The organism is Paenibacillus sp. N22P23, assembly GCF_059383735.1.
On sequence record NZ_JBXENT010000002.1, the window covers coordinates 1 to 57,671 of the forward strand.

The 57,671-nt window shown below is 49.1% G+C and carries 57 protein-coding genes, 1 rRNA gene and 1 other RNA gene; 21 read left to right on the plus strand and 38 right to left on the minus strand.

Annotated elements, in window-relative coordinates; translation table 11 throughout:
* Positions 1–844, minus strand: a 16S ribosomal RNA gene (locus AC506A_RS10765); the annotation flags it as partial.
* Between the two features lie 507 nt (positions 845–1,351).
* On the opposite strand from AC506A_RS10765, the gene AC506A_RS10770 reads away from it, so the two are divergent.
* Together AC506A_RS10770 and AC506A_RS10775 are read left to right on the plus strand one after the other, a co-directional pair.
* Positions 1,352–1,702 (plus strand): hypothetical protein, encoded by a 351-nt coding sequence (locus AC506A_RS10770; RefSeq protein WP_090981659.1) that lies wholly within the window; start codon positions 1,352–1,354, stop codon positions 1,700–1,702.
* Positions 1,703–2,084: 382 nt separating this feature from the next.
* The gene (locus AC506A_RS10775) at positions 2,085–2,627 is read left to right on the plus strand and encodes a GNAT family N-acetyltransferase (RefSeq protein WP_495461017.1); all 543 of its coding nucleotides are present in this window, start codon (positions 2,085–2,087) and stop codon (positions 2,625–2,627) included.
* Positions 2,628–2,654: 27 nt separating this feature from the next.
* Here the strand turns inward: AC506A_RS10775 and AC506A_RS10780 are convergent, their stop codons facing one another.
* From AC506A_RS10780 to AC506A_RS10805, 6 genes are read right to left on the minus strand one after another with little or no spacing between them, the layout of a single operon-like run.
* Positions 2,655–3,536, minus strand: coding sequence for an urease accessory protein UreD (locus AC506A_RS10780; RefSeq protein ID WP_495461018.1), 882 nt, complete (start codon positions 3,534–3,536; stop codon positions 2,655–2,657).
* Positions 3,490–4,224, minus strand: coding sequence for an urease accessory protein UreG (ureG, locus tag AC506A_RS10785; RefSeq protein ID WP_495461019.1), 735 nt, complete (start codon positions 4,222–4,224; stop codon positions 3,490–3,492). The genes AC506A_RS10780 and ureG overlap by 47 nt, the downstream gene beginning before the upstream one ends.
* Positions 4,225–4,270: 46 nt before the next feature.
* Complete coding sequence (locus tag AC506A_RS10790) at positions 4,271–4,990, minus strand: urease accessory protein UreF (RefSeq protein ID WP_495461020.1); 720 nt, start codon at positions 4,988–4,990, stop codon at positions 4,271–4,273.
* Positions 4,991–5,042: 52 nt separating this feature from the next.
* Positions 5,043–6,761, minus strand: coding sequence for an urease subunit alpha (gene ureC / locus AC506A_RS10795; RefSeq protein ID WP_495461021.1), 1,719 nt, complete (start codon positions 6,759–6,761; stop codon positions 5,043–5,045).
* Positions 6,758–7,126, minus strand: coding sequence for an urease subunit beta (gene ureB / locus AC506A_RS10800; RefSeq protein ID WP_495461022.1), 369 nt, complete (start codon positions 7,124–7,126; stop codon positions 6,758–6,760). The genes ureC and ureB overlap by 4 nt, the downstream gene beginning before the upstream one ends.
* 24 nt (positions 7,127–7,150) lie before the next feature.
* Positions 7,151–7,453 carry an urease subunit gamma gene (locus AC506A_RS10805; protein ID WP_495461023.1) on the minus strand — a complete coding sequence of 101 codons (303 nt, stop codon included), beginning with the start codon at positions 7,451–7,453 and terminating at the stop codon, positions 7,151–7,153.
* Positions 7,454–7,734: 281 nt separating this feature from the next.
* Here AC506A_RS10805 and ilvD point away from each other — a divergent pair, with 281 nt between their 5' ends.
* Positions 7,735–9,423, plus strand: coding sequence for a dihydroxy-acid dehydratase (gene ilvD / locus AC506A_RS10810; RefSeq protein ID WP_495461024.1), 1,689 nt, complete (start codon positions 7,735–7,737; stop codon positions 9,421–9,423).
* A gap of 109 nt (positions 9,424–9,532) precedes the next feature.
* Positions 9,533–10,147, plus strand: coding sequence for a PH domain-containing protein (locus AC506A_RS10815; protein ID WP_495461025.1), 615 nt, complete (start codon positions 9,533–9,535; stop codon positions 10,145–10,147).
* 73 nt (positions 10,148–10,220) lie between these two features.
* Here AC506A_RS10815 and AC506A_RS10820 read toward each other — a convergent pair whose 3' ends face one another.
* Positions 10,221–11,705, minus strand: a complete 1,485-nt coding sequence (locus AC506A_RS10820) for a polysaccharide deacetylase family protein (protein ID WP_495461026.1) — start codon at positions 11,703–11,705, stop codon at positions 10,221–10,223.
* A gap of 244 nt (positions 11,706–11,949) precedes the next feature.
* Between AC506A_RS10820 and AC506A_RS10825 the strand changes: the two genes are divergently transcribed.
* Positions 11,950–13,080, plus strand: coding sequence for an AI-2E family transporter (locus tag AC506A_RS10825; RefSeq protein WP_495461027.1), 1,131 nt, complete (start codon positions 11,950–11,952; stop codon positions 13,078–13,080).
* A 12-nt stretch (positions 13,081–13,092) separates the two neighbouring features.
* On the opposite strand, the gene AC506A_RS10830 is transcribed toward AC506A_RS10825, so the two are convergent.
* The 3 genes from AC506A_RS10830 to AC506A_RS10840 all read right to left on the minus strand — a co-directional run bounded on the left by AC506A_RS10830 (position 13,093) and on the right by AC506A_RS10840 (position 16,579).
* Complete coding sequence (locus AC506A_RS10830) at positions 13,093–14,913, minus strand: peptidoglycan D,D-transpeptidase FtsI family protein (RefSeq protein ID WP_495461028.1); 1,821 nt, start codon at positions 14,911–14,913, stop codon at positions 13,093–13,095.
* Between the two features lie 107 nt (positions 14,914–15,020).
* Positions 15,021–15,923: a glutamate biosynthesis transcriptional regulator GltC gene (gene gltC / locus AC506A_RS10835; RefSeq protein ID WP_495461029.1), complete on the minus strand. Its 903-nt coding sequence runs from the start codon at positions 15,921–15,923 to the stop codon at positions 15,021–15,023.
* A 35-nt stretch (positions 15,924–15,958) separates the two neighbouring features.
* Positions 15,959–16,579, minus strand: a complete 621-nt coding sequence (locus AC506A_RS10840) for a rhomboid family intramembrane serine protease (RefSeq protein WP_495461030.1) — start codon at positions 16,577–16,579, stop codon at positions 15,959–15,961.
* A gap of 96 nt (positions 16,580–16,675) precedes the next feature.
* Here AC506A_RS10840 and tpx point away from each other — a divergent pair, with 96 nt between their 5' ends.
* Positions 16,676–17,194 (plus strand): thiol peroxidase, encoded by a 519-nt coding sequence (tpx, locus tag AC506A_RS10845; protein WP_495461031.1) that lies wholly within the window; start codon positions 16,676–16,678, stop codon positions 17,192–17,194.
* A gap of 65 nt (positions 17,195–17,259) precedes the next feature.
* Here tpx and AC506A_RS10850 read toward each other — a convergent pair whose 3' ends face one another.
* The 3 genes from AC506A_RS10850 to AC506A_RS10860 all read right to left on the minus strand — a co-directional run bounded on the left by AC506A_RS10850 (position 17,260) and on the right by AC506A_RS10860 (position 18,775).
* Positions 17,260–17,655: a DUF1499 domain-containing protein gene (locus AC506A_RS10850; protein WP_495461032.1), complete on the minus strand. Its 396-nt coding sequence runs from the start codon at positions 17,653–17,655 to the stop codon at positions 17,260–17,262.
* A gap of 95 nt (positions 17,656–17,750) precedes the next feature.
* A non-coding RNA gene (ssrS, locus tag AC506A_RS10855) (6S RNA) lies at positions 17,751–17,932 on the minus strand.
* Between the two features lie 48 nt (positions 17,933–17,980).
* Complete coding sequence (locus AC506A_RS10860) at positions 17,981–18,775, minus strand: YesL family protein (protein WP_495461033.1); 795 nt, start codon at positions 18,773–18,775, stop codon at positions 17,981–17,983.
* Between the two features lie 179 nt (positions 18,776–18,954).
* On the opposite strand from AC506A_RS10860, the gene yjcZ reads away from it, so the two are divergent.
* Entirely contained in the window at positions 18,955–19,047 is a 93-nt protein-coding gene (gene yjcZ, locus AC506A_RS10865) for a sporulation protein YjcZ (RefSeq protein WP_495461034.1), read from the plus strand.
* Between the two features lie 79 nt (positions 19,048–19,126).
* Here the strand turns inward: yjcZ and cshA are convergent, their stop codons facing one another.
* On the minus strand, positions 19,127–20,749 hold the full coding sequence (gene cshA / locus AC506A_RS10870) for a degradosome RNA helicase CshA (protein WP_495461035.1): 1,623 nt from the start codon (positions 20,747–20,749) through the stop codon (positions 19,127–19,129).
* Between the two features lie 185 nt (positions 20,750–20,934).
* Here cshA and AC506A_RS10875 point away from each other — a divergent pair, with 185 nt between their 5' ends.
* The 3 genes from AC506A_RS10875 (at position 20,935) to AC506A_RS10885 (ending at position 23,514) form a co-directional block, all read left to right on the plus strand.
* Positions 20,935–21,759: a YitT family protein gene (locus tag AC506A_RS10875; protein WP_495461036.1), complete on the plus strand. Its 825-nt coding sequence runs from the start codon at positions 20,935–20,937 to the stop codon at positions 21,757–21,759.
* A 145-nt stretch (positions 21,760–21,904) separates the two neighbouring features.
* Positions 21,905–22,099, plus strand: a complete 195-nt coding sequence (locus tag AC506A_RS10880; protein WP_112883926.1) for a hypothetical protein — start codon at positions 21,905–21,907, stop codon at positions 22,097–22,099.
* A 173-nt stretch (positions 22,100–22,272) separates the two neighbouring features.
* Positions 22,273–23,514, plus strand: coding sequence for a putative glycoside hydrolase (locus AC506A_RS10885; RefSeq protein ID WP_495461037.1), 1,242 nt, complete (start codon positions 22,273–22,275; stop codon positions 23,512–23,514).
* A gap of 81 nt (positions 23,515–23,595) precedes the next feature.
* Here the strand turns inward: AC506A_RS10885 and AC506A_RS10890 are convergent, their stop codons facing one another.
* From AC506A_RS10890 to AC506A_RS10910, 5 genes are all read right to left on the minus strand, one after another.
* On the minus strand, positions 23,596–24,126 hold the full coding sequence (locus tag AC506A_RS10890; protein ID WP_495461038.1) for an NADPH-dependent FMN reductase: 531 nt from the start codon (positions 24,124–24,126) through the stop codon (positions 23,596–23,598).
* Positions 24,127–24,197: 71 nt separating this feature from the next.
* The gene (locus AC506A_RS10895) at positions 24,198–24,401 is read right to left on the minus strand and encodes a DUF3906 family protein (RefSeq protein WP_091220668.1); all 204 of its coding nucleotides are present in this window, start codon (positions 24,399–24,401) and stop codon (positions 24,198–24,200) included.
* 93 nt (positions 24,402–24,494) lie between these two features.
* Positions 24,495–25,463: a 6-phosphofructokinase gene (gene pfkA / locus AC506A_RS10900; RefSeq protein WP_495461039.1), complete on the minus strand. Its 969-nt coding sequence runs from the start codon at positions 25,461–25,463 to the stop codon at positions 24,495–24,497.
* A 54-nt stretch (positions 25,464–25,517) separates the two neighbouring features.
* Complete coding sequence (locus tag AC506A_RS10905; protein WP_495461040.1) at positions 25,518–26,600, minus strand: tetraprenyl-beta-curcumene synthase family protein; 1,083 nt, start codon at positions 26,598–26,600, stop codon at positions 25,518–25,520.
* A gap of 34 nt (positions 26,601–26,634) precedes the next feature.
* Positions 26,635–26,949, minus strand: a complete 315-nt coding sequence (locus tag AC506A_RS10910; protein WP_495461041.1) for a hypothetical protein — start codon at positions 26,947–26,949, stop codon at positions 26,635–26,637.
* A 113-nt stretch (positions 26,950–27,062) separates the two neighbouring features.
* On the opposite strand from AC506A_RS10910, the gene AC506A_RS10915 reads away from it, so the two are divergent.
* Positions 27,063–28,385: a multi antimicrobial extrusion protein MatE gene (locus AC506A_RS10915; RefSeq protein ID WP_495461042.1), complete on the plus strand. Its 1,323-nt coding sequence runs from the start codon at positions 27,063–27,065 to the stop codon at positions 28,383–28,385.
* An 18-nt stretch (positions 28,386–28,403) separates the two neighbouring features.
* Positions 28,404–29,618, plus strand: coding sequence for an MFS transporter (locus AC506A_RS10920; RefSeq protein WP_495461043.1), 1,215 nt, complete (start codon positions 28,404–28,406; stop codon positions 29,616–29,618).
* 69 nt (positions 29,619–29,687) lie between these two features.
* Here AC506A_RS10920 and AC506A_RS10925 read toward each other — a convergent pair whose 3' ends face one another.
* From AC506A_RS10925 to AC506A_RS10935, 3 genes are all read right to left on the minus strand, one after another.
* Positions 29,688–30,413, minus strand: a complete 726-nt coding sequence (locus AC506A_RS10925) for a YebC/PmpR family DNA-binding transcriptional regulator (RefSeq protein WP_495461044.1) — start codon at positions 30,411–30,413, stop codon at positions 29,688–29,690.
* 172 nt (positions 30,414–30,585) lie between these two features.
* Positions 30,586–30,783: a cold shock domain-containing protein gene (locus AC506A_RS10930; protein WP_090981718.1), complete on the minus strand. Its 198-nt coding sequence runs from the start codon at positions 30,781–30,783 to the stop codon at positions 30,586–30,588.
* 159 nt (positions 30,784–30,942) lie between these two features.
* Positions 30,943–31,893 carry a methylenetetrahydrofolate reductase gene (locus tag AC506A_RS10935; RefSeq protein WP_495461045.1) on the minus strand — a complete coding sequence of 317 codons (951 nt, stop codon included), beginning with the start codon at positions 31,891–31,893 and terminating at the stop codon, positions 30,943–30,945.
* Between the two features lie 203 nt (positions 31,894–32,096).
* On the opposite strand from AC506A_RS10935, the gene AC506A_RS10940 reads away from it, so the two are divergent.
* The 3 genes from AC506A_RS10940 to pepF all read left to right on the plus strand — a co-directional run bounded on the left by AC506A_RS10940 (position 32,097) and on the right by pepF (position 34,584).
* Positions 32,097–32,330: a hypothetical protein gene (locus tag AC506A_RS10940; RefSeq protein WP_495461046.1), complete on the plus strand. Its 234-nt coding sequence runs from the start codon at positions 32,097–32,099 to the stop codon at positions 32,328–32,330.
* A 96-nt stretch (positions 32,331–32,426) separates the two neighbouring features.
* The gene (locus AC506A_RS10945) at positions 32,427–32,606 is read left to right on the plus strand and encodes a hypothetical protein (protein WP_495461047.1); all 180 of its coding nucleotides are present in this window, start codon (positions 32,427–32,429) and stop codon (positions 32,604–32,606) included.
* Between the two features lie 187 nt (positions 32,607–32,793).
* A complete protein-coding gene (gene pepF / locus AC506A_RS10950; RefSeq protein ID WP_495461048.1) occupies positions 32,794–34,584 on the plus strand; it encodes an oligoendopeptidase F in 1,791 nt (596 codons plus the stop codon).
* Between the two features lie 66 nt (positions 34,585–34,650).
* Here the strand turns inward: pepF and ssuE are convergent, their stop codons facing one another.
* From ssuE to AC506A_RS10980, 6 genes are all read right to left on the minus strand, one after another.
* Positions 34,651–35,211, minus strand: a complete 561-nt coding sequence (ssuE, locus tag AC506A_RS10955) for an NADPH-dependent FMN reductase (protein WP_495461049.1) — start codon at positions 35,209–35,211, stop codon at positions 34,651–34,653.
* Between the two features lie 165 nt (positions 35,212–35,376).
* Positions 35,377–36,261: an ABC transporter ATP-binding protein gene (locus AC506A_RS10960; protein ID WP_495461050.1), complete on the minus strand. Its 885-nt coding sequence runs from the start codon at positions 36,259–36,261 to the stop codon at positions 35,377–35,379.
* A 3-nt stretch (positions 36,262–36,264) separates the two neighbouring features.
* Positions 36,265–39,141, minus strand: a complete 2,877-nt coding sequence (locus tag AC506A_RS10965; protein WP_495461051.1) for an ABC transporter permease — start codon at positions 39,139–39,141, stop codon at positions 36,265–36,267.
* Positions 39,142–39,173: 32 nt separating this feature from the next.
* Positions 39,174–40,220 (minus strand): efflux RND transporter periplasmic adaptor subunit, encoded by a 1,047-nt coding sequence (locus AC506A_RS10970; protein WP_495461052.1) that lies wholly within the window; start codon positions 40,218–40,220, stop codon positions 39,174–39,176.
* A complete protein-coding gene (locus AC506A_RS10975) occupies positions 40,198–40,920 on the minus strand; it encodes an ABC transporter ATP-binding protein (protein ID WP_495461053.1) in 723 nt (240 codons plus the stop codon). The genes AC506A_RS10970 and AC506A_RS10975 overlap by 23 nt, the downstream gene beginning before the upstream one ends.
* 220 nt (positions 40,921–41,140) lie before the next feature.
* Positions 41,141–41,998 carry a DUF92 domain-containing protein gene (locus AC506A_RS10980; RefSeq protein WP_495461054.1) on the minus strand — a complete coding sequence of 286 codons (858 nt, stop codon included), beginning with the start codon at positions 41,996–41,998 and terminating at the stop codon, positions 41,141–41,143.
* Positions 41,999–42,128: 130 nt separating this feature from the next.
* Between AC506A_RS10980 and AC506A_RS10985 the strand changes: the two genes are divergently transcribed.
* Complete coding sequence (locus AC506A_RS10985) at positions 42,129–43,286, plus strand: HD domain-containing phosphohydrolase (RefSeq protein WP_495461055.1); 1,158 nt, start codon at positions 42,129–42,131, stop codon at positions 43,284–43,286.
* Between the two features lie 128 nt (positions 43,287–43,414).
* Here AC506A_RS10985 and AC506A_RS10990 read toward each other — a convergent pair whose 3' ends face one another.
* The 4 genes from AC506A_RS10990 to AC506A_RS11005 all read right to left on the minus strand — a co-directional run bounded on the left by AC506A_RS10990 (position 43,415) and on the right by AC506A_RS11005 (position 47,355).
* Entirely contained in the window at positions 43,415–44,149 is a 735-nt protein-coding gene (locus tag AC506A_RS10990; protein ID WP_495461056.1) for a glycerophosphodiester phosphodiesterase, read from the minus strand.
* A 5-nt stretch (positions 44,150–44,154) separates the two neighbouring features.
* Entirely contained in the window at positions 44,155–45,492 is a 1,338-nt protein-coding gene (locus tag AC506A_RS10995) for a CapA family protein (protein WP_495461057.1), read from the minus strand.
* A 79-nt stretch (positions 45,493–45,571) separates the two neighbouring features.
* Positions 45,572–46,582 carry an MBL fold metallo-hydrolase gene (locus AC506A_RS11000; protein WP_495461058.1) on the minus strand — a complete coding sequence of 337 codons (1,011 nt, stop codon included), beginning with the start codon at positions 46,580–46,582 and terminating at the stop codon, positions 45,572–45,574.
* Positions 46,579–47,355: a class I SAM-dependent methyltransferase gene (locus AC506A_RS11005; RefSeq protein WP_495461059.1), complete on the minus strand. Its 777-nt coding sequence runs from the start codon at positions 47,353–47,355 to the stop codon at positions 46,579–46,581. The genes AC506A_RS11000 and AC506A_RS11005 overlap by 4 nt, the downstream gene beginning before the upstream one ends.
* 153 nt (positions 47,356–47,508) lie before the next feature.
* Here AC506A_RS11005 and AC506A_RS11010 point away from each other — a divergent pair, with 153 nt between their 5' ends.
* From AC506A_RS11010 to AC506A_RS11020, 3 genes are read left to right on the plus strand one after another with little or no spacing between them, the layout of a single operon-like run.
* Positions 47,509–48,837: a spore germination protein gene (locus AC506A_RS11010; RefSeq protein ID WP_495461060.1), complete on the plus strand. Its 1,329-nt coding sequence runs from the start codon at positions 47,509–47,511 to the stop codon at positions 48,835–48,837.
* Positions 48,834–49,949, plus strand: a complete 1,116-nt coding sequence (locus tag AC506A_RS11015) for a GerAB/ArcD/ProY family transporter (RefSeq protein ID WP_495461061.1) — start codon at positions 48,834–48,836, stop codon at positions 49,947–49,949. The genes AC506A_RS11010 and AC506A_RS11015 overlap by 4 nt, the downstream gene beginning before the upstream one ends.
* Positions 49,946–51,046 carry a Ger(x)C family spore germination protein gene (locus tag AC506A_RS11020; RefSeq protein WP_495461062.1) on the plus strand — a complete coding sequence of 367 codons (1,101 nt, stop codon included), beginning with the start codon at positions 49,946–49,948 and terminating at the stop codon, positions 51,044–51,046. Before AC506A_RS11015 ends, AC506A_RS11020 begins: the two co-directional genes overlap by 4 nt.
* A 32-nt stretch (positions 51,047–51,078) precedes the next feature.
* Here the strand turns inward: AC506A_RS11020 and fni are convergent, their stop codons facing one another.
* Positions 51,079–52,140, minus strand: coding sequence for a type 2 isopentenyl-diphosphate Delta-isomerase (gene fni / locus AC506A_RS11025; protein ID WP_495461063.1), 1,062 nt, complete (start codon positions 52,138–52,140; stop codon positions 51,079–51,081).
* Between the two features lie 196 nt (positions 52,141–52,336).
* Here fni and nagB point away from each other — a divergent pair, with 196 nt between their 5' ends.
* On the plus strand, positions 52,337–53,059 hold the full coding sequence (nagB, locus tag AC506A_RS11030; protein ID WP_495461064.1) for a glucosamine-6-phosphate deaminase: 723 nt from the start codon (positions 52,337–52,339) through the stop codon (positions 53,057–53,059).
* Positions 53,060–53,062: 3 nt separating this feature from the next.
* Positions 53,063–54,244 carry an N-acetylglucosamine-6-phosphate deacetylase gene (gene nagA, locus AC506A_RS11035; protein WP_495461065.1) on the plus strand — a complete coding sequence of 394 codons (1,182 nt, stop codon included), beginning with the start codon at positions 53,063–53,065 and terminating at the stop codon, positions 54,242–54,244.
* An 87-nt stretch (positions 54,245–54,331) separates the two neighbouring features.
* Here the strand turns inward: nagA and AC506A_RS11040 are convergent, their stop codons facing one another.
* From AC506A_RS11040 to AC506A_RS11055, 4 genes are all read right to left on the minus strand, one after another.
* Complete coding sequence (locus AC506A_RS11040; RefSeq protein WP_495461066.1) at positions 54,332–55,267, minus strand: NHL repeat-containing protein; 936 nt, start codon at positions 55,265–55,267, stop codon at positions 54,332–54,334.
* A 162-nt stretch (positions 55,268–55,429) separates the two neighbouring features.
* Positions 55,430–56,233, minus strand: coding sequence for a DeoR/GlpR family DNA-binding transcription regulator (locus tag AC506A_RS11045; protein ID WP_495461067.1), 804 nt, complete (start codon positions 56,231–56,233; stop codon positions 55,430–55,432).
* Positions 56,234–57,190, minus strand: a complete 957-nt coding sequence (locus tag AC506A_RS11050; protein WP_495461068.1) for a sugar kinase — start codon at positions 57,188–57,190, stop codon at positions 56,234–56,236. It lies immediately after the preceding gene.
* A gap of 20 nt (positions 57,191–57,210) precedes the next feature.
* Positions 57,211–57,642 carry a hypothetical protein gene (locus AC506A_RS11055; RefSeq protein ID WP_494818537.1) on the minus strand — a complete coding sequence of 144 codons (432 nt, stop codon included), beginning with the start codon at positions 57,640–57,642 and terminating at the stop codon, positions 57,211–57,213.
* Positions 57,643–57,671: the final 29 nt, after the last annotated feature.

Here is a 57,671-nt window from a genome sequence, read left to right on the forward strand (position 1 = left end):
GAAACCCCTAACACCTAGCATTCATCGTTTACGGCGTGGACTACCAGGGTATCTAATCCTGTTTGCTCCCCACGCTTTCGCGCCTCAGCGTCAGTTACAGCCCAGAAAGTCGCCTTCGCCACTGGTGTTCCTCCACATCTCTACGCATTTCACCGCTACACGTGGAATTCCACTTTCCTCTTCTGTACTCAAGCCTTGCAGTTTCCGGTGCGAATCGGAGTTGAGCTCCGAGATTAAACACTAGACTTACAAAGCCGCCTGCGCGCGCTTTACGCCCAATAATTCCGGACAACGCTTGCCCCCTACGTATTACCGCGGCTGCTGGCACGTAGTTAGCCGGGGCTTTCTTCTCAGGTACCGTCATTCTAAGCGCAGTTACTCGCCTAGCTGTTCTTCCCTGGCAACAGAGCTTTACGATCCGAAAACCTTCATCACTCACGCGGCGTTGCTCCGTCAGACTTTCGTCCATTGCGGAAGATTCCCTACTGCTGCCTCCCGTAGGAGTCTGGGCCGTGTCTCAGTCCCAGTGTGGCCGATCACCCTCTCAGGTCGGCTATGCATCGTCGCCTTGGTGAGCCGTTACCCCACCAACTAGCTAATGCACCGCAGGCCCATCTGTAAGTGACAGCTTGCACCGTCTTTCCCAATTCAGCCATGCAGCTGAATTGCATATCCGGTATTAGCATTCGTTTCCGAATGTTATCCCGGTCTTACAGGCAGGTTGCCTACGTGTTACTCACCCGTCCGCCGCTAAGCTATCCCCGAAGGAATAACTCCGCTCGACTTGCATGTATTAGGCACGCCGCCAGCGTTCGTCCTGAGCCAGGATCAAACTCTCCATAAAAGTGGTAAGCCCGAAGGCTTGGCCATTTTAAGAAATCGCTTGTTAGCTCATTCAAAAAACTAGCTTTGCAGAATCTTACTTCTGCGATTTATGACCATTTGACTGGTCGCTCATTGTTCAGTTTTCAAAGAACAAATACTTCGTTTATTTCCTTCCGGCCCATGACCGGAATTAGAGTATATCATGATGCGAAACATGATTGCAAGCTTTATTTTTCAGCTTCTTTTGTTTCGATCACCGCTTCCAAGTTGATGTCTCGGAGGCAGAAATAGAATATACCATGGAAGCTGCAACTATCGCAACAGGTATTATTATACAAATAGAGTGTCCCACAACCACTCCTTTATTCATCAAGCTTCAATTTGCGCTATATAATGAAGAAATGAGTTTAGAACTCTAATTCCACAAAAAAATTATGAAAAAAATGGTTCATGCTGTTCACAAGCCCAAATGTTTGTGTTAAAATGAAAGCGCTAACAAATTCATCTTATTGAGGGGGATCATTACATGATGAAGGTAGTAGCAGACGATGCTCGCAACGTATATGAAAACTTTGAGGTAGAGAAGGACATTTACTATTTCAAGGTCGGTAGGCTCGGTCTGGCCAGCTTTCACGGTAGAAACTACAACATAAAGAAGAGAATTACTACCGAGCAGTTGAACAGTTACATCACATCAGGTCGTTTCATTAAAGTAAGCGCCAATTGCTACGTTAACGCTGAGAAGGTACTTTCCCTAACAGACGGTACGATCAGCTTTGACCACAGCACTTCTGAAGCTAAACAAATCCATGTTTCGATGTGGCGCGCACAAAGCGTCAAGAATGTGCTGACATCGCGGAATCCAATGGCTATGTAACCATTCAAAGATCATGATTGGAATGAGACCCTCATTCGAATCATGGTCTTTTTGATTATTCTTCCACGCTACTCATATTCCCGGACATTCCTACACACAATAGGCTACATCTTCCCAGAAAGGAGTGAACCTCATGGCAAAGCAGCAAGGACAAGGACGCAAGAATACGACAACAAAGTCCTCTGATAAGAAAAGCAATAGCAATGCAGAGGATTAACGATAAGCTTTACTAGTCCATTACGGTATCGCACATTGAAGCTCTTGCTCCTCCCTCTTAACGCGGGTAGGCAAGAGCTTTATTTATGTCTCAAAAGAACCACACTGATGACCTCACCTTCGACCACTGTTATAATGAGGAAAAATCGCTGCGAGGTGAATGGGCATGAGTATTGTCTTACAGACAACCAGATTGCAACTCCGACCATTTGAGCAAAAGGATGCCTCTACCGTACAAAGACTAGCCGGACAATATGAGGTCGCGCGTACGACGCTCTCCCTCCCTCATCCCTACCCCGATGGAGCAGCTGATGCATGGATTGCTTTTCGCAAAGATGCAGCCAAGCACGGGCACGGTTATACGTTCGCTATTATAGAAGAGCAACAACAGCAGGTAATGGGATGCATCAGCTTAAACCTAACAGCAGAGCATCGACGGGCTGAAATTGGATACTGGTTAGGCCAGGAGTTCTGGGGACAAGGTTATGCAACAGAGGCAGCCGTACGAATCGTCCGCTACGGTTTCGAGGCGTTGAATTTGAACCGTATTATTGGAGCCGCCATGACACGCAATCCGGCATCATCTGCTGTATTAACCAAAGCAGGTCTGAAACACGAAGGGACTTTTAAACAGCACATACGCAAATGGGACCAATTCGAGGATCTCGATTACTTCGGGATAACCAAATCAGAATACTTCTCAAAATAAAAAGGATGGCGAGTACTTCGCCATCCTTCAGCTTATTGCAAAAGGTGATAGCCCCAGCAGCTCCATCCTCAATACCGCCCATGCGACAGCAAGCGTTTCTTGGATGTGCCACGCTGTCGTTCCTGCCACCATGACCGCAAGGCCATGCTTATACGTGAGCGATACTCCCCATTGCATCGACCGCCCTTCGCGACTCGGCATTGCTTCTAATGCAGTCCGAACCGACTCAGCATGCTTCGCTTGGATTCGATCCGCAAATGCAAAGAATACGCCTGTATGTGTCAGTTGCCCCAAACAACCGGGAGCCTTTAATTGCTGTGATTCTGGAATAATATTTTGCTGTTGGGCATAGATGAGCTCATCATCGTAGTAAATCCGTACCTTGTTCTTTAGATAAACATAGTTAAACAACTCACCGCGCAGCGTTCTGCCCGGGCAAAGCACTTCAGCCCCCATCCACACGGCCCCTTCGCTTAAGCGTACTTCCGTCTCCGTATCCAGTGCTGCATCCCGGTAAAGCATGATCGGCTCTGGCATGGATTCCAATACGGCATCCTTTGCAAGCTCAAAACTTTGCCTAATTGAAGATCCACCTAGCAGCGCATTAGATGGATGTACCTTAGTAAACGATTGATTCGTGACATAGGCATGCGCACCTTGCCCTATTTTCCAATCAAATTCGTAACGATCACCTGCCAGCAGACCTGGAGATACATCCATCACGATGACACCGAGCGGGCCATCAAGCGGAAAAGCTTTTGCGATCTTGATAGGTGCAGTGTGATATTTCGAGGTTAGGACCGTTCCACGCTCCCGCTTCTCAAATACCGCCCGAAGCTGCGATACGCGCTGCCCTACCTGTTTAGGAGTGGTGATGATGTGCTGGTGCATGCTTTTGGTCACTTTCATGCTTATGCTCGTGCTCATGTCCATGAGCGTGGGCGAGCTCATGCTCGAGCCATGCAACGATTCGATCCACATTCACGCCGCCGAACAAGTTCGAGAATACATAGGGCCGTTCTCCGCGCATACGTTTTGTATCGGACTCCATCACTTCAAGACTGGCACCTACATGAGGGGCCAGATCGATTTTGTTAATGATCAACAAATCCGAACGCATGATGCCAGGGCCGCCTTTACGCGGAATTTTCTCACCTTGCGCCACGTCTATAATGTAGATAAAACGATCAACCAACTCCGGACTAAAGGCTGCCGCCAAATTATCGCCGCCGCTTTCGATAAAGATCAAATCAAGATCATCAAAACGACTTGTCAGCTCATCCACTGCTTCAAAGTTCATAGAGGCGTCTTCGCGAATCGCAGTATGCGGACATCCGCCTGTCTCGACCCCGATAATACGTTCTTCCGGCAGCACGCCGGTCGCAGCTAAGATGCGAGCATCTTCTTTGGTATAAATGTCATTCGTGATGACAGCCACACTATATTTGTCCTTCAGCGCACCAGCAAGACGTTCAACCAACGCCGTCTTACCCGAACCAACCGGGCCGCCTATACCAATTCGAACCGGTCTTGATCCTGCGCGATCGATTGCCGGCTGTTCCCACTCATGATGATGATGACCTTGTCCTTGACACATTGTACATTCCTCCTAGGCGGGGTATGAAGTTCCGACACTATTACGATTAAGACATGAATAAACGAGAGTATAGGTACTCGTGGCGCATCATAGCAATTTCACTCATTGGCATAAAGCTATAGGCGTCCTCCGGTGTCATCTCAGACACTGCCATCCAAGCTTCCACCGTCTTTGGCGTTAGCCTGGCGATGATGGTTTGCCCTTCGGTTTGGCCAATAGACATAAGCCTAAGCGCACTGTTGATACAGTTAACAATGCTCGCATACATATAACCTTGCGCTGCTTGTTCAAGCGTGATTCCCAAACGGTAGCAAGCAAATCCGAACACCAGCGGATGAGTGGCTAAGCAGCTTTTCGACTTTAGACCTTCCTGCAAAGGCGACCAGTCATAACTGGGATATAAGGAACCTAGCAGTTGCAAAAGCCGTCGCCCCATCTTCTCGATCCCATTTCGTGTTTCTATTGCCGTTCGCTGAACATGAACAAGCCTCTCTACGGCCCATATGGAACGATAATCTTGAGTCGGCATGTCGCGATAAACGGATTTGATGACCATCACATCCGCTGTTGACCAGCTTTGCATCAGCATCGAAACCGTGTAATCTTCGAGCTGCTTGCTTGTTTCCAACGTCTCTTCCTGAACCAGCGTCTCCAAACCGAAGGAATGGGAGAACCCGCCTATCGGCAATGCCGAGTCGAGCAGCTGTTGAAGAGCAAGCCAAGGCAGCACTCCAGGGTTATGACTTCCTTCTGTATTTACGGCCAAGCTCCCATCACCTCCATTCAATTCCGGAAGCAGCTATAAGCCTTTGATAAATTTAGAACAAGAAGTACAGCTGCGCCATCGGCAGAACGTCTGCCGGTTCACAGGTTGCAGGAACACCATCCACTTTCACTTCATAGGTTTCCGGATCTACTGTAATAATCGGTGTCGCATCATTGTGGATCATATCCTTCTTCGTTACCGTTCTGCAGCCCCGCACCGGCTCGATCCGTTTCGCTAACCCCAGCTCATCGGCGATGCCTCGATCATAAGCAGCCTGCGACACGAAAGTAATCGAGCTGCTATGCTTGGCTTTGCCGAACGCGGCAAACATCGGACGGCCGAAAACCGGCTGCGGCGTCGGAATCGATGCATTGGGATCCCCCATTTGAGCGTAAGCAATACTTCCGCCTTTGAGCACCAAATCCGGCTTCACACCGAAAAACATCGGACTCCACACGACTAAATCCGCGAATTTGCCAGGTTCGATGGAACCAACCAGATGCGAAATGCCATGCGTAATCGCCGGGTTTATCGTGTACTTAGCGATATAACGCTTGATGCGAAAATTATCAGCCTCGGCACTAGTATCAGGCGCCAAAGGACCGCGTTGTTTCTTCATCTTATCTGCGGTTTGCCAGGTTCGGATAATAACTTCCCCGACGCGTCCCATCGCTTGCGAATCGGAGCTGATCATGCTGAATACACCCATATCATGCAAAATATCTTCGGCTGCTATCGTCTCCGGACGAATGCGCGAGTCAGCAAATGCAACATCCTCCGGAATGCTGCTGTCCAAATGATGACAGACCATGAGCATATCCAAATGCTCTTCGATCGTATTGATGGTAAACGGACGTGTCGGATTCGTGGATGAAGGCAGCACGTTCATCTCGCCGGCTGCGCGGATAATATCCGGAGCATGCCCGCCGCCGGCACCTTCCGTATGATACGTATGAATAGTCCGGCCTTTAAATGCGGCCAGCGTATCCTCCAGAAAACCCGCTTCATTAAGCGTATCGGTATGAATCGCCACTTGGACATCATACAAATCCGCTGCCGTCAGGCAAACATCAATGGAAGCCGGCGTCGTTCCCCAGTCTTCATGCAGCTTCAATCCAATGGCTCCCGCTTCAATTTGCTCAATAAGGGGTCCGGTAAAGGAAGAATTCCCCTTGCCGGTAAAACCTAGGTTCATCGGAAACGCTTCGGCGGCTTCCAGCATTCTGCGCATATGCCAAGCACCCGGCGTGCAGGTTGTTGCATTCGTTCCTGTTGCAGGTCCGGTGCCGCCGCCAATCATGGTTGTTACGCCTGAAGATAATGCCGTTTCGATCTGTTGCGGACAAATAAAATGAATATGGCTGTCAATCCCGCCAGCCGTTACGATCTTCCCTTCACCGGCAATAACCTCTGTGCTCGCGCCGACGACCATGTTCGGCATAACGCCATTCATGATATCCGGGTTTCCGGCTTTCCCTATCCCTATAATTACGCCGTCTCTGATGCCGATGTCAGCTTTCACAATGCCCCAATGGTCAATAACAATCGCATTTGTAATCAGCGTATCCAGAACGCCATCATCTCGCAGTGCGCCGCTCGATTGCCCCATACCATCGCGAATGACCTTTCCACCGCCAAACTTACACTCGTCTCCATAAACGGTATAATCTTTCTCAATTTGCGCCCATAACTCCGTATCCGCCAATCGGACAGCATCGCCTGTTGTCGGACCGAACATGGCCGCGTAGCTGCTCCGGCTCATCCTGCTCATGCGTGAGTCCCCTCCCATGCTGCAAGCCTGCTGCGCACTTCATCAGTCATTTTGCCGCGAATCGCCGGACCATTAGTCAGTGCGTTTAATCCAAAGGAGCGTTTGCTTCCACCCAGCTCAACAAGCTGAACCGGCTTTTCCTCACCAGGCTCAAACCTCACAGCCGTACCGGCTGGGATATGTAGTCGCATGCCGAATGCTGCTTCACGATCAAATGCCAGTGCCCGGTTTACTTCAAAGAAATGAAAATGAGAACCCACTTGCACAGGTCGATCCCCAGTATTGGCAACAAGAATCTCTACCGTTTCACGACCAGCATTCAGCTCGATATCCCCGGCTAGTGTACGGTATTCTCCTGGTATCATGGCAATCCCCCCTCTCTTGTGACGTTAAAGTATGGGATGATGAATGGTCACGAGCTTCGTTCCATCCGGAAAAGTTGCTTCCACTTGCACTTCATGGATCATATCCGCCACGCCGGACATCACTTGATCTCGGCTTAATATGGTTGTACCGTGCTCCATCAATTGTGCCACCGTCAAACCATCGCGGGCACCTTCTAAGATTTCAGAAGTAATAAGCGCTATACTCTCAGGGTAATTTAATTTCACGCCCCGATTCAGACGTCTGCGTGCCAAATCGGCAGCAATCGTAATTAGAAGCTTTTCTTTTTCCCTTTCCGTTAACTGCATACAGGCACCTCTTCCAACGTTTTCTATTATTATAGCGGTTGAATGGGGCCAAGTAAATCTTTTATGTTATGTTTAGTAACACGAATTGATAGATTAATGTGTATAATTGTTATTTACTGGGTGTCGGTGTCAGGTTTTGTCGAAAAACGAGACCGATACCTTCATCTAATACGTATTTTTCTCAGCATTCATGCCACTTCTTCAATAGGTGAACAAGCTAGCCATTCAATGCCCGATGTGATAAACTAAAATTTATTGAACTTACTTTGGGAGGGACAGAAATGGCGGCAAAAAAGATGCGTTCAGACACAATCAAAAAAGGATTTGACCGCGCTCCGCACCGCAGCTTGCTGCGTGCTGCCGGGGTAAAAGAGGAAGACTTCGGTAAACCGTTTATCGCGGTTTGCAACTCGTACATCGATATCATTCCAGGCCACGTTCACTTGCAGGAATTCGGAAAGCTCGTAAAAGAAGCGATCTGGGAAGCAGGCGGCGTGCCTTTCGAATTCAATACGATTGGCGTCGACGACGGAATTGCAATGGGACATATCGGTATGCGTTATTCCCTTGCGAGCCGTGAAATTATTGCGGACTCCGTAGAAACCGTTGTTAATGCTCACTGGTTTGACGGCATGGTTTGTATTCCAAACTGCGACAAAATTACACCGGGTATGATCATGGGCGCGCTTCGTGTCAACATCCCGACAATGCTTGTCAGCGGCGGACCTATGAAAGCAGGCAAAACCTCCGATGGCCGCTCCATTTCGCTCTCCAGCGTATTTGAAGGCGTCGGCGCATTCCAAGCAGGTAAAATCGACGAAGCTAGTCTTACAGAGCTTGAGCAATTCGGTTGTCCGACTTGCGGATCTTGCTCCGGTATGTTCACAGCTAACTCCATGAACTGTCTGGCAGAAGGTCTTGGCCTGGCACTTCCGGGTAACGGTACAATCCTTGCTGTATCGCCTGAACGTAAAGAATTCGTCAAGCAAGCTGCTCGCCAGCTGATGAACTTGATCGAGATGGATCTGAAACCACGTGATATCGTGACCAAAGATTCCATCGACAACGCATTTGCACTTGATATGGCAATGGGCGGCTCCACAAACACTGTCCTTCACACGCTTGCAATCGCACACGAAGCAGGTATCGAATACCCAATCGAGCGCATCAATGAAATTGCAGCACGTGTTCCGCATCTTGCGAAAATTGCGCCGGCTTCGGATTACCACATCGAAGACGTGCACAACGCCGGCGGAGTAAGCGCAATTATCAATGAGCTGTTCAAGAAAGAAGGCGCACTTCACGGTGACGTGCTTACTGTAACAGGTAAGACACTTCGCGAGAATGTAGCCGGACATGATATCAAGGATACGGATGTTCTTCATACGCTGGACAACCCGCACAGCGAGCGCGGCGGACTGGCTGTTCTATTCGGAAACCTTGCACCGCGCGGTGCAATCATTAAAGTCGGCGCCGTTGATAAATCGGTCGGCGGCTACCATAAAGGTCCTGCAATCTGCTTCGATTCGCAAGACGAGGCGCTGCACGGAATCGCTAACGGTAAAGTCAAAGAAGGACATGTTGTTGTCATTCGTTACGAAGGCCCTAAAGGCGGACCTGGTATGCCAGAGATGCTTGCGCCAACGTCGCAAATCGTCGGTATGGGTCTTGGAGCTAAGGTTGGTCTCGTAACAGACGGCCGTTTCTCCGGCGCATCCCGCGGAATCAGTATCGGTCACGTTTCTCCGGAAGCTGCTGAAGGCGGTCCTATCGCTTTCGTAAATAACGGCGACCTTATAGAGCTTGATTTGATCAACAACGAAATGAACCTTCTGATCAGTGATGAAGAGTTCGAAGCTCGTCGTGCAAATTGGAAAGGTTTTGAGCCGAAAATCAAAAAAGGTTATCTGGCTCGCTACTCCCACCTTGTTACGAATGCAAGCACAGGCGGCGTACTAAGATTTAATTAATTCCGCCCAAAACTGAAACATAATGGAATCGCCCTGCGTATGACTAGTTGGTAGTCAACTTATATGCAGGGCGATTTTTATTTTTATTTTAGATGATGGAGGGATTCTCATGTTCGGGAAAGTAGCTGCCGATTTGCTTGGTTTAAGTGATTTAGGAACTGTCATCAAGCCGGAAAACTATGATAAGGTCGATGCCGACGATTATGTTCTGCACGAGGATAACGAGAAAATTTATTTTCTGATCAAATCCAAATCCGATGAGTATTGCTTCACGAATCAAGCCCTAATACACCTCGACGGCACAAGTGCAGTCAGCAAGAAAAGAACGCTTCATCGCTATTCTTACAGCTCACATAAAATATCGAGCGTGTACTTAGAAACGGCAGGAACCGTCGATTTGGATGTTGAAATAAAATTCAACCTTGGCGGCACACCGTTCACCATCGACGTTCACAAGAAACATATCGAGGAAGTTAAGGATCTCTACAAAGCATTAATTAAAATTGCCGAGCTAACTCATGAGAACGAAATTTCCCTTGGCTTTGCGAGACAGAGCCTAGACCTCGCCTCCTCGACAGTTAGTCAAATTTATAAAGCAGAAATCGATCTCTCCGAACAGTTCAAGTCAATCAACCAGCTCGCCTTCAATTGGCTTGCCGAAACGCAAAAGCAATACAAATCCAAAGATTTCGGCGCTGTATTTGAGCGTTATATAAACCAGTAATTGCTTGCATAACAACAAGAAGGGCGCCTCGAGTTCCGAGGCGCCCTTCTTACAAAATCTATCCTGCTTAAAGTTATGGCGTGTACTCTCCGGCTCCCGCTGCGGCATTATCATAAGCTGCAGGGGCAAGACCTGGACGCGCTCCTTGATGAAGCTTCGGTTGTTCGTAAACCTGTGCCTTCTTCCAGCTCGGATTTACGTTTACCTCAGCACCGTAACGGCCCCAGAATTGTTCCATTGACATGGCAATAATTCTTGGATCGAGCCGTGATCCCTGCTCTGTCAGACGTTTCTTGCCTGAAGGGTGAAGTACACGTAACAGCAGTTTCAAATACAAGCGCGTCGAATAATCAAACAGACCTTTGGGAATCGGCAGTACGCTGAACCCAAACTGCTCAGCGCCGCGATTGATCATGCTGACGCCGTATAACCCTTTTGCATGTTCGTACTCTTTGTTTCCTACAAGCTGCTGGGCAAGCTTTGGCATCCCCTTCTGCACTTCTCGAATGAGCATAATAGCAACATGCATCATCGAACGTGATTCAGTCATCATTCTCAGCAGCTTATGATTATCAAAGTGAAGCTCTATTACAGGATCTTTGTGCTCGATTCGTTTGCCGTCCGATAGTTCCAAGGTTTGTCCCGGGTAAGAGACAAGCCGAATGTGGAAGATGGAGCCCTCTCCGCCAGACTTCACGCGGAACAGAATATGGAACAACCGCTCCCAGCCCATCCAACATGCGATCAGAGCCCGTTTGAAGAGGCTGTGCGTCGCAGGCTTGGATACTTTCGACGATACTTTCGACGATACTTTCGACGATACTTTCGACGATACTTTCGACTTACTGCGATCCCCGTCCGTGAGTGCGATCATGTCCGTAATATGGACAAATTGATACCCTCGTTCACGACCTGCCTCTAAGTACGCCTCTAACGCAATCAGCATGTTGGCCGGCGCATCTTCGTCCGCACCGAAAGTGGCACCGCAGTCATGAAGAAGCAGCACTTCTCCCGGCCGAAGCTTCTTCATCATACGGGCTTTCAAACGTTCAGCCCCTACTCGTTTGCGCCAATCACCGAACAACGCAGACCATAGAATAATTTGAAGATAGCCTAAATTGGAAAAATCAAACAGATTGACGATCCCCCACGGAGGCCTGTAGTACGCCGTGCGAACGCCGGTTGCCCGGCGAATAATTTCTGATGTGCGGTGAATTTGTTTCTTAACCGTTCTTGGACGCATAAGCCAATTGGACTTGTGTACGTAATTATGAATGCCGATAACATGCCCTTCAGCATGCATACGCTGCAATAATTCCGGGTGCCGTTCTGCATGGATGCCAACGACAAAGAATGTCGCTTTCGCATCATACTTCTTTAATAAATCAAGCAGCAGCGGTGTATATACAGGATCTGGCCCATCATCAAAGGTAAGGGCAATTTCCCGTTCTGCACGTCCCCGTTTAAATACGCGAAAACCAAATGTACGACTAATGATTCCGGGTAAAAAAGCATAAAACGTTAAAAAATAAAATCCCCACAGCAGGAAGTTTTCCATGTTACGAGTTCCCACCACCCTAGTTTCGATCCTTGTCCATTGGAAGAGGGAGTGCCACAGATGCCTGATACCTTTATTCATTGTAACATAGCACGTACTATAACGGCTACGGAAGTTACAACGAAGAAGTACAGCATAAATCGGTATTTTAGGCTAAGATCAAGTTAAGTTGGGAAACACTGTTATTTTATAGTACAATCATGGTACTAATCCACATAACAACTATTTATAAAGGAGAAAATCGATGCTTTCCTTCTACCGTAAATATTGGCGTACCGCATTCGATATTGCCTTAATTGTACTGACCGTGTATCTCATCATGCTTGTATTCAGTTATGTATACCAGATTGCAACTCCAATATTCCTTTCTTTCTTAATTTTTATGTTTATCGAGCCTCCCGCGCGGTGGATGCAGCGACTTGGGATGAAGAAATCCATCGCTTCGGGCATTTCCGTGCTTATTTTTACACTCGTCATTGTCGGCGCATTTGTAGGTGCCGGTTTTGTCGTAACAACACAGGTTACCGGTCTTGCTTCGAATTTAGGCAAGTATCAAGATATACTGGTCGATCAGTTTCAGAAAAACGCCGCCATGCTCGAAGATAAAGTTGATGCCCTTCCACTTCCGGATGATGTTGTGGAGAAAGCAAATGAGATCTTCGGTTACATCACAAGATGGGGCTCTAATCTTGCGGTTTCGTTCCTGCTCTCGCTTGGCGGGTACTTGAAATCCTTCTCCACGTTTATCATTAACTTCACCATCGGAATCATACTCGCATATTTCCTTAGCCTGGAAATTAAAGAGTGGAAGAAGCTGGCACAGGAGAAGACGCCTAATACGTTCAAGAAAGCTTTCCTGTTCTTGCGTGAGAATGTATTTTCCGGCATTGCCGGTTATTTGAAAGCCCAAGGCAAGCTGATAAGCATTACGTTTATCGTTATTTTCGTCGCTTTGCTGCTGCTCGGTGTGCCTAATGCCTTCTCCATCGCGCTGCTGTCCGCTTTCTTCGATATACTGCCGCTGCTTGGCGTCGGGACCGTCTTTATCCCGTGGATCGTTTACCTGTTCATTGTCGGTAACACGACGCTTGCCATTTGGCTAAGCTGCCTGTTCCTCGCAGTCGTATTGACCCGGCAATTTCTCGAACCTAAGATTACCGGTGATACGCTGGGTGTTTCTGCGTTCACTATGCTCGCGTTTATGATTATTTCACTTTCAATATTCGGAATCGCAGGCGTCATCCTGTCCCCGATTCTAATGATCTTACTGAAGGCGCTGTACGATCAACGATATTTCCACCGCTGGATACATTCGCCTAAAGGCGAGTTCGATCATCAAACCAATCCAGCGGAGAATACGGAAATTGTGGACTAGCTTCCGCTTCGTTTAGTTCTTCGGCTGTGCTGCAAGAATATCCATGACGCCACGGAATAGAGCTGTCGCTTGATTGGATGTTCCAAGTGTTCGATTTTCGGCCAGAACCGCAACAGCATAGCGAGGCTGCATAACAGGTCCATAGCCAACAAACCATTGATTCAATCGTTCCCGATCTCCTCTTCTAATTTGGGCGGTGCCGGATTTACCGGCTACCGCCCAAATTCCGTTCCGGATGCCATGTCCCGTTCCTAAACTGACTACGTCTTCCATGTCTCTCAGTAAAGTTCGAGCTGTATGTGCATGAATTTGACCATATGGGGACGGAGACATCTGTTTGGCAAGCTTAGCCAGCATTTGTCCATTCCCATACCGAATTTCACGTACGAGCCTTGGCTCTTGTACACGCCCTTCATGCAGCAGTGTGACGATAAGGTTAGCTGCTTGAAGCGGTGAGAGTTTGACATCTCTTTGGCCTATGCCGGTTTGTGCCAGCAGACCGCCATCTCTGACCCCTTGAGGTCCAGCGAATACATTTCCCGCTTCTTCCTCCTGGAATTGACGCAGCGGCCTTCCAAGCGGTGCAAACGCCTCTTTACTGCTCCATCCGATCTGCCGAGCAAGGCCAAGTTGATCAGCAGTTACTAGAAACTGCCGTGCACTAAGCCGCTCCGCCAATTCCGCGAATACGACATTACACGAACCGGCGAACGCTTCTTGAAGCGTGATATGCCCATGACCGCCGTCCTTCCAACAATGGAGGCCATAACGACCGTAATTACCGTTACAGTAGAACTGCTCTCCTTCACCTGTAACCTTAGACTCTAGTGCAGCCGCTTCCGTAACGATTTTGAATATCGAACCAGGAGTCGTTGCCCTAATCGCATGGTTCGCTGCATCCAAGCCTGATGCGTCAATGGCGTTCAGCACAAGCTGAGGTCTGGAAATCATCGCCATAATATCTCCGTTAACTGCATCGAGGACAACAACAGCCCCCTCTTTAAGCCCCTTACTGTCCACATAATGCTCCAACTGATTCTGGAGCGATAAATCCATCGTCGTCATCACTTTGATCGGGTAGTACGGATTATTAGGACTAATTAGCCTTAGGTTTAATCCCTGCATAGGCTTGTCCGTTCCATCTGTAAAGTAAGAGACCGCAGTCGCTCCCGTCCCTTGCAGCAGCGGATCCAAAGAACGCTCCAAGCCAGAGCCGCCGGTCTGATCGGTCAAGCTCATCGTATGCTCCTTAAGCCGTTTGCCGTAATCTGTTCGGAGCAGCTCCGGATGCTGACTGACGTAACCAATCGCATGCTTTATGTTGAAGGCAGATGGATAACGGTTATGGTAAGGCAGCACCCGGACGCCGTTAATGTGCAGTGTTTCTATGGATGCGAGCTGCTTCGCAGATAAACGATGCGGCATTCCCTCCTCTTCCTTCTTCCAGAAGGCCGGTTCAGTTAAACGCCTCATCCATTGCTCCAATAGCGAAGACTGCATCCCTAGTACTCTGGCCAATTCTGCGATTTCCTCAGGGTTATCAGTACGTGATTTCATTTGCAGAGGAAAGACAGCAAGTGCCTCGTAGGTCTCCCCCGTTAGCGGTCTTCCCGAACGGTCATAGAAATCCCCCCGTCCCGTGTCCAGCACCAGCGTTCGTTCCCGCTGCGCGACAGATTCTTCTTTCCAATCCGAGCTTCGGGCTGTTACAGGTGCAGAAGGCATCAGTTGCAGCCATCCGATGCGCAGCACAAATACCAGCACCACCGCGCTTAGCATAATAAGAATGATGAAAATCCGCTGTTGCCTGCTTTTTCGCCGCTCACTGCTCATGACGTTTATTCCTCCACTGTGGAAAGTCATTTTTTACAAGTATCCCCTTAATAAAAAAAGGCCAATCAGATTCACTCTGATTGACCCTAACGTAATAATAACGTTCATTACTTCCGAAACCGGCTGCATGCAAAGAACTCAAGCAGGAAGCTCTGGAATGATTTTGCGACAAGCGGGAGCTTCTCATTGGAGCGATAAATAAGTCCGATCGTTCGTGTCACTTGCGGCGAACTTACTCGCACCTTAGCCGGTTTAAGCGGCCCGGATGCATAGAGTGCCATTTCAGGCAGCAAACTGACGCCCATACCTGCTGCAACAAGACCGCGAATCGTATCGGTCTCCTCCCCTTCGAATCCGATCTGTGGAGTAAATCCAGCCGCTAGACAAGCTTCCCAGACGATTGGCCGCAGCGAGTACCCTTCGCTGAACAACACGAACATCTCGTCCTTCAGTTGAGCGAGTTCAATCGATTCCTCACTGGCAAGCGGATGATTCGGCGGCAATATCGCAAACAGCTCTTCCGTTAAGACGATTTGTCCGGTCACATGAGGATGTTTCTCCGGACACGGCGATACGAAGGCTAAATCCACTTCACCCTTCATCACATCCTGAATCAGGGACGGGAACATTCCTTGTTTAAACCGAAACTTCACGTTAGGGTTCAGCTTCCGGAATGCCGCTACGACCTCGGGTATAAGTGAGATTCCCAAGCTGTGCGGAAACCCGAGCCTGATCTCCCCTTTCTCCGGATCGAGAAACTCTTGAATCTCCACGACGGAGCGCTCTAAATCAGCCAGTATCACTTCCGCCCGTTTCAGAAACAATGCCCCCACAGGAGTAAGCTGCAAATTGCGTCCTTTCTGCAGGAAGAGCTTAGCACCTAGCTCCTCCTCCAACTGATGAATTTGTCGGCTGACGGCAGATTGTGCCACATGCAGCTCCTCCGCTGCTTTCGTAACATGCTCTTTCTTAGCCACTTTTACGAAATAATACAATTGACGAAGCTCCATTGCGTCCCCTCTTCTTCTCTATATAACAGCTGCCTTTACCGATTATATCGGCGATTCTTCTTCGCAATTAGATACCAGTCATACGCATAGGCAAGCACGAAACCAGCAAACAATCCGCCAAAATGAGCCCATAACCCGATACGCGGAGCGAAAATCGAATATAAAATACCGAATATCAATATCGTATATACCGTTTTACGTGAATCCGGGTCGAGCGAGCGTTTCATCAGTGCCAAGTAAAGATAGGCGCCATATACCCCATAGATGGCTCCAGAGGCACCTGCTCCTGCAGTAGATGAATCTGCGATGGCGCTGAATAGATTACCGACGATGCCGCACAGTAGATAGAATAGCACGTACTTCACATGACCGAGCATCCGCTCCAGCGGAGGTGCAAACACCAGCACGGCAAACATATTGAAGAAAATATGCGAGACACTCAGATGCAAGAATTGCGCCGTCACATACCGCCAGGGCTCCGCAAGCGAGAAATAATTTTCGTTACGATCACTGTAAAAGAAACCTCGGTCCAGCAGCGCACCATCCAATATGTAACGATCGCTAATGTAGATGAGCAGATTGAGCGCGATAATAGCCGCTGTAACCGGATATAGCCTCAAGTAACTGCGAAAACTTTCGTAACGTAGGAATATCATTGTGGTCTCCTTTGCCCTCCTATTGGACAATGGCAATTCATTATAGTTATAATAATTTGGTATGAACCAATACCATCCTAAGGAGGCTGTTTATTAATGGCACAAGAACGCACAGGCGTTGCTACTCTTAAAGGCAACCCGCTTACTCTGATTGGCCCAGAACTGAAAATCGGTGACCAAGCTCCTGATTTTCAATTGAACAAATCGCTTGTTGAGGTTGTTTCTTTGAAAGACTTCGCAGGCAAAGTGAAACTTGTCAGCGTAGTGCCTTCCATTGATACTGGCGTTTGCGATGCGCAAACTCGTCGTTTCAACGAAGAAGCAGCCACTCTTGGCGAGAACGTAGCTGTACTGACTGTCAGCGTTGACCTTCCATTCGCACAAGCTCGTTGGTGCGGTGCTGCAGGTGTCGATAAGGTTGTTCTGTTGTCGGACTACAAAAACAACAATTTCGGCGAAGCATACGGCGTATTGATCAAAGATCTTCACCTTGATATGCGTGCGATCTTCGTGATCGACGGCAATGACACGATTCAATACGTGGAAGTGCTGAGTGAAATGACGGAGCACCCGAACTACGAGAATGCGATTAATGCAGTGAAAGCACTCGTATAAGCTACATACTGATCCGCATATGACAAAAGCGAGGCAGGGACTCCCTTCCTCGCTTTTTCTCGTTATTATATGCCGGACGTTTTATATTGAGCCAGCTTCTTATCGAGTGTTCGATAAATATCAATAATGATTCGGTAATTGGATCCAAGATCTCCGAACGAACCGCGCGACGCGGAATAAATGTCGACCGCTGCTGTAACAGGATTCACGTTAATAACGGATACGGTAATATCCATTGTACGGCCGGTTACCGTACGTTTCTCGAGTACGATCTCACCTACGGATTGCACTTCATGAAGCACCTTATAGCCTTGCAATTTCTTTAGTGTAGAGACAACCTCTTCCCAAGCCCTCTCCCGTGACAACTTGTAATAATGGGATTTCAGTAACGGATCTTTCGCTTTATCGCCAGTCAATTCATGACTACGCAGCAACCCGATTAGGGACCGCTTCAAAGACAAAGGTAATCTCCCCCTCCAACTTCTATGTACGCTATTAAACATCATAACATATTTTGTTGCATAAAAAAAAGGGGTTGCCCCCTTTTCACTTTAGTAAGTAACCCGCCATGCCGTCCGACTTGCTTGTTTCTGAACCCGCTCTCGCAGGTGGGTGGCCGCAGAAACGTTTTTGAGATCCCTTTTCGAGGGCCTGTCAGCTGCGTTTCAATTGAGTCTCCCTAATTACAGCCATTGGTTCAAAACAAGTGATAAGCCGTAACGCACATCGCAGGATGTAAAGTTATTATAGACGTAACAGGGGTAAAAGTAAACGTGACACCAGTCGCTATTTAATGGTGCTTTGACCTTCTTCTGTATGTGGCAGGAAAGCTTCATCTTCTAGACGTTTACGTTCATCTTCTGCTGCTGCTTCGGCCGCTTTCTCCGCTTGCAACTGAAGCTTCATGTAGATCGCATAGAAGTTCCAGAAGGCGATAATTGCCACTACACTGCCTGTGAAGAATGGAACGAGAAACATCAGTTTCGGCGAACTAAAACTAATATAAATAACGAAGCCGCACATGATAACTGTCGAGAGCGACCGGAATGGACGTCCGATTGTAAGCAGCAGTGCATTCTTAAGCAGCTGCAGCGTCTTCATGTGATAATGAACGACCATCGAGAAGAAATTGAACAGCGATACAGCCAGCAAGGCAACGAGTGCTACAAATAAATAGGAAACCAGCTGGAACGATTCCAATTTCACCAAGTATACTCGGAAGTCCACAATGAGAATCGTAAACAGAACCATATATAAGATTCCGCCTATCATGCTTTGCACATAGCTGTCTTTATAGTTTCTAAAGTACGTGCGAAGGAGCGGCGCATCTACCTCACCCATTACCCATTTACGTGCAACTGCAAACATGGCCGCAGTAGCCGGAAACAATGTGAACGGAGCAACGATGCCGGAAACGATGAAGTAACTCAGCATTTGATCGCTATTCTGAGCAAATAACACAGGGAGCAGTAAAATAATAAACGGCAATGAACAAATGATCCATAGCACGTTTGTTACCGATAAGCGCATAATCCATTCCGAGATTTTATAAAACCCGCCCATCATGCCTCTCATTTCCATTGTAGCCAAGTCCTCCTAGCAAGCGATTTCATTTTATACTACGTTAACTATAATATAGACAGCCCAAGAAGCCAACGCCCATTTTCGGGAATGTGGGCAGGCGTCTAAACGACATTCACCCAAGCGCATACCATATAGTGTTATCGTACCCAAGACAAAAGCCGAGGAGGACACCGCTAATGGGTAATATGGGTCATGGTTCTCACACTAGTGCCGCAATGATACTTGTTCTGTTCATTCTTCTTATAATTGTCTCGAAAGGCTTCTTCTGACAGTGGATAACAAGATAAAAAAAGGGGCTCTATTTATCCGATTGCTCGGCTAAACAGAAGCCCCGGTGTTTATCCTTGCTTATTCGTCAGAGGATGGACGGGAACGGCGAGCTTCGCCGCGGCCGTCTCCACGGCCTTTGTTGTCGCGATCGCGATCACGGTTGTAGCCGCCGCCGCTGCTGCTAGTGCTGCTGCTTGAGCTGCTGCCGCTGCTGCTGCGATTGCCACTATAGCCGCCGCCGCTGCCGCCGTAACCGCCACGGCTGCTGCCGCTGCTCTCGCCGCGTCCACGAGGACCGCTGCCGGAACGGTTGCCGCCGCCAAATGGTCCGCCGGAGAAACGACGTCCGCTTGTACGAACATCCGGTCTGCGTTTCTTAGCGCGAATCGGATCTTCAGGCGTAAGTTCGATATTAATATCTTTCTTCTCGCCAGTGATCAATTTAATTGCTGCTGCCAGCAAGTTAACGGAGTCATATTGCTCAAGCAATTGAATTGCAATGGCTTTGAACTCATTAACTGCATCGCCTTCCAGAGCATCCAGAATGCGCTCAGCCGTTACGCGTTGTTTGCCTTCGATTGCTTCAGCGATGCTTGGCAATGGCTTCTTCGCGATTTTGTGACGAGTCATTTTCTCGATGAAATGCATGTGATCCAGCTCACGCGGCGTTACGAACGACCACGCTGTACCTTCTTTACCAGCACGGCCGGTACGGCCGATACGGTGTACATAGCTCTCCGGATCTTGCGGCAAATCGAAGTTGATAACATGTGTTACGCCCGAAACGTCAAGACCACGTGCTGCAACGTCTGTTGCTACAAGTACATCGATGCTGCCGTCGCGGAATTTACGCATAACGTTATCACGTTGATTCTGGGACAAGTCGCCATGCAAGCCGTCTGCAGAATAACCACGCTTCTGAAGGGCTTCGCTTAGCTCATCTACACGGCGCTTTGTACGTCCAAAGATGATTGCAAGGTCTGGTGATTCCATATCAAGCAAACGGCTCAATGCATCAAATTTCTGACGCTCATGAACTTCGATGTATGCTTGTTCGATCGTTGGTGCGCTGACTTGTGTTGGGATTACCGACACATGTTCAGGCGATTGAAGGAATTGATCTGCCAGTTTACGAATGTTCGGAGGCATTGTTGCCGAGAACAACATCGTGTGGCGATTAGTCGGTACCAAGGAAAGAATGGAAGTGATGTCTTCCATAAAGCCCATGTCCAACATTTCATCCGCTTCATCCAAGATAACGGTTTGGACATCATCAAGTTTGATCGTTTTACGGTTAATATGATCCAGCAAACGACCAGGTGTACCGATGATGATTTGCGGACGTTTCTTCAATGCACGGATTTGACGACCGATCTCTTGACCGCCGTAAATTGGCAATGAGCGCAAACCTTTGTAACGTGTAAGCTTTCCGATTTCTTCCGAAACTTGAATGGCGAGCTCACGGGTTGGGGTCATAATTAATGCGACGATACGCTCTTCAGTAACCGGAATCTTGTTAACAAGCGGGATCCCGAAGGCGGCCGTTTTGCCCGTTCCTGTCTGAGCTTGCCCGATTAAGTCGGTGCCGGCAAGCGCAATTGGAATGGCTTTTGATTGGATTGGGGTAGATTCCTCAAATCCAAGCTCAGTAATGGCTTGAAGAACCTTAGGTTCCAAGCCGAATTCAGCAAATGTTTTCAAACTGTTTCAATCTCCTTCTATCTGCATCCTACAGAAAATATACAGTTTATTATAGCACAACTGTCTTTCTGAATACCAGTAAGCACTAAATACATATACTAGCATCATTTATTACATTAGACAACTTCCAACTTTTTTTGATAAACTGCTAGCTGTTGAACATACTTCGCCGAGGTGGAATTTTCATGAGAACATCACGAACTGCAGCAACGACTTTAATCAGCGCTTTGCTGATCGCTTTTGGCTTTAACCAGCTTCTGATTCCGCACAAAATGATCAGCGGCGGCGTATCCGGCATTACGATGATTGCCGGGTATGCGACCGGCCTAAACATTGGCTGGCTTTATTTTATTCTAAATGTGCCTATTTTAATCTGGGGGTGGCGAGTTCTCGGCCTGCGTTTTGTTGGCTGGAGCGCGTTCTCGGTTGCCGCAACAACGCTCTTCATGCAGCTTGTTCCGGTAAACCCAATGGTTGAGGATCTGACGCTTGGCGCAGTCTTCGGCGGCGTCGTGGTCGGTTTCGGAAGTGGACTGGCCCTTCGTGAAGGCTCCTCCTCCGGCGGCTTCGATATAATAGCGGCGATTATTACACGCAAACGCGACTTATCGATTGGCATGCTGATTTTTGTACTGAACGGGACTGTTATTGCTGGACTCGGAATGCTTACGAATGACTGGGATATCGCGTTATTCTCGTTGCTGTCGATCTTTACAACAGGTAAAATCATTGACCTCATACACATCAAGCATGTGAAGATTACTGTCTTTATTGTAACAACGAAAACAGAAGAAATGCGCACAGCCATGATTCCACTGATCCGAGGCGTAACGGTCATCAAAACACGCGGCGCCTACACCAATGCGGAGAATGACATGCTGATGACGGTGACAACTCGCTTCGAGTTAAATCAGCTGCGCAAAATTATAGTAGACACGGATCCGCGCGCATTCGTCAATATTGTTGAAACAGTCGGCGTTATGGGAGAATTTCGCAAGCCTTCCCTTTAAATTGCAAAACGGGCATCGGCTAATATGGAATTTCTTTGCTCAACACTAGGTTTTTGAATTCCCTGCTGTTATAATATAGCTATCCCGTTGAATAAGTTTCGTGCCATACGTTTTACCCTCCATTACGATGAAAGGGTGATGCTTCATGGATATGGAAACGGTCAGACTATTACAGATTGTGGAAAAACTAGCACCGGAATTAGTGCCTTTCCTCACGGAGCGGGAAATGAATTTGAATATCGTGCTGCGGGATGGACTGGCATTGCTGGAACCTGAGGACGCGATGGAGATTGTGCAGCAAAGCATTTGTGAGCATCAAAGAGAAGTGCTTTTGCAATAGAGGTACACGGAGCGAGAACGAGAAATTGGTTCTCGTTCTTTTTTTGCGGTTATATAAGGTTACATACGCTGCGCACACATCAATTTCTAGCAAATTCCTACAAAATACCTCTGTGCCTTCATCCGAAACTGAATTATAATTTTACTGACTTGTCAGATGGGGAGAGAACTGAAATGGATGTTATTGTTTCTACATTGTTATTGTTGTTTCATGTCTTAACCGGATCTGATGCGCAAGCAGGTGCGCAGTCCGCATCTACCCACCAATTGCTCGCTACTATTCTTGCTGCTCCGACGAATGTGCAGCAGCCGAATGGTCCCGGAGGTACTACACAGCCTGGGACGACTCCAGATGCAACAACGCCCGGTGGTTCTGACACGGGTTCAAACACAGGAACCGAATTCGTCAAGCATGATCCGCAGCCGGATGCCCCTGAAGTGAAGGGCATTTATGTAACGGCTCACAGCGCCGGAGGCGCTAGAATGGAATCGTTGCTGAAGCTGCTCGACAATACGCCATTGAACAGCATGGTCATTGATTTGAAGGATGATAACGGCTATATTACCTATCCCACTACAAACCCAGAGCTGCTGAAGCTCGGCAAACCAAAGAAGTACATCAGCAACATCAGTCAAATGATGGAGCGTTTGAAGAAACATGACGTGTACCCCATCGGACGTATCGTTGTCTTTAAGGATACGGTACTCGCCAGAAGCCATCCTGAACTTTCATTCTTGCGCAAAGACGGATCCATTTGGCAGAACGGTAAAGGTGACAGCTTCGTAAACCCGTACAAGAAAGACGTATGGGATTACAACATTGCGATTGCGAAGGAAGCTGTGAAGCTCGGTTTCAAAGAAATTCAATTCGACTATGTCCGTTTCCCGGAAGGCTTCGAGAAAAAAGCCGACTCCCTGAAGTTCGAGAAGACCAAGGATACACGAGTGGATACAATCGCTGCTTTCGTGAAATATGCGAAATCACAGCTTGAACCGCTTGGCGTTCGTGTCTCTGTTGATATTTTCGGATATGCGGCTTCCGTTCCGGCTGCTGAAGGTATCGGTCAAGATTTTGTGAAAATCTCGAAATATGTGGATGTCATCGCGCCGATGATTTATCCCAGCCATTACAGCACAGGCTGGTTCAAGGTGAAAGATCCGGACAAAGATCCATACGCGACCATCAAAGGTGCCATGGTAGATACACATAAGAAGTTAGATCCGATTGGCTCCTACAAGCCGATCATTAGACCTTGGATTCAAGACTTCACCGCAAGCTGGCTAGGCAAAGGACATTATATTAAATACGGCAAGGCCGAAGTGGACGCACAAATTAAAGCATTGCAGGATTCCGGCATTCATGAATATTTACTATGGAACGCAAATAACCGATATACGGCGGACGCCAAATTCTAAACCAAAAAAACGCTCTGCAAGCCTCGCACGGACAATTCCGGCATTGGCTGCAGAGCGTTTTGCATTTGGAGTTGACTAAACTTACTTACGCAGCTTTGCAGCCAGTTGTAAGAAATAAGGAACGGTACGATGAACGCGAGTTACGACATCCACGGATGACGGTGTCCCGTCAGATTCGAATTGACGTGACGCGCCGCCGATGGAAATCCATTCCGGGCAGTTGATTCCATGCATGTTACGAACCATGGCTTGCAATTGAGTAAGTGAGCTTACCCCGACTGCGCCGCCGGCAGAGCTGACAGAGAGAACTGCTTTACTGTCAAAATGATCTCCGCCAAGGAAATCAAGCGCATTCTTCAGCACACCGGAGATGCTTCCGTGATATTCCGGCGTGCTGAGCACAACAGCATCGCTATGAAGCACGGATTCGCGTAATGCTGCCAGGTTAGGATTCGAATCCTCATGAGTGCCGTAGAACGGCAGCGGCTGCTTATACAGATCGAATACTGTAACCTCATGCCCTTCCGATTCCATAAACTTCCCAATATATCGAGATAATTTCGTACTTGTCGACTCCGGTCGATTACTTCCAGCGATGATTGTGATGCGCATAAATATTCCCCTTCCAAATTCAACTTTACATACATAATAGTATGTTTTGTATATTTGGTCAATAAAGGAATTTACGATTGAGGAATTAAATAGCCTGAACCGACTTCGGTACGTTTTTTCTCCACGATGGCAACCGACTTTAGGACAGGCATTTTAATATAATGACGCGCAACGTGGCTCTCTACGAACGAGAATGCTTTCTCATCCGTCTCTGCGAGCAGAATCAGATGCGCCGAGGTATCTTCCATTTCGATTTCGATTTTGTACAAGAACATCTTGCTTTCCACCTCCATTGATTAAAAAAGCCTTATACGGGCAGTCATTCGGGTTATTCCCCTGCAGACGCTCATATAAGGCTTTAAGTTCATTTATTGAGATAAACGAAGAGCCAGGTTGTAGAGATCCATGTTGAATGGTTTCTTCGTGTTTACTACTTTATCAATATCGGTCACAACCAGCTCACCGCGGATGATACCGCAGCCTTTGCCGGAGTCGCCTTCCATCAGCTTACGAACAGCGAAGTCGCCCAGCTGGCTCGCAAGAATTCGGTCATTATGAGTCGGCGTTCCGCCACGTTGAATATGACCAAGAACCGTAACGCGCGGCTCCATACCGCAACGCTCTGTGATGCCTTTACCGATATCTTCTCCACTTGCAGCGCCTTCAGCAACTACGATGATACTGTGACGTTTGCCGGAGCCGAAGTTTTCTTTCATGCGGTTTGCTACTTGATCCAGATCAAACGGCACTTCCGGTACGATAATCGTTTCTGCACCGCTCGCCAAACCAGCATATAGAGCTATATCACCGCAATGACGACCCATAACCTCGACGACGGAAGAACGTTCGTGCGAAGTCATCGTATCGCGCAGCTTGTTGATCGCATCAACAACGATGCTGACCGAAGTATCAAATCCAATGGTATAGTCGGTAAACGGTATATCGTTGTCGATTGTACCCGGCAATCCCATTGTTTTGATGCCCAGCTTGCAAAGCTTATTGGCGCCTTGGTAGGAGCCGTCTCCGCCGATTACGACAAGCCCGTCAATTCCGCGCTCACGCAGTACTTCTGCACCTTTCTGTTGGCCTTCCGGTGTCATAAACTCTTTACAGCGAGCTGTCTGGAGAATGGTACCTCCGCGCTGAATGATATCCCCTACGCTGCGAAGATCCATTTGACGAAGATCATTATTAAGCAGGCCTTGATAGCCGCGTTGTACACCGTATACTTCAAGACCATGATATAAAGCACTACGGACGACTGCGCGTACCGCTGCGTTCATACCTTGCGAATCTCCACCACTTGTAAGAACGGCAATTGATTTTACTGCTGACATTGCAAATCCACTCCTCTTTCATCTTTATCTATGCTTTCCTTGTTCATGTTCACACTATTTAAATTGACGCAATCGAATAACAACACTGTTGCCCCAGAAAAACAGCCGCGTGAGCGGGCTCTTTCTCATAAGGCGCTTCGAAACGAGCTGCACATCTTTCTGACCCCGTACTTTGGGATCTGAAAGGTATAAGGCGAGCAGGCCTTCGATTACCATGCGATGAAACTTCGGAGCAGGCAGCCTGCTCACATCTTGGCGCGCACCTTCGACGATGTCTCCGATTCGTGCCACCAGCTCACTTTGATTGGAATAGTAGTTGCAGAAGTTCAAGTCTCCGCCAATCCGATCCTCTTCTTGGTCGATCAAATAATCTAGCATAATGTGAAGACCGCAAACATGGGGGAAATAGCCGTTACGAACTTGAAGCGCTTCTTCGCTGCCGCATCCTTCAACTGAAGCGGCAAGAAACAACATAAACATGCCGAGCGTAGACCCTGTCGCAGCGCCAAACTCGTTCCACTTAAAATGCGGTGCAAGCTGACGATGCTGCTCCCACCACGCATGTAAAGCCGGCTCGCGTTTCTCTCTGACGATATGTTTGTGCACCTGTAGGTCACCATATAGTCCAACAAGCTCTGTCACGTAAGGCTGAACAGCCGAATATGACGGCAGATTCCTTATAGAGGCTTGACATGTACGCACCAACTCATGCAAATAACCCCCGTCGTCGCGTTCAGTCCGCAATGCATAATAATCACGCAGCGGCGCGTTCGGGTCTACGGCATCCAACATCGATTGATGAAGCAGTCGAAAATCATCAGCGGCCAACGACGTGCTTCGGTCACACAGGTTGTCCAAATAATCACTGATCGTCTGCAAAGCAACGATGAGCGGAACGAGCACATCCCTGCGTTGCAAATTAGCGGCGGCGTAAATGCCTCCTCCTTCGCAGTGAAACTGCTTGCTTGTCATACTGGCAATCGCTTGCGTTCTCAGTTCATCATCGGGAATTTGTTCGGCTATGACACGCAATCTTGCAAGCTCAGATCTAACTTCCGGCAATACATATTTGTAAACCCGGTACATCAATCGAATAGGCGTTTGCGGCATCCGGCGGGCCAAAACCGATAATTGCATCGCGATATGCGCCCTCCTTCTTCCACTCCGCTTATTAGGAATGGCGCTTGTTTTCAATTTCTTGATTCATGCGGTACCAGATATGTAAATCATTAATCCGGCTTGCCAGCTCGGCAATATCGGAGTTAATGGTACATGAACGCTCAAAGTTTTCTTCCTCAAACAGCTGAATCTGCTTCACGTTGATTACCGCTTCAAATGCCATGACGCGCTCAGGAATCGTCCCGCGAATAATCTCCCATTCTGTCACAATGAACGTGCGATCCTTTTCACTGTACATGTCCCACTCCTGATGGAGGGTCGGAAGCGAGATTCCAAGCCGGTCATTCCAACTAAAAAATTGGTTCACGTCTCAAAACCTCCATCAAATAATGTACCATTTCATAGAGTACAAATCCAGCGCGAAAACTTGTTCGCCATATGCTATACTGGGGTACATATCGCTTGCAAGGAGAACAAACTATGGGGAAACAGCCTGGCCCTGTGTCGATGAGACAGCTATGGCGTTTTTTTTTGCCGCTCGGACTTTCAGCCTCTCTCGTAACGATTTCGCATGTCATCATCAATAGTACGCTGGCACATGCAGCCAATCAGAAAGTCGTCATCGCCAGTTATGCTATCGCGATGAGTCTGCTAATTATAACGGAAAGACCCGCCGTCTTGCTGCGCCAGACCTGTTCGGCGTTGGTACGCGACAAGCAATCTTTCCGTGCTATGCTGCTGGTTGGTCAGCTTGTATTCGCAGCAATCTTGGTTCTTGGCATCGTCATCAGTTATTCGCCGCTTGGCACTTGGATATTCGGAGGATTATTCGGTGCGGATGACGAACTCGTTCCGCATATCTTGGATGTCTATCAAATTCTCATGTTCGTCAGTATTTTCTCAGGCATTCGCTGTTTATATCATGGCGTCATTATTTATAATTTACGCACCAAATGGTTGACGATCGGCATGGCGCTGCGTCTTGTCGGGATGTACGGAATTTCCCTTTACTATATGAATAAAGGGGTAACGAGCGGTACCGTTGGCGCCGTGATTTTCCTTGCCGGCATGATGATCGAAGCATTGGTTAGTTATCTGGAAGGCTCCTCACTTGTCAAACAGATGCCGGAGAAAGTAGAAGAGCATGCCGTTCAGAACTTTAGGCAAGTATTCTCATTCTACCGTCCATTGCTGCTTTCCACGCTGATTGCGGTATGGATTGGACCTTCTATTAATATTCTGCTCGGCAAGACGAGCGATGCTGCGTTGTCTATTGCATCCTTTGCGCTCGCAGCGAGTCTGGTACAGCTCACTTTAAGTTTCTTTACTTATTTCCATCAAATCGTCCTTAATTTCTATAAAATTGATCCTAAAGCTGTCCGTAAATTCACGCTGATGCTTGGCTTTATCCCAACGTTACTAGTCAGTCTTCTCGCATTCACGCCTGCAGGGGACTTTATAGTCGGCCATGTCATGGGCGTTGAAGGGAAACTGAAATCAGAAACGATTCGAGCCATGCAGCCATTCGTTCTGCTAGCTCTGGCACTGCCATGGCTGGATGTCGGCAACGGTCTCATCATGGTGCGCGGACAGACACGCATCATCTTAGGCTCGCAATCCGTGAATCTAGTGTTCACGGTATTAACCTCTGTTCTATGCATTATGCTTACGCCAGGCTGGAATGGCGCAATCGGGGCATGGGCGCAATCAATTGGGGTAGCAGCAGAGTGTCTTTTCATCGCTTTTGCGATTAGGCGTGTCGGACAAGCGGACAAAACGATGTCTAGACAGGCAACAGATTAGATTTGGAGTGAAATCATCTTGGGTTCTATACGTTCAAACCTTAACAACTCATCCGTCGATAACGTGCAAGCCGCTTCACAGGCGGGCTCGATGTCGCGAGAAGTGTTCATGCTTCGATTTTTTATGTACGTTATCTATACCACGCAAGCTCTTGTCGTGTCCTACTTCCCGTTGTATTTCATGGACCGCGGTTACACGGCCGGACAAATAGGCATCATTTATTCCATCGGTCCGTTCATTTCGATCTTTGCCAATATCATCTTCGGGACGGCAAGCGACCGCTTCCGTACCATTAAGAAAATTATGACCCTTCTCATGTTTGGGCAGCTTGTCATGGTGTCCCTGCTCTTCACGACAGATGCCTTCGTCATTGTCTGCTTCATTATGGTGGCATTCTATTTCTTTCAAACACCTGTCAATCCGCTCAGTGACAGCCTTATTCTGTTATCGAGTCAATTTACGTCAAAGCCCTATGCACTCATCCGTGTATTCGGCTCACTGGGCTTTGCGTTCTCAGCTTTCCTCGTCGGTCAGCTGCTTAAAGTTACCGGCACCTCAGCGACCATTCCGCTGGCTGTCGGATCGATAAGTCTTGCCTTGCTGCTTTCCTTTGCACTTAAGGATTATCAAGGTTCTAAGCGAAAAATCGAATTTGGCGGTTTCCTGAAACTCATTCGCAAGCCAAGCATCCTTTCCTACTTCGCCATCGTTCTGGTCGTATCCATAGCGCATCGCATGTATGAAGGTTTCCTAGCTGTGACGCTGCGAGAAATGGGGGCTGACAACTCACTTGTCGGTATTGCGTGGATGATCTCCGCCATTAGTGAAATCCCCGTACTCTTCCTGCTGGGCAAGTACGGCCATAAATTCAAAGAGCTTCCCCTGCTGGCCATTGCCAGTCTGATGTATGCGCTGCGCTTCTGGCTGATCAGTGAGATTACATCTCCGATCTGGATTATACCGATTCAGGCCATGCACAGCATTACATTCGGTATTTATATGGTTACGGCACTGCGTTACTTGTCCTCCATCATTCCCGATGAGTTCCGCTCCTCCGGGCAGGCTGTTTATGCGATCGTCTGGAGCGGCTTTGCCGGTGCAATAAGCGGGACGGCCGGCGGTGCTATCTATGAGCAGTTTGGTAAAACAGCATTCTTCCAACTGGCCATGACACTTGCACTCGTCGCAGCCATCGCTTTCCTTGTGAAGCATGTTATCGATCGAGATGCCTAGAAGACCTGCATCCGCAAACAAAAACAGCCCCATCGCAGTTCAAGCTGCGATGGGGCTGTTTTTTCGTTTCTATTCTTCGTCCGGCAGTTCGAAATTAACGTAAACGTCTTGAACATCTTCGTTATCTTGGAAGCCGTCCATCATCTTTTGCAATTTATCCACGTTCTCGCCTTCGGCTACGATCGTGTTTTGCGGAAGCCATTGTACGCTTGCCGATTCAAACTTATGGCCCAGCTTCTCAAGCTCCGTCTTAACCGATTCAAACTCATGCGGATGTGTAAGCACTTCGAAGCTTTCATCATTGACGATAACGTCCTCTGCTCCGCCTTCCAGCGCCTGCATCATCATCGTATCTTCATCTGTGTCAAGCTCTTCACGGCTAATGACGAGCAGTCCCTTCTGATCGAACATATAGGACACGCAGCCGCTCTCTCCCATGTTACCGCCGCGTTTATTAAAGATCGAACGAACATCAGCTGCCGTGCGGTTACGGTTGTCCGTCAAGCAGCGGACCATGATGGCAGTGCCGCCCGGACCATAGCCTTCATACATGATTTCTTCATACTCCACACTATCGTTGGCTCCCGCAGCCTTTTTGATGGCACGTTCAATACTGTCTGTCGGCATTTGCTCGGCACGAGCTGCCGCAATCGTATTCTTGAGTGCAAAGTTCGATTCCGGGTTCGGTCCGCCCTTGCGTGCATGAACGTAAAGCTCTCTAGCCAGCTTAACGAATTTATTATTTTTAGCCTGATCGGCCTTCCCTTTACGGTCTTTAAACAATTTGAATTTCATAAGCTCTTATTCGCTCCTTAGCAGAGGTAATATAAATTCCAATCCTCAGTTTATCATCTTGTCCATGTTGCGGTCAAAGGCTCATGATGAAATAAAAAAAACCCGACATCGAAATGTCGGGTTCATCTATGGCATGTACTTATGAGAAGCTTCCCCATGGAAGCTGCATAGCTTACAGTTTGGTAACGTTTGCCGCCTGCGGCCCGCGATTGCCTTGTGTAATATCAAACTCTACAGACTGACCTTCATCCAGCGACTTGAAGCCTTCGCCTTGAATTGCGGAATAATGAACGAACACGTCCTCACCATTCTCTACTTGAATGAAACCGTAGCCTTTTTCTGCGTTAAACCATTTAACTGTTCCTTTCAAATGAACAACCTCCTAAAAATGAGCGCGACCGTAAAACCGGGCGACTTGCTTTAGTATACACGCGACGGCAGTCATTTGCAATTAAATGTTGACAAAAAGGACAAGTTATGGTATGAGAATCTTGGGCTGCTTGACCTATCGGTGCGTGTAATCCAGCATTCAGCCGACTTTGGCCGGGCCCAGCTTCTTCGCAATGGTTGCTCTGATTTCTTTCAGAAGTACCACAGAAGCATCAATTTCAACTTTTCGCGTCGATACGCTCTCTACACTGCAGCCGAGCGGAATCCCCTTCTCCACTCCGAAATCGAAAATTTCTTCAAACATGCGATGAGACAATGTAACGGATTTATCTAAAATATCGTTGGAGTGCTTTAAATCATTTTCCAGCCATTTCGGAATGCTGATGCCAAGCCATTTCATAAATTCCAGCGTCTTCGGTGAACCGCAAGGCGCAAGATTAATTAAGATCGGTACCATGTCAATTTCATGATCTCTGCAGTAATAGTAATAATCCGATAGGAAGTTTTTAGTCGCTTCAATGTTATACGTTGCCTGCGAAATGAAGAATTGACAGCCGCTGTTCATTTTCTGGACCACGCGAAGATGCTCATCGTTCTTTATCGTATGTCTTTCGGGTATGACGACACCGCCGAAAGTCATGCTCGGATCCATTCTTCGGCTCAAATCATAAGCTTCCGGAAGCCGCATGCTCGTTGCCTGCTTGCTCGAAGAAGCTCCCACATACACAGAGAAGCGGTCTTCTGCGGATTCTGCTTGCAGCCATTCCGAGAACTGATTCGATGAATAGTTGCCAACGCAGCGATAGATGACCTTGGGAACGGATAATTGCTGCAAAAACTCGTTGCTGTATTTCGTTGGATCGACTGTCCGCAGAAACGGAAACGGCCGGTCTTGATCGATTCGGTCACTCTCTTCTTGCACATCGTACAGGATCAACCCATCTATATCGAGGCCTTCCAACCGCTCACATTGCTTCTGAGCAATTTCAGCAATTTTGTCCTGCGGATGCGATTCCTTAGGCGGTGTCATGCCATATGTAATAATTCCAGGTTCTTTTCTAAGAATTCTCTCTCTAAGCAAGCTATCCACTTCTCCACTTCCTTCGACTGTTTAATTCACAATGCGTTCTTTAAGACCTCTAAGTAATTCGTGAACCAAATCCATTTATCCTTTTCTCCCCCAAATAGCAGCTTATTCTGACAGCATGTGACCATGAAATATTTGATTTCTACCCTATTTTATGGCTATCATTGTATGAAGCATCAAGCTATTTACAGAGAGGGATGGTCCTTATGTTTAAAAAGGTTCAAATTTATAAAACAGATAAATACAATATGCTGAATGTTGAAGTACAGGGCAAAACACTGATTGTTCGCGAGATCAATGATCAATGGGGCGAAGAATGCTATACGTTCGTAAGTCGCCCGGAAATGCTTCACTGGGCAGAGAATCGGTTTCGTCCTTCCGATTTCGCCGGCCGCGAGGATGAGCTCGACGCCATTATGCAAGCCTTCCGATCTGTCTAAAATCGAGGTTTGCAAGCAGGAGGAAAATTCATCCTGTTTATCGAACATAACCATGTACCAACCTGCATAGGTTGTGCGGAGGGGAGCTACATTTAGGTGGATAAGACATCTACGATTATATTCATCATTGCCGCTTTTTCACTCGGAATCGTCATCATCATGCAGCGGAATAACATTCCCGCGAGCATGCGCAGAGGACTTGCCATCGCAGCGATCGTATTTATTGCATTTGCCTTTTTCCTGATCGTGTACAGTTTGACCATGATGGGGACATAACGATTCGACTGCCGGGCCAAACTAGAGTCACTACCTGTAAGGGAGCGTGACTTCTAGCGTGAGATGGCTGCCGATTCTATTATCGCTATCACTGCTGCAATCCAGCCAAGCTGCTGCCATGCAGCATGAAGCACCCCATTCTGCTGATTCCGCCACATCTACCAACCATCATGCGAGGAGGGTTCCCATGAACCAAGTACCAAAGCGCTCCGAAACCGCAGCTGAGCACCGCTGGCAGCTGGAGGACATTTTCGCGGATCAATCCGCATGGGACAAGGAATATGCACAAGCGAAAGAGCAGATGAAGAAAGTAGAAGCTTATCAAGGCAAATTAGCTGACCCGGCGCAACTCAAAGCTTGCTTCGAGCTTGAGGACGAGCTATCGCTCAAAGTAGAGCGACTCTATGTGTATGCAAACATGAAACATCACGAGGATACGGCAGAGCCAGGCTTCCAAGCTCTCTCCGATAAATCGAAGAAGCTTAGTGTCGAAACCGGCGAGGCTCTCTCCTTCGTTACGCCTGAGGTACTCAGTCTCTCGGATGAAGCACTCCAAAACATGATCAATAATCCGGATCTCGCTAAGTACCGCCACACCTTAGAAGAGATGAGCCGTCAGAAGGCGCATGTGCTCTCCAAATCCGAAGAAGCGCTGCTCGCGCAGGTCGGAAACATCAGCCAAGCTCCGGGCACGATCTTCAGCATGCTGAACAACGCCGACATGAAATTCCCGAAAGTGAAAGACGAGAACGGCGAAGAAGTTGAATTGTCCCATGGCCGTTACATACAGTTTCTAGAGAGCAAGAATCGTGAAGTACGCGAAGGCGCCTTTAAAGCGATGTATGATACGTACGGTAAACTCAAAAACACACTTGCTTCCACACTTAGCGCGAATGTAACGAAGAACTTGTTCTATTCACGTGCCCGCAAATATCCGTCTACGCTCGAAATGTCACTCTATGGAGACAACATTCCGAAGGAAGTGTATACGAATCTCATCGGCACCATTCACAAATATCTTCCGCTCATGCATCGCTACATGGAGCTTCGCAAGAAGCTGCTAAAGGTGGATGAGCTCCATATGTATGACCTATTCGCTCCGCTGGTAGATGAGTTCAAGATGGACATCACCTTCGAGGATGCGAAGAAAACCGTCAGCGAAAGCTTGAAGCCGCTCGGCAACGACTATTTGACAGTGCTGCAGGATGGTTTCGACAAAGGCTGGATCGACGTATACGAGAATGAAGGCAAACGCAGCGGCGCATATAGCTGGGGCGCTTACGGTACCCATCCTTACGTGCTTCTCAACCATAAGGACAACCTGAACAGCATGTTCACCTTGACGCACGAGATGGGCCATGCGCTTCATTCCTACTATTCCGACAACAATCAGGATTACCGCGACGCGCAATACACGATCTTCTTGGCCGAAGTAGCCTCGACGCTCAATGAAGCGCTGCTCATGGATTACATGCTGAAGAAGTCGACCGATCCGAAAGAAAAAATGTACTTACTGACCTACTATGCCGACCAGTTCCGCACAACGGTATTCCGCCAGACGATGTTCGCTGAATTCGAGAAAATCATTCACGAGCGCGCTGAAGAAGGCGATTCCTTGACGCCGCAGGAATTCAGTAAAATCTATTACGACCTGAACAAGCTTTATTATGGCGAAGGCATGGTCATCGATAAAGATATCGAAATGGAGTGGGGTCGTATCCCGCATTTCTACACCAGCTTCTATGTGTACAAATATGCAACGGGCTTCTCCGCAGCTACCAGCTTTTCCAAGCAGATTCTTGAGGAAGGCGCTCCTGCTGTTGAGCGTTACCTTGGCTTCCTGAAGAGCGGCGGCAGCGACTACTCCATCAATATCTTGAAGAAAGCCGGCGTCGATATGTCGACTCCGGAACCGATTGAACAAGCGATGAGCGTGTTCGAACAATTGATCGAGCAAATGGAACAGCTGACTTCATAAGCACAGCAGCATGCAAGAACGAGAAAGAGCAGCCCAACCGGGCTGCTCTTTCTCGTGGCGCGGTTATTACGGCTGGGACGGCGTCCGCAGCGAGGCAAATAATTCGGTCGCTTCGGCGAACGAAGCCACAGCGCCGTCTAGGCGCTGTACGAGATCCTCATCCAGCTGCAGCCCGCCTGCTTCCGTCTTCTGAATTTGTGAATCTACGGCGTACACGCCAGCAGAGATGTGCCTAGCATATAGCGCTGAAAGCACCGGTTTAAGTGCATAATCAATCGTTAGCAAGTGAGCAATCGTTCCACCAATGAACAGCGGCAGCACAACCTTTCCTTCAAGGCCGGTCTGCGGCAGCAAATCCAGATAAGTCTTCAGTACACCGGTGAAGGAAGCTTTGTACACCGGACTTGCTACAATTACAGCATCCGCGTCGGCAATCTGCTTATTCGCATCTTTGATGGCTGAACTGTCCCACCGAGCCAATATGAGATCCTCTGCCGGAAGCGAAGCAACATGCAGCGAGCTCACTTCCCATCCAAGCCCAAGAAGTTTGGCTTCCGCGTAATCGGTCAATCCGTTCAAACGAGATATTGGATTCGGACTTCCTGATAGAATAACTACCTTTGGCATTACTACTCACACTCCCGATTCACACTATATTTCGCTTATACAGGCAATTCTTCTTATGGCATTAGTATACTAACACAATTCCGATATGTAAACTATGAATAGTATAAAAATAATCCGGGAGACTTGCCCCAGCTGTTACAGGCAGTCTACCCGGATCGCATGCATTTATTTCGCTTCTGGCGGGTACAAAATAATTCTTCCCTCTTCCATCTCTACCCGCACTTTATTCTTCTCTTTGAACTCCTCCGCCTGTAGGTACGAAGCCGGGATTTGCAGCCGCCCTGCTTTGTCGATGACGGCATACTCCACATGGCTTTCTTCAGGCTCGAAGATGCTGCCGTTTGCAAGCGCAGCGAGCTCTTCCGCATACGATTGCCGTCTGATAATCTCAGATGATGTTTTGCCGTCGCGGATCGCTACAACGCGGTCAACCTTACGCGCGAGCATCGGGTCATGCGTAACGATAACAATCGTAATGCCCATTCTGCTGTTGAGTTCCCTGAACAAGTCCAGGATTTGATTGGACATTCTCGTGTCCAGCGAGCCTGTCGGTTCATCGGCCAGCAGCAGCTTCGGCTCGTTCGCGAGTGCAATCGCAATGGCTACCCGCTGCTGTTCACCGCCGGAGAGCTCACTCAGCCGGTTCTTGATGCGGTGGCTTAACCCAACCGCTTCCAGCAATTCGAGCGCCCGCAGCCGTTTGCCGCGGCCTTTCAGCAGAATTGGCAGCTCTACGTTCTCCAGAGCAGTCAAATATGGAATCAGGTTGCGCGCATTGCTCTGCCAGACGAATCCAACCGTCTCCCGTTTATATTTGACCAAATCGCGTTCCGTAAATTTGAGCAAATCTTTACCGTCAACAAGCAGCTTCCCTGCGGAAGGGCGATCAAGCCCCCCCAGCATGTTAAGCAGCGTGGATTTCCCGCTGCCGCTGTTGCCGATAATCGCCATCAGCTCACCGGCCTCAACGTGAAGATCAAGCCCTTGCAGAGCTACAACCTCCAAGTCGTCCGTCTTATAAATTTTGACAAGCCCGTCGCAATGAATCATGTTTTATTCCTCCCCAAGCTTCAGCGCTTGCGTAATTTTCATACGCGAAACCCGAATGCCGAGCACTGCCAGCCCAATTGTCAGCATAATGCCTACGACGCTGTACAACTGAACATAATCGCTTAGCTGACGGACAATTTCAAATGGCGGCACTTGATCCGAAGCGTTGAAGGACAGCTGGAACAGCGGAACGAACTGACTGCTCACCGCATTTCCGATCAGTACCCCAAATAGGATAGCAGCCGCTGAAGTTAACAGCTGTTCGCTTAGCAGCATGCCGATAATCTGCATAAACGAGATACCCATCGCCCGCAATATACCGAATTGCAACGTCCTGCCCGATAATGTAAGTACCCAGAACAATAGGAATCCGAAGAAGCTGATCATCATGGAAATGACAAAGCCAAGCGTCATAACACCGTTAATCGCCAGTCGGAACGGATCATTCTTCGAACGGATCAGCAGCTGATTCGCATCCACGAGCTTCTCGACCGGTATTTCTTTCTTCTCCAAATCCGCATAGATCACCGAGCTTGAAGCGCCTTCCTTCAGCTTAATCCATACCTCATATGGTTCAAGTGCAAGATGGTTTTGAATATACGGCAGATGACCGACGATCAAATTCGGCAGCCGTACATTCGGGTCATCCTGGTTGCCTGACTGAGGCAGCGGATTCCATCCCGGCCAGTAATCGATAATGCCGTAAACGATGAAGTTCGCGCTGTCCAGTCCTGCCCATTTGGCCGAGATCGGGTCGCCTGGCTTCACTTTGAACTTGTCGGCAATGGATCTGGAAATGAGCACTGCCTTCGGATTGCTCGCTATCAGATTCAAGTAGCTGTTGATCGGATACTCCAGCAAGCCGCCGCGCATCCATGCTACTTTACCAAATTCAAACGTATCGATTCCGTAGAGCGAAGTGCCGCCATTCTGCCCATTTGCGGAGAAATTGGCATCGTCCTTGCGGAACACACGCGCTGCTGTATCCACGCCGGCAAGCTCTTTCATGGTAATGAACGAAGGCTCCGTATACGTGACAACCTTAGGAGCTTGAACCGCTCCTGCATCATCCGCATTGACCATGGCCGGCATGCCTGCCGGCGCCGGAGGCGGCTTGTCGTTATCCCAGTGAACGGACAATTGAATATCCGACCCTGTCGTGTATTGAATCTTATCTTCCATATTCCCATTGATCGTACGTGCAGCATTGGCGCTAAAGAGCCCCATTGCCACTGTCATAATCAGGAACACCTTGATTGTTAAATATTGCGATGAAGAACGGCTGATCTGCAGCAGCGTGGAATACAGCGCAGGCGTCCACCATCTTCGTCCAATCCAGAAAACCAGCTTAATCAGCCACGGATAGATACGAAGAATGAAGAGCCCCGTTCCCAAGCTGAAGAGTGCCGGCATGAAGAACAGCAGCGGTTCGACTTGGATCGCATTCGGGTCGAGTGCAAGTGCCTTCAATTCGGCCATTCTTTTGTTAAAACCATAAAGCATGTAAATCGCAACACCAAGTAAAACAATGTCTATGCCTGTTTTGTGCCAGAAAGACATTTTGTTGGAACGAGCCATCTGCTGTTTATGACCTACAATTGAAATCCGTGTTGCCAAGAATGCCGGAACCAAGATAAGAATAATGGAACCGATAACGGCAGCACCGGCAATTTTGTATGATGTACTATTCAGCACGACATCGAGCGAGGAGCGCTGCACGAACTCAAGGAACCCGCTTGAAGCCCCTAAGATCTTGGTGAAATAGACACCAATGAATGGGCCAACCGCCAGTGCCAGAATTCCAAGCAGCAGACTTTCGACCAGAAAGACGAGCATAATCTGCAGACGGCTTGCACCGCGGCTGCGCAATACGGATATCTCTGTCTTCTGCCGATCAATAATCAGATTAGCTGCCATATACAAGTAGAAAGCAAGCATGAACATGACCGGTGAATATAAGGACCAGAGCATGATGTCGAGCTTGTCTTTCTTAATCGTGTACGTAGCGATCGGATTCTTAGCCGGCATATCCACCGACGAAATGCCAAGACGCATGTTGAAGTAGTTGTTCATGGCTGTATATTGACCCAGATACGTATCGATACGATCGATATTCATCTGCTCATAGTTCAGCGAATACTGCCATGAGAGCACCGAAATTTTGAGCAGCCCTTGGTTCTCAATGAAATCATGGTTGAACTGCTTAAACGGAATATAGAAGGACGTATTATACGATTCCACATTGAACTGATCATACACATTGCCCTGCTTCGACTCCACGATCCCTACCGGAATGATGTGCAGCTGCTGACCGGTATCCTTATTCGTGTAAACGAACTCATGATCAAGATCACGCTTAAGATCAATAATAAACTTCTGCGTAACCAGAGCTTCATAAACCCCGTCGCTGCGGCTTGCATCCGGCATCCGACCGTCAATAAGCTGCACACGCTTCTCGATATCCGAGACGGTACGAAGGCTTCCCGTCACACTCATTTCTTTCTTCTCGCGGTCGGAGGCATCAACAGGTAAAATCTTGAACGACTGTGTCGCCCTCGACATGATATACGACTGGGAATCCAGGCCAAGGCGCTGCGGCGCATTGTACATATACCGATCCGCTTTGCCGATAAGACTTCTGATCTCGTCAAAGGTTCTTGTACCGGAAACCGAAGTAGAGGCTCTTAATGAGCCTGGATAGACGTTCTGATCCTTCTGAAGCTGTTGAAGCTCTTTAAATAACGTGCGCTGCAAAATCGCATGCGAGTATAGCGGCATGGAGCTGAACAGTGCTACGCAGATCGTAAGCCCAAACCATAAGTTAAGCTGCAGCCAACGATTCTTCGCCATTTTACGAAAAATCATCGTCCAGATTGCCATCGGTTCACCTCTTCTCTTCTCATGAGCTGAAATTAGTTATTCAGAATCACTTTCATGCCCGGATCTAAACCTTTGACGATCTCAACATCCGTTGATGTCATAATTCCTGGCTGTACGTCGATTTCTTTGCGGCGGTCGCCGTCCAGCGCTTGTACGTAAGTGCGTCCCAAGTAGGTACGCAGACCACTGCGCGGAATAACAACAACATTGTCACGCTTCTCTAGCACGATATGAATATCGACCGTCCTGCCGAGTTCGAATGACTCGTCCGGTTTATTAATTGTAATATAGAGCAATCTCGTATTCCGATCGTCGATTTCCTTGTTCAGGGTAATCGGCGCATCCGAAGGAGACTGCAGCACCTTACCTTCAAACTTCTTATCGCCAGCCTTGATCTCGACTGCCATGTCACGTTGAACGCCGGCAATTTGCTTCGCGTCCTCAGCCGTGTAGATCAGGTATAGCTGCGTTGGGTCAGCAACAGACACAAGCGGCGTATACCCGTTCAGCCCATCGCCCGGCGACTTCGTGTCCAAATAAGACACGATGCCGCTGATCGGTGTCGTAAGTTTCGCGGACTCGAACTGCTCATTCATCGAATTAAGCATCAATTGTTCCCGCTCCAGATCGATCTCCTTCATCCGCAGATCGTTTCCGGTAACACCGCTTTGCTTCACTCGGAAGTACTCGATTTGAGCACGTTCCAGACTCAGCTTCTGCAGCTTCACGCGCAGGTCCAAATCGCCCATATCCAGCTCGGCTACCAATTGTCCTGCTTTCACTTCATCGCCAAGTTTTACATGCAGTTCCTTCAATCTTCCGCTTTCCTTATAGAAGAGCGGCACATTCTTGCTCGATGCGACGACAGCCGCGCCGGAGAAGCTCCGCTCAATTGTCGCTTTCTTGACTTCAATAGCATCTACCTTCTCCGCAGCAGGCTGCACGAGCGGGGGCTGCAGGACGACTTGCTTCTGCGGCAGAAGGGAACAGCCGGAAAGCAGCGACGCCACAACCATTACTGCGGCAGCTTCCTTGACGAACAATCTGCGGCGATGTTTACGCGTTAGGTTCTGAGACAATCTCTCCATCCTCCAATGCAATAACATGATCGACGATTTCCATAATACCGGGATCGTGTGTCGTCATGACGACGGTCATTCCCAAGTTCTCTACAAGGTCACGAAACACTTTAATGACCTGCAGCCCCATCCGGCTGTCCAGCTCGGCTGTAGGCTCATCCGCCAGCAGCAGGACTGGCCTGTGCGCAATCGCTCTGGCAATCGCAACACGCTGCTGTTCTCCCCCTGAGAGCTCAGGCGGGCGGTGCTTCATGCGGGATTTCATGCCTACCCATTCCAGCGCTTGTTCGGCGCGTTCTTTATGCAGCTTCGAATCGCTTCCAGCGATGCGCAGCCCAAACTCCACATTCTCGTAAGCGGACATAAGAGGTATGAGTCCGAAGGCTTGGAATACCAAACCCAGATTCGTTCTGCGCCATGTACTGCGCTGCTTCTCGGGCAATCGGGAAATAATTTGACCGTTAAAATAAACGTCGCCTTCTGTCGGCTGATCCAGCGCTGCAAGCAAATTCAGCAGCGTCGTCTTGCCGGAGCCGGAACGGCCTTTGAGCGCGATCATCGAGCCTTTCTTAATCGACAGATTAATATTCTTGACAGCGGTTACAGAATTGTCACCGCGGCCGAATACGCGTTTCACATTATCCGCTTGGAGCAGCGGAAGGCTGCTGGCAATCGGCGATTTCGCCGTATCAATCTTCACGTGCGGCCATTCTCCTTCCCGAATCTATGAATTCGTTTACATTTACATCTGTAAAAATTTTCTATTAGAGTTAGGATACTAGGCGATCCCTAGGCTGTCAACCCGAGAAACCATTAGAATATTGCACAATTGTACCCAAAAACGTGAACATTAGGTTGATTATAACTCTTTCGACATCCATAGGGATAGTCTTTTATATGCGTCCGCTTGCTAGGAGAAATTAGGAAAAGGCGCAGCCGATTAGCAGTGCCAGCAAGCCGGCCAGCGCCGAGGACGCGAAATTCACCGCATCGTTGGTCATCCCGGCGAAGCCGCGGATTCGCCGCACTGCTTCGTTGCTGCCGCAGTGCTCGGCGCGTTCTGTATCGCTGCCGCATACCCGGCAGCGGTACATCACTTGCACGGTCGCGCCGAGCAGCGAATCGGCGAAGGCACCGGCCGTGCCGGCGCAAGCCGCGGCGGCGAGCAGCACGCCAGGCGTGACGCCCGCAGGCGCAGGCGGCGCAGCGTGCAGCAGCGCCGCGGCTGCGCCGATGAAAGCGGCGCCGGCCAGCGCGGCGAAGCTGCCAAGCGGCGTGACCCCGCCGCTCGTGCCGGGCGCAACGCGCTGCCCGCTAAGCAGGGACCGCGGAGCACGGCGGCTGAGCGCGCCGATCTCCGTGGCCCACGTATCCGCGTTCACGGCGGCCATGACGCCGACGAACGCGTACACCCATGCTGCCGCGGGCCAGATCGCATGCCCTGCGCACAGCAGCAGCCCCAGGCCGCCATTGGCCCACACCTGCGCGGCATCGCGACGGCCGCTCTTGGCGTATTTCGCCTCGGCGGCCTGCTTGGCGGAATGTCTTCGCTTCCATTTGGACCAGAGCGAAGAAGTCAAGAAGAAAGCAAGCAGCGAGCCGAACCATAGCGGCCCGCCCAGCGCAACATAGCCTGTCCCCATAACGGCAGCCGAAACAGCCCCGCTCCCGGATAAGGAACGAAGCCGATAAGCAGCAGCTGCAATAGCGCTGCTTCCAATGATTCCGGCCGCAAGCCGGCCTATATCCGATCCCCAAATATCGATCATAGCTTCCATTCACCTTCCATCCACACGATGTACATCATCCATTTTTTGCATATGCCTAAGCAGGATTCCGTAAAGTTTTGTTGAATTGGTAATGTCGAACCATACACTTTTTTGTCATTTAAGGAGCGTTCGATTGCATATGAATGATCGTCATAAACGTCATGATGAAGTCCTCCCACACGCTGACGCCGCAAACGAACGGACGCCGGAAGAGCTGCTTCGTATCATATTTGATTATACCGCCAAAATCGGAGGAGAGCGAAACTTAAAGAGCGTACTCCTGCTCATGGCCAATATGGGCCGTGAGATGATTTTAGCAGACCGATGCACAGTGTGGCTCATCGACCATTCCCGTGAAGAGCTGTTTACGACCATTGCCCATGGCGTCAATGAAATTCGAATTCCACTTGGCACCGGCTTCGTCGGCCATTCTGTCGAGTCCGGCGAATACTTGTTAATCGACGACGCCTATAACGATCATCGGCATAATGACGAGAATGATCGCCGTACCGGATATCGCACCAAATCGGTCATAACCGTGCCTTTCGTAGGCAATGACGGAACCATTATCGGCGCCTATCAAGCCATCAATAAGCTGACGCCGCAAGCAATATTTACGGGGCGCGACCTCGAACATTTGAAGCTGGCCGCCTCGTATGCCGGCAAATCGCTTGAATCGGTTATCCTCCACGAGGAGATCGTCGCAACGCAGCGCGAAATTATTACTGTAATGGGTGAGATCGGCGAAAGCCGTTCCAAAGAAACCGGCAACCATGTCAAACGGGTAGCTGAATATTCCTACATCCTCGCAATCGGTTACGGACTATCCGTTGAAGAAGCCGAATTGCTCAAGATGGTTTCGCCCATGCATGATATCGGCAAAGTGGCCATTCCTGACTCCGTTCTGCTCAAGCCCGGTAAGCTGACCGAGGAAGAGTTCGACCAGATGAAACTGCACACGGATATCGGCTTCAATTTGCTCAAAGCATCCAGCCGCGAACTGCTCAAAACAGCGGCAATCGTGGCCTATCAGCATCATGAGAAATGGAACGGCAAAGGATACCCAAGAGGGCTTAGCGGAGAGGATATTCATCTCTACGGACGGATTACCGCCATTGCAGACGTATTCGACGCACTAGGCAGCGAACGTGTGTACAAGAAGGCTTGGGAGCTTGAACAAATTCTGCAGTTATTCCAAGAGGAACGCGGCAACCATTTCGATCCAAAGTTAGTCGATATCTTGATGGAGCAGCTCCCTGCAATTCTTGATATTCGAGATCGATTCCGTGACGTATAAGATTCAAGTGCGCATTTCATGCAGCATTTGCTCGGTTTAGCAGTTGGAAAATCGGAAATGCTGCTTATGTGTTACAAACAAAAAAAGGCGATCCACACAGCCCTCTGTGTGGGATCCGCCTTTTTTTGTTAGGAGCTTCCATTCTTCGCCTGCGCGAAACGATCCGGATAATTCGTACAGATCATAAGCGAGCTGTCGAGTGCGGCAAGCCGCTTTATCATAGGCGCATCATTGACGGTCCATGCCATTACGTCAACCTGTGCAGCCCGCATAGATGCAAGCAGTTGATCCGACACACGCGTATAACCGACGGATAAGAAGGTAGCCTCGAGACGCTCCAAATCCATGGCCAGCGTCCAAGGCGACGCATCTAGGATAAGTCCTGTCCGGACATCTTTGGTCAGCTCGCGCACCTTTCGCAGCGACTCCCGGTCAAAGGAGGTGATGACTGCATCATGCTGTAAGCCGTTCTTGTACAGCAGATCAACGACCTTCTTCTCCATGCCGGGATAGCGGCCCCCGTAGGTTTTGAGCTCCACATTAAGCCGGCAGCGGCCGATCGTAGCGTCTATCACTTGCTGCAGCGTCGGAATGCCTTCACCTGCGAAGGACTTATCGAACCAACTGCCTGCGTCCATCTTGCCAAGCTGATCCGCCGTGAATTCATGTACACGACCCGCCACTTTGGCCGTTCGCCTGAGCGAGTCATCATGGATCACAACGGGAATGCCGTCCTTGGACAGCTGTACGTCAAGCTCGATCCACTGCACGAACGGAAAACTAAGCGCCTCCCGAAAAGCTGCCATCGTATTCTCCGGCGCAAGTCCTGAAGCTCCGCGGTGGGCAACACACGGATTCAACATCAACTTCACTCCTTCGGTCGAATGTTCCCTGCCTCATCCACAGTTGCATGAAAGGAAATACCCGAAATCCGCTTTAGCAAGGCGGCTCCCTCATCTCCTGCCAGCGGTGCCGGCTGTGATTGCACCGCACGCATGGGATTAAACTTCAACGAGCAATCCCCTTTCACATTACAAGCTGCATGAAGGACTCCGGTGTCCTTCGTTTTATCCGGCGTCATACCGCTGAATATAAAATTGCCCAAGCTGTACGCAATCCACTTCCCCTTGTACGACTCAAAACCTTGAAGAACATGAGGATGACTGCCGATAACTAAATCTGCCCCTGCATCAATATATTCGTGTGCTAATCTTTTCTGATCGTTATTCGGCAAATCTTCGCGTTCGATTCCCCAGTGCACCATAACCACCACAATATCAGCTTGTTTCTTTGCCTGCTTAATAGCAGCAACCGCCCGTGTAGAATCATAGGTTTCCGCTAAGCCCGCATGATCTTTCGTCGCCTTCCAGGAGCCGACAGGTACCACTCTCGTTAAACCAAGATAAGCAACGCTGATTCCCTTAGCTTCCAGCAGTACTGGCTTGAACGCTTCCAGCTCATCGCGTCCGGCACCCATATTCGGAATACCTGCTTCATCGAGATGGGCGATCGTATCGAGCAGCCCTTCTTCACCTTGGTCCAGCGTGTGATTGTTCGCCAAATTGGCTACGTCGATACCGGCTGCCTTCAAGGCAGGAAGTGCGTCCGGCGAAGATTTGTAGACATATTGTTTGTTTTCTGCCGGAGTACCGCGCAAGGTGACAGGCGTCTCCAAATTGACCGCCATTAAATCCGGTGTCTTCAATTCATTCAATACTTTCGCATACGGGTAATCATAGCCGTTCTTAAGCATCAGCTTCTCTACGGAAGCCGCCAATAAAACATCACCTGTAAAAGATAAGTTCACTTGATCTCCGGCAACCGGAGTACTCCCTGTATCGCCCGCTGCAGCTTGATTATCGGACGTGGGATCATCAGAATCATCAGATATAGGCTCATAAATGGTGTAACCTTCCGATGATGATTGACCATCTGCCTCAGGCGTAACTGAAGTTGTATTCGAATTGCCAGCCGGTTGATCGTCGGCTCCAGCCTCGTTCGCATCCGTGACTTGCCCGGCATTATTGCTGCCCGCATTAGCCGCAGTGTTCAGCTTCTCAGTACCATCCTGCCGCTGCACAACATAAACGATCGCTAGTGCACCGATAATCAGCAGGAGGATAAGGTTAATCGCAAACAGGCGCTTCATTCTGCGGGAACGTTGTTGTTTCTGATGTTGACGAGATTCAGAGCGGGATACAGGCATAGTTAATGGGCTCCTTTTCTTCAAACGATGACCCATTCATTATACACCATATTCCGGGCGCTTTTGGAAGCTTTTTCATTTAAGAATCCGGCTTCACCGAATAATACAACTGTTCATTTTGTCTAATTCCGGTAACAAGCCCTTGGTGTTCAAGATGGAATAAATGGGCCAGCGTTTCTGACATGGCAAACCTCAAATTATGCGTATTGCCGGCAATCCGTTCACCGAAGAGCCGCATACAGAGCGTATACCCCGTCATAGGTTCCGCTTGAATCAGCTCTCGGATTTGAATCAATCTTCGTTCATGGTGGGCTGCGAGTTGGGCGATCCGTTCGCTGAAATTCGTGAATGGATCCCGATGCCCCGGAAAAGCAAGATCAACCTCGTAAGCCTTCAGCTCCTCCAAACTGTCCAGAAACTGCTGCAGCTGATCATGGTCTTCACCTGGCACTACGCTGATGTTAGGCGTAATATTCGGCAGCACTTGATCGCCGCAAAACATCCATTTCTTAAGCGGTTCATAGAAACACAATTGGCCTCTTGCATGCCCCGGACTTTCGATCATTTGCCACATCGAACCGCCGATGGTTATCGTCTGTCCTGCTTGCAGAAAGGTAACTCTCGGCTGCGGAGTAACTCTCTCCACGAAGCTATTCAGATGCGGTGTGATTTCCTCTACTACCGATGGCGGCATACCTTGGTCGGTATATAGCTCCGTCAACGACTCAGCAAATTCCGCCCCTAGGTCAGCTCCCCATAGCCGCTGTGTATACGCATAGGAAGCCTCCGAAATATACACGGGAGCGCCTGTACGTTCTTGAAACCAGCCGGCCAATCCGTAATGGTCAGGATGCTGATGGGTCAAGATGATGGTATGAATCGCATCGAACGAAATCGATTTATCAATCATTGCCTCAGACCAAGCTCGAACAGTCTCGTCCGTATGTAATCCTGGATCGATCAGCGTGTATCCTGAAGAGTCCGGGATCAAGTAGCTGTTCACCCACCTCAGCGAGAACGGCAGCGGAACTTTAACCTGCAAAATCCCACCTTGCCATTCTGTTACCAGCGACTTCGTCCCTTCACTCACGATAACGCCCTGCCTTTCAAAATCATACGCGGAGAATGCATCTCATCATACGGTCGACCTTCATAATCACCATAACATTGTTCCAGCTTAAGCCCTGCTGCATGGAGCGCATCCTCGAACCAAGACAGTGGAAACAATCGAACCCGCTCCTCATAACTGCGAGAGGCTTCTGGTCCCTCTTGAGAAGTAATTTGAATCTGCTTCACAACCCAGCCATCTGCTGTGCTTCGTTGTTCATCAATATGTAGTCCTGTCTCAGCGTCAGTACGCTCCGAATGCGGCACGAGGTTAGCGGCTACATAGGACGGGTTCATGAAATCGATAAGGAAAGCGCCATGCGGCTTCAGCACTCTGCGAATTTCGCTTATGACGCGATGATTGTCGTCTTCAAGTTCGAAATAACCGAAGGACGTAAACAAATTAACGGTCGCATCGAAGCTGCTGTCCTCGAAAGGCAGCTCCCTCATATCGCCTTGAATGAGTGCATGAATCTGTCCCTCATTATTATGCTCGCGGGCCTTCTGAAGCAGGGATGCTGACAAGTCGATCCCGGTAACGTTGTAGCCGAGCTGTGCCAGGGCAAGAGCATGGCGTCCCATTCCGCAGCCGATATCGAGTACGGTGGCCCCGGGCTCAAGCTCCAGCCATCCTGCCATGGTTTCCACCTCACGCGCCGCCTGCTCCCAATTTCGGTGACGATACACAACCATATAATCAGAGCCGAAACTGCGCTCATACCAATTCGTCATACTTGCTTCCCCTTTCAATGCCATGTCTTTTTTATGCCTCTTATTGTACTTCACCCTCCGCCATTCTGGCAAAACACAGATGCAGCGGCATAATTTTCATCTCAAACATCCATACTATGCCAAGTTGTCAGAATTCCGATCAATCACGGCCATTCGTTCCGGAAGGAGGAAGCCATCATGCTAAATCGTATCAACACGCTGTTTGCAGAGTCGCGAGACTTAATCATGAATCGACTGCAGAATGACTCGTTTACGATCGAGATCGCTTATATTGCAACGCTTTGCGACGAAAGTAAAGTGAGTGATTTCATTCTCGTCCCTTTTACGCAGCAGGAGCATCCTTTTGACGAATTAGTTCAAACCAACCCGGTCTTTAAACGCTTTGATGACCCTGCGAAATGGGCGGATACGATTCTTAAGGGCTTTGTCCTCCTGCAATTGAACGGCGACGTTTATAAGTTCGATGCTGCTCGTATTATCCGGAACGAAAATCCGCAAACGATGGTCGAAACGGTAATCACTGGCCCTCAAATCGCGTTAAGCGAGGATCTGATAGATTCTGTTAATATTATTCGCAATCGTTATCCAAACCCCGAGCTGGCTGTCGAGGAACGCACGATAGGCACGCAGTCCAAAACAAGAGTTTTGCTGATCTTCGATAAACGACGTGTTGATCCAACCGTACTGACCGCGGTTCGGGAGAAGCTGGATCGGGTTTCTTCGCCTATGATTATGGCGACCGGAGAGCTGGCCAGAGCCCTCGGTGACCGGTATCGGTTGTTTCCGTCTATGATGTTGACCGAACGTCCTGACCGCGTATGTACAGGCATACAAGGGGGCAAAATCATCCTGCTTATTCAAGGCTCGATGTTTGCGCTAATTTTGCCCGCAACCTTCTTCGACTTTATGAATGCCGTGGATGATCATTATGACTCTTTCTGGATGACACGCTGCCTCCTGGTCCTTCGATATTTGGCCGTCATACTCACCATCACACTTCCGGCGCTATACGTAGCCATTGTCTCCTATAATCCGGAGCTGTTTCGTGTGCAATTGACCTACTCCATTGCAGGCAGCCGATCTGCCGTGCCTTATCCTTCTTTTATCGAAGTATTCATCATGCTGTTTATGATTGAATCGCTTATCGAAGCCAGCGTCAGACTGCCCAAATATATCGGCTCCACCGCGACGACCGTCGGCGGCCTCATTCTAGGTCAAGCCGCGCAGCAGGCAGGACTCGTCAGCAGTATTATGATTATCGTCACTTCTGTCGTAGCTATCTCCAATTTCGTCATCCCTGTTAATAATATGTCAGGGGCTATTCGATTTCTAAAATACCCGCTTATTATCCCTGCGATCTTCTTTGGCATATCCGGGGTAACGATAGGAGCGTTCTGTTATTTAGTCTATTTGGCTGACATGCGGAGCTTTGGCAAGCCATACTTCCGCATCATAAGCAAGACACCATCGCAAACCGGTGATATTGGGCAGGTGAATAACGAATGAACCGATACTATTATTACAACATCATTCTCGTCAGCATCTTGAATCTCATGATGTTTGTTCCGTATCTGCTCATCAGCGACCGATATACCGGATCGGTTTCCTCTATGATCTGCGCGGCTTTCTTAGGCAGCTTCCTGGCGATGCTCTATACCCATGTAATGAAAACATTTCCGGGGAAAGGGATTCCTGAAATACTGGCGCTCTATTTCCCTAAGTTCATTAACATTCCCTTTTTGCTTTTGTTGTCTACCATGTGGTTCGTGGCCGCAGCGATTGCGCTAACCGGTTATGCGGTGCTCATCAACCGTTTTTTCAATCCCGATACAAGCGCCGTAATCGTGCTGTTCATTCTCGCTGCAGCTTGTGTTTACACCTCTACGCGTTCTACTTTAACCGTAATACTAATTATGGAGATGGCTCTGCTCATCAATATCCCGATCGTCTTCTTTATCTTATTTAAAGCTTCGACCAATCCAAACCTAGATTGGGATGCTATACGAACCGTCGCCCAATATTGGCGCATGCCGCCAAAGCTTGAACCGTTTGCGGCCGCAACTTATGTATTTTCGGGGTACACCAATTATGCCATTTTCAATCGCCTTAACCCGCCTAATCTCAGAATTCGATTCCGCTGGGCGGTGCCTATCCTCTGCTTGGTGATTCTATTACTCTCGTTCTTTGTTCCGATCGGCTTTCATGGTACGGAAGCGGTCGGATCGTATTTGTACCTTTGGAGCGTGACCTCGGATTCCATGATGCTGGGCTACGGGTTTATCGAACGCGTCATCTTCTTGTTTCTGTTATTGTATCTAAACCTAACGCTCCTTTATACGACGACGGGTTGGCATATTGCGATGGAGATGATAAAGAGCTGTTTACCGAAAGCTAAGCCGCACATCGATCCGCCTCGTACGCCGGTCGCAAACTATGTAATCGCATCCGTTTTTGCAGTCATGACCGTGATGTCCGTTTATTTCTTCAACGAGAAGCAAAGTTTGGAAATTTCTAAAAATTGGCTGCTGCTTCGTTTATTTGCGGAAACCGTGACCGTCTTATTCCTCTTTGTTCTCAGTGTAAGAGCGAGGGTAACTAGAAAGAAGATGAATAAATGAAGGCAAAACGTAATGTCTTGAAGCTGATGATGATCGTCTTTGTCATTGTATTTATTGGAGGCTGCGGCTTCAAAGATATTGATAAACGGTTCTTTGTCATTGCCATGGGGATCGACTCCCCGGACGAAGGCAAGCAAGGCTTCAAAATAACGCTCCGACTTGCCATTCCATCTCCGAAAGTCGAGCCTGGGGCAGCCAGAACGCAAGTAGAAACCATTCATGCCTCCACAATAGCCGAAGCTCTTCGTCTGTTGAAGTCGCATGTGGATAAGGAACTGGACTTTGGGCATTGCAAGCTGTACCTGCTCGGAGAAGGGCTGGTCAAGTCCGATTACACGGAAACGCTCCAATGGCTTTCTCGCCGCCGCGATGTGCAGAACATCGCCTACGTAGCCGTTGGCAAGCCGGATGCCAGGACGATTCTGGAAGTCAATCCGCCTTCCGAGCGATTCCCTGGCAATACCATTTTTCTGCTGTTCGGAAAAGACGGCACCCAATCCTCGTACCTTGTCAGCGTTTATTTGTTTGATTTCCTGCGACGCGTAGATGAACGCGGCATGGATCCTATTCTGCCAATTATGAGGAAAGAGAAGAAAGGCTATGTCATATCGAAACTGGGGCTGCTTGATAAGAGCAAGCTTGTACTCACGCTTAATCCCCGCGAAACCGAAATGTACAATCAAATTCGTAACCATTACAAAAAATCGACGGTTTCGGCAACGATTGATGGAGATACGCTGGTTCTCTCCGTAGACAGAATTGGTTCCCACTACAAAATCATAAAAGGACAAGACGGATATGTACTAAAGATGAAGTTGAACATAGGAGGCATATTCGAGGAGGCTCCTGGCGGAATTTATGACAAGAATTGGGATGAGCTCGAGAAAGGCTTTAATACTCAGGTGTCTGAGGAAGCCAAGCGCCTGCTTGAGAAAGTCCAGAAAGCAGGCGTGGATCCGTTCGGTTTCGGACTTCGCTATCGTGCTACTCACGAAGGAAGCCCCAAAACCTGGAGGGACTGGGAATCCATTTATCCCAATCTTAAATTCGAGGTTCAAACGAATGTCGATATCGAAGGCTCTGGGCTTACCCGCTAATCCGTAATCGGATTTGCGGGACTCACCTTAGTCTACAATTGGATCAAGCGGTTGGTATGACGCAGCTCCTGCAAATTGGCTGCGCCAATGCCGAACATTGTGGTACGCAGTTCGAATTCGATACGTTCCATTTGGCGCAGCAGCGTTTCGCTGCCGCCGGTTTGCTGCTCTGCCGCACCGGCAAGCAACGAACGGCCGTAGCCTGCTAAGTCGGCGCCTAATGCGATCGCTTTCGCTGCATCCACGCCTGTGTTCAAGCCTCCACTCGCAATAAGGGCAACACCGGGGAGCGCAGCACGGACGTCCCGCACGCATGCTGCCGTCGGCGTCCCCCAGCCTGCAAAGGCGGCGGCAGCTTCGACACGCAGCGGATCACGCGCGCGATACTTCTCGACCTGACTCCAGGAAGTTCCGCCGGCTCCGGCAACGTCAATAAAGGCAATACCTATATCGTGCAGCCTTCGTGCTGTTTCAGCATCGATACCCCAGCCAACCTCCTTCACGCCAACCGGTACTTGCAGCTTGCGGCATACCTCGGCAATGCGCTGAAGCAGCCCGCGGAAATTCGTGTCCCCTTCGGGCTGGAATACTTCCTGCAAGCTGTTCAAATGCAATACCAGTGCATCAGCCTCAGCAAGCTCAACGGCAAGTCTGCACTGATCGACTCCGTAGCCGTAATTGAGCTGAACAGCACCTAGGTTAGCTATGATCGGAATTGTCGGCGCTTGCTTCCGCATATGGAATGTGGCAGCAAGCGATTCCTTTTCAATGGCAGCTCGCATGGAGCCAAGCGCCATTACCCAGCCCTTTGCCTGCGCTGCTTCCGCAAGCCTTTCATTAATAGCACCTGTCTCCGCTGTTCCCCCGGTCATCGAACTAATAAGAAGCGGCGCTGCAATCGACTTGCCCAGAAACGATGAAGCGATACCTATTTCCTCGAAAGCAATCTCCGGGAGAGCTTGATGGCGAAACCGATATTGTTCGAAGCCGGGCTCCGTGCCGATGCTCTGTACCTGTTCCTGCAGAACGATCCGGATATGCTCGCCTTTCCTCTTCGTCGTTAGGACATGCTCTTCATCATGCTTGTCCATCATTGTCATATTTCCCCCTGTCATCATCTTTGCTTCAATCATAATGGCATAAGCGTGACCTTCAGAGCAAGTTTGCAGGGAATCATTGCATTTTTTGATTATTAATTTCTTAATAATGACTTTTTTAATCATTTTCATTGTCGGTTTTGACAATTTCATTTATAATAAAATCATAACGAACCTTAGGGGGCACATCATTATGGAATTGAAATGCTTCGACAATATTAGTGAACTTGACCGTTATGCTGCTCAAATTTTCGCAGATACGATTAAACATAATCCTCACGCAACACTCGGACTTGCAACCGGCTCGACACCCATCGGAATTTATGGAAAAATGATAGAGATGTACAATAACGGCGAAGTTTCCTTCAAAGATGCTACTACGTTCAACCTGGACGAATACGTTGGACTTTCGCCAAACCATGAGCAAAGCTATGCCCAATTTATGAAACACCACTTGTTTGACCACATCGATTTGCCGAAGCAGCAAGCACATTTGCCGAGCGGCATGGTGAGTGATTTGAAAGCGGAATGCCTGTCTTATGATCGCATGCTGGCTGAACAGCCCATTGACGTACAACTACTTGGTCTTGGCCACAATGGACATATCGGCTTCAACGAGCCTGATCAAGAACTGCATGGCGGTACCCATATCGTCGAGCTCGAGGAAGCGACTCGCGCGGCAAACGCAAGATTCTTCGATACGCCGGATGAAGTGCCCACGAAAGCAATTACGATGGGCGTCGGTTCCATTCTGAAAGCAGACTCGATCGTCCTTGTCGTGAAAGGTGCCGATAAAGCTAATATCGTCAAACAGGCACTGCACGGTCCGATTACGACAGAAGTTCCGGCATCGCTGCTGCAAACGCATAAGAAAGTGATCGTTTTGGTCGATCGAGAGGCAGGGAGGTTGTTGTAGAGGATGAAAGCCGCGGATAACAATTGGTACATCACGAATGTGAAAGCAATCGTGCAAGATACGGTTGTCGAAGGCAGCATTATCGTAGAGAACGGGATCATTACAGCTATTATTGAAGGTCAATTCCTTCCATCTGAGAACGAGCAGCATCGCACCATTGACGGGAACGGCAGCTGGCTCCTGCCAGGTTTTATCGACATGCATGTTCATGGCGGCTTCGGTGCCGACTTCATGGATGCAGACCGTGAAGCCTACGACACCATTACTCGTTTTCATGCTTCTAAGGGCACGACCCGCATGCTGGCGACTACCGTGACGGCCTCTCAGGAAGCTATTGAAGCTGTGCTTGCGGCAGCCAATGAATATGCAAACGGTGAGATGGCCTACGCAGCGCTTGGCGGCGTTCATCTCGAAGGACCATTCATCAGCGAGCTCTGGCCCGGAGCTCAAAATCCGGCCTTTATTTCACCGCCACGCGTAGACTGGGTGAAGTCTTGGAACGAGCAATATCCCGGACTCATCAAACAGCTCACTTTGGCCCCGGAGAAAGAACAGGCTTGCGAGCTCATTGCCTACCTTGCAGAGAGCGGCATCGTAGCAGCTTGCGGACATACGGATGCTACCTATGCGCAAGTAACAACGGCGGCGGATAGCGGATTGACACAAGCCGTGCATACATTCAACGCCATGCGTGCACTTCACCACCGTGAGCCCGGGACGGTTGGCGCCGTGTTGACCGACAATCGCATCTACGCAGAACTTATCGCAGACGGACACCATGTCCACCCTGCGGCAATCAGATTGCTCGTAGGCTCGAAGCCGGCAGATAAAGTCGTGCTGATTACAGACGCCATGTCAGCTGCCGGTCTAGGTGACGGAGACTATGATCTCGGCGGTCTCATCGTAGATGTTAAACAAGGTGTAGCTCGTCTCCGAGAAGGCGGCAGCTTAGCCGGAAGCACGCTCACGATGATTGACGCATTCCGTTATATGCTCACACATACGGAACTGAGCCCAGCTCAGGTAAGTCGAATGGCAAGCAGCAATCCTGCTCAACAGTTAGGGCTTGCGGAAGTAACAGGCTCCATCACAGTCGGTAAACAGGCCGACCTTGTTTTGACAGATGCATCCTTTACCGAAGTTAACCATACATGGGTGAACGGCCGTCTGGTACACAGCAGCTAAGGTCAAATCAAATAAAGGGTTATGCAGTATCGGCCGTAATGACGGTCGATCGCTGCATAACCCTTTTTAGTTAGGAAGAGTTCGTGTTTACTTCTGTCTGATAAGCTTGGTAATCCGACCGTCGAAGATCCATTCCGCCACATAAACATTGCCTTGTGAATCCACGCAAACGCCGTGCGGCGAGCTGAATTTATCGGGACGATAATAGGATTTCGGCAAATTCGGCCAACCCTGCTGTTTATAAGCCTGCTGGTCTTCTCCAAGATGCGTAATAAGACGATCGTTCTTATCCAGTACTGTAATCCGGCTGTCCAGATCCGGGATATAAACCTCGTCACCGAAGAAGTAGAAGCTGCATGGAAGATCGAGATTATGATCGACGAAACGCTTATGCTCGCCTTCAAGCGTGAACACTTGAATACGGCTGTTTCTGCGGTCAGCAACGTAAATTTCCGGCTCATCACCGCGCAGGTTGATGGAGATACCATGCGGTTCTTTGACTTTGCCAGGCTCTGAACCACGGCCGCCCCATGAACGGATATAGTTGCCTTTCGCATCGTAGTGATGAATATAGAATTGACCGTAACCGTCAGAAACGTATATGTCGCCGTTTGGTGCCACGCATACATCTGTCGGGACGTAGCGGCGCTCGGCATCATACAGATCCGGACGCTCTGGTCCGCCAATTTCAAGCAGTACGTCACCGGACAAGGTCGTTTTGACCACAAGCGCACGGTTTGTATCTGCGAAATACAAATATTCGATGCCGTCTGCGTCGTCACGGTGAAGGTAGAAGCCGTGAGCGCCTCCCTCAAATTCCGCGCCCCACGAGGTTATGAAATTTCCCTCTTTGTCAAAAACGACAACCGAGTCTTTGCTCGTGTTATGTACGTAAACGTTATCATTTGCATCGACGACAATACCATGCGTATAGCCGTAAGCGATTCCTTCCGGAAGGTTACCCCAGCCTTCTGCAACTTCATAGGAGTGAGATTCGTTACCAATAATCAATTTTTCAGACACGTTCACATTTCTCCTTTCAAGTTTTCGTACAATCCCAAGTATACCAAAATCGGGAAAAAGCAAAAGTAATATTTTAACAAAAAAGCAACATCTGCATGGATCTTCATCCATTTCGATATTGCTTCCTCCTTGCTCTATATGTATCTGTGATACAGGTGCGTTCTACATCGAAGCTTCCTGTCCCTCGCTTGCAATGACGGTTTGAATGCCATGAGCATTGGCGATTGACGCAAGCTGCTGTGGAAGCGGTCTGTCCGTTATAAAGGCTTGCAGCTCGGTGAGCGGCGCAATGGAGAATAGCGAAGTACGGCCAATCTTCGTATGATCGAACATCGCATAGGTTGCTTGTGATCTGCGAATCATTGCTTTGGCGATTTGCGCTTCTTGCTCAGAATAGGTTGTGATGCCCCCGGTTGAGGAAACACCGTCTACCCCGAGAAACATTTTGCCGATATGCAGCTGACTAATCATGCCTTCGCCAAGCGGGCCGCAGCATTCAAAGCTGTTATGCCGCATCATCCCGCCCGTAACAACGACGTTGATCTCACTGCCTGCCAGCTCCATCGCCACGTTGATGGTATTGGTCACTACGGTAATGCCTCTGCGCGTTTTGAGCAGCTTGGCCAAATAATAGTTGGTCGTGCCGCCGGAGAGACCGACGACATCGCCTTCGAAGATGAGCCCTGCCGCTGCCGCCGCAATCCGTTCCTTCTCGAGGAAATACAGCCCTTCCTTCTCTGAGAAAGGGAGCTCTCTCACCGCATTCATGCCATCATACATCGCTCCGCCAATCGTCCGAATGACCGGCTCTGATTTCTCCATCAGTTCCAAATCACGGCGCGCCGTAGCTTCTGAAATGCCAAATCGTTCGACAACCTCTTGTATCGTAATACGTCCTTGCCGCTTCAGCACATTCATAATCTGCTCCCGCCGCCGCTGTCCTTTCGACGATTGCACATCTGCCATTTAGCGCTCCACCCAGCCTTTGTCCGTCAATCTGCGTTCAACGGTCGTCCAGTCAGGAAGCGCTTCCCAGTCACCGCGCGCTTGAACCACCAAAGCGCCGCTGATGCTGCCAAGTCGTACAGCCTCAAGCGGGCTCATGCCTTTGAGCAGTCCAGCCAGGAAAGCAGAACAGAACGCGTCGCCGGCACCTACCGTATCGATAACACGTTCAACGGGATAGAAAGGCACCTCAGTTGCTTGACCATTCTCCAGTACGACCGTCGTATCTCCGACACCTTTGATGACGCTGATTGCAGGCAGCTTCGACAGCTCCGCCTTTACAGCTTCAAAATCATCGTTCTCATACAGCAATCGCAGCTCGTCCCAGCCTGGCAAGAAATAGTCCGCTTGCTCAGCAAGGGGCAATACCACTTCACGCGCTTCCTCAATCGTCCATAGCTTGAGACGCAAATTCGGATCGAATGATATCCGCACGCCTGCTTCCTTCGCAGCGGCAACAACCGCGAAGATCGTTTCACGACAGTTCTTGCTAAGTGCTGGTGTAATGCCGGAGATATGCAAAATTTTGCAGCCCCGGATATAGTCCATATCGAGCTGTTCCGGTCTCATTTGACTGGCGGCGGAGTGTTTGCGGAAATAATGAACGGCAAGCTTCCCGGCCACCATTTCGCGGAACATCATGCCTGTCGGCGCCGCTTCCACTAGGCTTGCACGCGAAACGTCCACGCCTTCTCCGCGAATGCGCTTTAGAATGGAACGGCCAAACGGGTCGTCACCGAGCACGCCGAACCAGCCGACAGTTTCGCCTAAGCGAGCAACGCCAATCGCAACATTGCTCTCTGCTCCTCCGAAGCTTACTTCAAGCGTAGGGGCATTCTCGATACTTCTATACTCCTGCGGCATAAATAAAGCCATCGTTTCCCCGAAAGTTAATAAATCCGGCACGGCCTTCGTCAACGGTATCCCTCCAATGTTACTTACATCGTTTTGATAATCGGATACTTCATGAAGTAAAGAATTACAACATAAATGACTAGAATGATCAGGCTCAGCACACGAGCTTTACCAATATGAGCCGTAGCACTTTGACCGCTCTGAATCTCAGCTGCAATCCGCTTCAGCGGTTTCGTCACAATTCCCCCCAGTGCGGCAATTGCTAGGAACAGCAGCGTAACAATAATCATCCAAATTACTTTATACTCACCTTGCGACATCAAGTAACCGCCTGTCAGCAGCTGCAGGACGAGAAAATATTGGGCAATTCGGTTTGCGGAAACAAGACCTTCAGCAAGGCCTGCTTGTCCGGCGCCGTCAAGCTTGGATGCGCGTCCGACCATCAGCGGCAAAACGAGGTAAAACCCCATTCCGGCTGCACCGAGCACGTGCAAAAACAACATGAAATTCAACATCCGTACGTCCTCCTAAATTGTATTATAAT

Coding starts and splice junctions, on each gene's coding strand:
- AC506A_RS10770 (WP_090981659.1), top strand. CDS start 1,352: ATGATGAAGGTAGTAGCAGACGATGCTCGCAACGTATATGAAAACTTT.
- AC506A_RS10775 (WP_495461017.1), top strand. CDS start 2,085: ATGAGTATTGTCTTACAGACAACCAGATTGCAACTCCGACCATTTGAG.
- AC506A_RS10780 (WP_495461018.1), bottom strand. CDS start 3,536: ATGAAAGTGACCAAAAGCATGCACCAGCACATCATCACCACTCCTAAA.
- ureG (WP_495461019.1), bottom strand. CDS start 4,224: ATGTGTCAAGGACAAGGTCATCATCATCATGAGTGGGAACAGCCGGCA.
- ureC (WP_495461021.1), bottom strand. CDS start 6,761: ATGAGCAGGATGAGCCGGAGCAGCTACGCGGCCATGTTCGGTCCGACA.
- ureB (WP_495461022.1), bottom strand. CDS start 7,126: ATGATACCAGGAGAATACCGTACACTAGCCGGGGATATCGAGCTGAAT.
- AC506A_RS10805 (WP_495461023.1), bottom strand. CDS start 7,453: ATGCAGTTAACGGAAAGGGAAAAAGAAAAGCTTCTAATTACGATTGCT.
- ilvD (WP_495461024.1), top strand. CDS start 7,735: ATGGCGGCAAAAAAGATGCGTTCAGACACAATCAAAAAAGGATTTGAC.
- AC506A_RS10815 (WP_495461025.1), top strand. CDS start 9,533: ATGTTCGGGAAAGTAGCTGCCGATTTGCTTGGTTTAAGTGATTTAGGA.
- AC506A_RS10820 (WP_495461026.1), bottom strand. CDS start 11,705: ATGGAAAACTTCCTGCTGTGGGGATTTTATTTTTTAACGTTTTATGCT.
- AC506A_RS10825 (WP_495461027.1), top strand. CDS start 11,950: ATGCTTTCCTTCTACCGTAAATATTGGCGTACCGCATTCGATATTGCC.
- AC506A_RS10830 (WP_495461028.1), bottom strand. CDS start 14,913: ATGAGCAGTGAGCGGCGAAAAAGCAGGCAACAGCGGATTTTCATCATT.
- gltC (WP_495461029.1), bottom strand. CDS start 15,923: ATGGAGCTTCGTCAATTGTATTATTTCGTAAAAGTGGCTAAGAAAGAG.
- AC506A_RS10840 (WP_495461030.1), bottom strand. CDS start 16,579: ATGATATTCCTACGTTACGAAAGTTTTCGCAGTTACTTGAGGCTATAT.
- tpx (WP_495461031.1), top strand. CDS start 16,676: ATGGCACAAGAACGCACAGGCGTTGCTACTCTTAAAGGCAACCCGCTT.
- AC506A_RS10860 (WP_495461033.1), bottom strand. CDS start 18,775: ATGGAAATGAGAGGCATGATGGGCGGGTTTTATAAAATCTCGGAATGG.
- yjcZ (WP_495461034.1), top strand. CDS start 18,955: ATGGGTAATATGGGTCATGGTTCTCACACTAGTGCCGCAATGATACTT.
- AC506A_RS10875 (WP_495461036.1), top strand. CDS start 20,935: ATGAGAACATCACGAACTGCAGCAACGACTTTAATCAGCGCTTTGCTG.
- AC506A_RS10880 (WP_112883926.1), top strand. CDS start 21,905: ATGGATATGGAAACGGTCAGACTATTACAGATTGTGGAAAAACTAGCA.
- AC506A_RS10885 (WP_495461037.1), top strand. CDS start 22,273: ATGGATGTTATTGTTTCTACATTGTTATTGTTGTTTCATGTCTTAACC.
- AC506A_RS10890 (WP_495461038.1), bottom strand. CDS start 24,126: ATGCGCATCACAATCATCGCTGGAAGTAATCGACCGGAGTCGACAAGT.
- AC506A_RS10895 (WP_091220668.1), bottom strand. CDS start 24,401: ATGTTCTTGTACAAAATCGAAATCGAAATGGAAGATACCTCGGCGCAT.
- pfkA (WP_495461039.1), bottom strand. CDS start 25,463: ATGTCAGCAGTAAAATCAATTGCCGTTCTTACAAGTGGTGGAGATTCG.
- AC506A_RS10905 (WP_495461040.1), bottom strand. CDS start 26,600: ATGCAATTATCGGTTTTGGCCCGCCGGATGCCGCAAACGCCTATTCGA.
- AC506A_RS10915 (WP_495461042.1), top strand. CDS start 27,063: ATGGGGAAACAGCCTGGCCCTGTGTCGATGAGACAGCTATGGCGTTTT.
- AC506A_RS10925 (WP_495461044.1), bottom strand. CDS start 30,413: ATGAAATTCAAATTGTTTAAAGACCGTAAAGGGAAGGCCGATCAGGCT.
- AC506A_RS10940 (WP_495461046.1), top strand. CDS start 32,097: ATGTTTAAAAAGGTTCAAATTTATAAAACAGATAAATACAATATGCTG.
- pepF (WP_495461048.1), top strand. CDS start 32,794: ATGAACCAAGTACCAAAGCGCTCCGAAACCGCAGCTGAGCACCGCTGG.
- ssuE (WP_495461049.1), bottom strand. CDS start 35,211: ATGCCAAAGGTAGTTATTCTATCAGGAAGTCCGAATCCAATATCTCGT.
- AC506A_RS10960 (WP_495461050.1), bottom strand. CDS start 36,261: ATGATTCATTGCGACGGGCTTGTCAAAATTTATAAGACGGACGACTTG.
- AC506A_RS10965 (WP_495461051.1), bottom strand. CDS start 39,141: ATGGCAATCTGGACGATGATTTTTCGTAAAATGGCGAAGAATCGTTGG.
- AC506A_RS10980 (WP_495461054.1), bottom strand. CDS start 41,998: ATGGAAGCTATGATCGATATTTGGGGATCGGATATAGGCCGGCTTGCG.
- AC506A_RS10985 (WP_495461055.1), top strand. CDS start 42,129: ATGAATGATCGTCATAAACGTCATGATGAAGTCCTCCCACACGCTGAC.
- AC506A_RS10990 (WP_495461056.1), bottom strand. CDS start 44,149: ATGTTGAATCCGTGTGTTGCCCACCGCGGAGCTTCAGGACTTGCGCCG.
- AC506A_RS10995 (WP_495461057.1), bottom strand. CDS start 45,492: ATGCCTGTATCCCGCTCTGAATCTCGTCAACATCAGAAACAACAACGT.
- AC506A_RS11005 (WP_495461059.1), bottom strand. CDS start 47,355: ATGGCATTGAAAGGGGAAGCAAGTATGACGAATTGGTATGAGCGCAGT.
- AC506A_RS11010 (WP_495461060.1), top strand. CDS start 47,509: ATGCTAAATCGTATCAACACGCTGTTTGCAGAGTCGCGAGACTTAATC.
- AC506A_RS11015 (WP_495461061.1), top strand. CDS start 48,834: ATGAACCGATACTATTATTACAACATCATTCTCGTCAGCATCTTGAAT.
- AC506A_RS11020 (WP_495461062.1), top strand. CDS start 49,946: ATGAAGGCAAAACGTAATGTCTTGAAGCTGATGATGATCGTCTTTGTC.
- fni (WP_495461063.1), bottom strand. CDS start 52,140: ATGATGGACAAGCATGATGAAGAGCATGTCCTAACGACGAAGAGGAAA.
- nagB (WP_495461064.1), top strand. CDS start 52,337: ATGGAATTGAAATGCTTCGACAATATTAGTGAACTTGACCGTTATGCT.
- nagA (WP_495461065.1), top strand. CDS start 53,063: ATGAAAGCCGCGGATAACAATTGGTACATCACGAATGTGAAAGCAATC.
- AC506A_RS11045 (WP_495461067.1), bottom strand. CDS start 56,233: ATGGCAGATGTGCAATCGTCGAAAGGACAGCGGCGGCGGGAGCAGATT.
- AC506A_RS11055 (WP_494818537.1), bottom strand. CDS start 57,642: ATGTTGAATTTCATGTTGTTTTTGCACGTGCTCGGTGCAGCCGGAATG.